The 57,671-nt window shown below is 62.4% G+C and carries 46 protein-coding genes (2 of these 46 only partly in view); 32 read left to right on the top strand and 14 right to left on the bottom strand.

Annotated elements, in window-relative coordinates; all coding sequences use genetic code 11:
• The 3 genes from ACQ4WM_RS13540 to paaZ form a co-directional block, all read left to right on the top strand.
• Positions 1-688, top strand: the 3' portion of a protein-coding gene (locus ACQ4WM_RS13540) for an ABC transporter ATP-binding protein (protein WP_436547190.1). Its footprint begins 41 nt before the window's first position; 688 of the gene's 729 nt are visible here — the last part of the coding sequence; its start codon lies off the left edge, out of view; it ends in the stop codon at positions 686-688.
• Between the two features lie 88 nt (positions 689-776).
• Positions 777-1,391 (top strand): phenylacetic acid degradation protein PaaY, encoded by a 615-nt coding sequence (gene paaY / locus ACQ4WM_RS13545; protein WP_436547191.1) that lies wholly within the window; start codon positions 777-779, stop codon positions 1,389-1,391.
• Positions 1,392-1,478: 87 nt separating this feature from the next.
• A complete protein-coding gene (gene paaZ, locus ACQ4WM_RS13550) occupies positions 1,479-3,530 on the top strand; it encodes a phenylacetic acid degradation bifunctional protein PaaZ (protein WP_436547192.1) in 2,052 nt (683 codons plus the stop codon).
• A gap of 3 nt (positions 3,531-3,533) precedes the next feature.
• Here the strand turns inward: paaZ and ACQ4WM_RS13555 are convergent, their stop codons facing one another.
• Complete coding sequence (locus tag ACQ4WM_RS13555; RefSeq protein WP_436547193.1) at positions 3,534-4,781, bottom strand: M24 family metallopeptidase; 1,248 nt, start codon at positions 4,779-4,781, stop codon at positions 3,534-3,536.
• 73 nt (positions 4,782-4,854) lie between these two features.
• Positions 4,855-6,252: an argininosuccinate lyase gene (gene argH / locus ACQ4WM_RS13560; protein WP_436547194.1), complete on the bottom strand. Its 1,398-nt coding sequence runs from the start codon at positions 6,250-6,252 to the stop codon at positions 4,855-4,857.
• A 275-nt stretch (positions 6,253-6,527) separates the two neighbouring features.
• Here argH and ACQ4WM_RS13565 point away from each other — a divergent pair, with 275 nt between their 5' ends.
• Positions 6,528-6,710, top strand: coding sequence for a hypothetical protein (locus ACQ4WM_RS13565; protein WP_436547195.1), 183 nt, complete (start codon positions 6,528-6,530; stop codon positions 6,708-6,710).
• Positions 6,711-6,726: 16 nt separating this feature from the next.
• On the opposite strand, the gene ACQ4WM_RS13570 is transcribed toward ACQ4WM_RS13565, so the two are convergent.
• The 3 genes from ACQ4WM_RS13570 to ACQ4WM_RS13580 are packed head-to-tail and all read right to left on the bottom strand — an operon-like array spanning position 6,727 to position 9,934.
• The gene (locus ACQ4WM_RS13570; RefSeq protein WP_436547196.1) at positions 6,727-8,259 is read right to left on the bottom strand and encodes a M56 family metallopeptidase; all 1,533 of its coding nucleotides are present in this window, start codon (positions 8,257-8,259) and stop codon (positions 6,727-6,729) included.
• Positions 8,259-8,675, bottom strand: a complete 417-nt coding sequence (locus ACQ4WM_RS13575; protein WP_436547197.1) for a BlaI/MecI/CopY family transcriptional regulator — start codon at positions 8,673-8,675, stop codon at positions 8,259-8,261. Before ACQ4WM_RS13575 ends, ACQ4WM_RS13570 begins: the two co-directional genes overlap by 1 nt.
• Positions 8,672-9,934, bottom strand: a complete 1,263-nt coding sequence (locus tag ACQ4WM_RS13580) for an alpha/beta fold hydrolase (protein ID WP_436547198.1) — start codon at positions 9,932-9,934, stop codon at positions 8,672-8,674. The genes ACQ4WM_RS13575 and ACQ4WM_RS13580 overlap by 4 nt, the downstream gene beginning before the upstream one ends.
• Positions 9,935-10,160: 226 nt before the next feature.
• On the opposite strand from ACQ4WM_RS13580, the gene ACQ4WM_RS13585 reads away from it, so the two are divergent.
• The 4 genes from ACQ4WM_RS13585 (at position 10,161) to ACQ4WM_RS13600 (ending at position 14,428) form a co-directional block, all read left to right on the top strand.
• Positions 10,161-11,309, top strand: coding sequence for an ATP-binding protein (locus ACQ4WM_RS13585; RefSeq protein WP_436547199.1), 1,149 nt, complete (start codon positions 10,161-10,163; stop codon positions 11,307-11,309).
• Positions 11,310-11,328: 19 nt separating this feature from the next.
• On the top strand, positions 11,329-11,754 hold the full coding sequence (locus tag ACQ4WM_RS13590; protein WP_436547200.1) for a GNAT family N-acetyltransferase: 426 nt from the start codon (positions 11,329-11,331) through the stop codon (positions 11,752-11,754).
• 162 nt (positions 11,755-11,916) lie between these two features.
• Entirely contained in the window at positions 11,917-12,114 is a 198-nt protein-coding gene (locus tag ACQ4WM_RS13595; protein WP_436547201.1) for a hypothetical protein, read from the top strand.
• A 265-nt stretch (positions 12,115-12,379) separates the two neighbouring features.
• Complete coding sequence (locus ACQ4WM_RS13600) at positions 12,380-14,428, top strand: M13 family metallopeptidase (RefSeq protein WP_436547202.1); 2,049 nt, start codon at positions 12,380-12,382, stop codon at positions 14,426-14,428.
• Positions 14,429-14,697: 269 nt separating this feature from the next.
• Here the strand turns inward: ACQ4WM_RS13600 and ACQ4WM_RS13605 are convergent, their stop codons facing one another.
• Together ACQ4WM_RS13605 and ACQ4WM_RS13610 are read right to left on the bottom strand one after the other, a co-directional pair.
• Complete coding sequence (locus ACQ4WM_RS13605) at positions 14,698-16,089, bottom strand: YfcC family protein (protein WP_436547203.1); 1,392 nt, start codon at positions 16,087-16,089, stop codon at positions 14,698-14,700.
• A gap of 15 nt (positions 16,090-16,104) precedes the next feature.
• A complete protein-coding gene (locus ACQ4WM_RS13610; protein ID WP_436547204.1) occupies positions 16,105-17,241 on the bottom strand; it encodes a succinylglutamate desuccinylase/aspartoacylase family protein in 1,137 nt (378 codons plus the stop codon).
• Positions 17,242-17,415: 174 nt separating this feature from the next.
• On the opposite strand from ACQ4WM_RS13610, the gene ACQ4WM_RS13615 reads away from it, so the two are divergent.
• The 3 genes from ACQ4WM_RS13615 to ACQ4WM_RS13625 all read left to right on the top strand — a co-directional run bounded on the left by ACQ4WM_RS13615 (position 17,416) and on the right by ACQ4WM_RS13625 (position 22,595).
• Positions 17,416-18,444, top strand: a complete 1,029-nt coding sequence (locus ACQ4WM_RS13615; RefSeq protein WP_436547205.1) for a MurR/RpiR family transcriptional regulator — start codon at positions 17,416-17,418, stop codon at positions 18,442-18,444.
• 119 nt (positions 18,445-18,563) lie between these two features.
• Complete coding sequence (locus ACQ4WM_RS13620) at positions 18,564-21,257, top strand: TonB-dependent receptor (protein WP_436547366.1); 2,694 nt, start codon at positions 18,564-18,566, stop codon at positions 21,255-21,257.
• Positions 21,258-21,323: 66 nt separating this feature from the next.
• The gene (locus tag ACQ4WM_RS13625; RefSeq protein ID WP_436547206.1) at positions 21,324-22,595 is read left to right on the top strand and encodes a cyanophycinase; all 1,272 of its coding nucleotides are present in this window, start codon (positions 21,324-21,326) and stop codon (positions 22,593-22,595) included.
• Between the two features lie 3 nt (positions 22,596-22,598).
• On the opposite strand, the gene ACQ4WM_RS13630 is transcribed toward ACQ4WM_RS13625, so the two are convergent.
• Complete coding sequence (locus ACQ4WM_RS13630) at positions 22,599-24,605, bottom strand: hybrid sensor histidine kinase/response regulator (RefSeq protein ID WP_436547207.1); 2,007 nt, start codon at positions 24,603-24,605, stop codon at positions 22,599-22,601.
• Positions 24,606-24,762: 157 nt separating this feature from the next.
• Here ACQ4WM_RS13630 and ACQ4WM_RS13635 point away from each other — a divergent pair, with 157 nt between their 5' ends.
• The 12 genes from ACQ4WM_RS13635 to ACQ4WM_RS13690 all read left to right on the top strand — a co-directional run bounded on the left by ACQ4WM_RS13635 (position 24,763) and on the right by ACQ4WM_RS13690 (position 38,361).
• Positions 24,763-26,187 (top strand): IgA Peptidase M64, encoded by a 1,425-nt coding sequence (locus tag ACQ4WM_RS13635; RefSeq protein ID WP_436547208.1) that lies wholly within the window; start codon positions 24,763-24,765, stop codon positions 26,185-26,187.
• Between the two features lie 6 nt (positions 26,188-26,193).
• Positions 26,194-26,862, top strand: a complete 669-nt coding sequence (locus tag ACQ4WM_RS13640) for a hypothetical protein (RefSeq protein WP_436547209.1) — start codon at positions 26,194-26,196, stop codon at positions 26,860-26,862.
• Between the two features lie 179 nt (positions 26,863-27,041).
• Positions 27,042-27,227, top strand: coding sequence for a hypothetical protein (locus ACQ4WM_RS13645; RefSeq protein ID WP_436547210.1), 186 nt, complete (start codon positions 27,042-27,044; stop codon positions 27,225-27,227).
• A complete protein-coding gene (gene fabI / locus ACQ4WM_RS13650) occupies positions 27,224-28,024 on the top strand; it encodes an enoyl-ACP reductase FabI (RefSeq protein WP_436547211.1) in 801 nt (266 codons plus the stop codon). Before ACQ4WM_RS13645 ends, fabI begins: the two co-directional genes overlap by 4 nt.
• Positions 28,025-28,108: 84 nt before the next feature.
• Positions 28,109-30,337, top strand: a complete 2,229-nt coding sequence (locus tag ACQ4WM_RS13655; RefSeq protein WP_436547212.1) for a DUF3141 domain-containing protein — start codon at positions 28,109-28,111, stop codon at positions 30,335-30,337.
• Positions 30,338-30,345: 8 nt separating this feature from the next.
• Positions 30,346-31,755 (top strand): bifunctional enoyl-CoA hydratase/phosphate acetyltransferase, encoded by a 1,410-nt coding sequence (locus tag ACQ4WM_RS13660; protein WP_436547213.1) that lies wholly within the window; start codon positions 30,346-30,348, stop codon positions 31,753-31,755.
• Entirely contained in the window at positions 31,752-32,966 is a 1,215-nt protein-coding gene (locus tag ACQ4WM_RS13665; protein WP_436547214.1) for an acetate/propionate family kinase, read from the top strand. Before ACQ4WM_RS13660 ends, ACQ4WM_RS13665 begins: the two co-directional genes overlap by 4 nt.
• Positions 32,967-33,171: 205 nt before the next feature.
• The gene (locus ACQ4WM_RS13670; protein ID WP_436547215.1) at positions 33,172-33,639 is read left to right on the top strand and encodes a hypothetical protein; all 468 of its coding nucleotides are present in this window, start codon (positions 33,172-33,174) and stop codon (positions 33,637-33,639) included.
• Between the two features lie 192 nt (positions 33,640-33,831).
• On the top strand, positions 33,832-34,788 hold the full coding sequence (locus ACQ4WM_RS13675; protein ID WP_436547216.1) for a zinc metalloprotease: 957 nt from the start codon (positions 33,832-33,834) through the stop codon (positions 34,786-34,788).
• 34 nt (positions 34,789-34,822) lie between these two features.
• A complete protein-coding gene (locus tag ACQ4WM_RS13680; protein ID WP_436547217.1) occupies positions 34,823-35,149 on the top strand; it encodes a hypothetical protein in 327 nt (108 codons plus the stop codon).
• Positions 35,150-35,271: 122 nt separating this feature from the next.
• Positions 35,272-36,999 carry a methyl-accepting chemotaxis protein gene (locus ACQ4WM_RS13685; RefSeq protein WP_436547218.1) on the top strand — a complete coding sequence of 576 codons (1,728 nt, stop codon included), beginning with the start codon at positions 35,272-35,274 and terminating at the stop codon, positions 36,997-36,999.
• A gap of 3 nt (positions 37,000-37,002) precedes the next feature.
• A complete protein-coding gene (locus ACQ4WM_RS13690) occupies positions 37,003-38,361 on the top strand; it encodes a chemotaxis protein CheW (protein ID WP_436547219.1) in 1,359 nt (452 codons plus the stop codon).
• 133 nt (positions 38,362-38,494) lie between these two features.
• Here ACQ4WM_RS13690 and parC read toward each other — a convergent pair whose 3' ends face one another.
• From parC to ACQ4WM_RS13710, 4 genes are read right to left on the bottom strand one after another with little or no spacing between them, the layout of a single operon-like run.
• Entirely contained in the window at positions 38,495-40,849 is a 2,355-nt protein-coding gene (gene parC / locus ACQ4WM_RS13695) for a DNA topoisomerase IV subunit A (RefSeq protein ID WP_436547220.1), read from the bottom strand.
• Positions 40,850-40,896: 47 nt separating this feature from the next.
• Entirely contained in the window at positions 40,897-42,759 is a 1,863-nt protein-coding gene (locus ACQ4WM_RS13700) for a hypothetical protein (protein ID WP_436547221.1), read from the bottom strand.
• The gene (locus ACQ4WM_RS13705; protein WP_436547222.1) at positions 42,760-44,469 is read right to left on the bottom strand and encodes a molecular chaperone HscC; all 1,710 of its coding nucleotides are present in this window, start codon (positions 44,467-44,469) and stop codon (positions 42,760-42,762) included.
• Positions 44,469-46,466 carry a DNA topoisomerase IV subunit B gene (locus ACQ4WM_RS13710; protein WP_436547223.1) on the bottom strand — a complete coding sequence of 666 codons (1,998 nt, stop codon included), beginning with the start codon at positions 46,464-46,466 and terminating at the stop codon, positions 44,469-44,471. Before ACQ4WM_RS13710 ends, ACQ4WM_RS13705 begins: the two co-directional genes overlap by 1 nt.
• A 451-nt stretch (positions 46,467-46,917) precedes the next feature.
• On the opposite strand from ACQ4WM_RS13710, the gene kdpF reads away from it, so the two are divergent.
• From kdpF to ACQ4WM_RS13745, 7 genes are all read left to right on the top strand, one after another.
• Positions 46,918-47,007, top strand: coding sequence for a K(+)-transporting ATPase subunit F (gene kdpF, locus ACQ4WM_RS13715; protein ID WP_034746483.1), 90 nt, complete (start codon positions 46,918-46,920; stop codon positions 47,005-47,007).
• Positions 47,007-48,824 carry a potassium-transporting ATPase subunit KdpA gene (kdpA, locus tag ACQ4WM_RS13720; RefSeq protein ID WP_436547224.1) on the top strand — a complete coding sequence of 606 codons (1,818 nt, stop codon included), beginning with the start codon at positions 47,007-47,009 and terminating at the stop codon, positions 48,822-48,824. The genes kdpF and kdpA overlap by 1 nt, the downstream gene beginning before the upstream one ends.
• Entirely contained in the window at positions 48,821-50,887 is a 2,067-nt protein-coding gene (gene kdpB, locus ACQ4WM_RS13725; RefSeq protein WP_436547225.1) for a potassium-transporting ATPase subunit KdpB, read from the top strand. The genes kdpA and kdpB overlap by 4 nt, the downstream gene beginning before the upstream one ends.
• Before the next feature lie 9 nt (positions 50,888-50,896).
• Entirely contained in the window at positions 50,897-51,472 is a 576-nt protein-coding gene (gene kdpC, locus ACQ4WM_RS13730) for a potassium-transporting ATPase subunit KdpC (protein ID WP_436547226.1), read from the top strand.
• Positions 51,473-51,502: 30 nt separating this feature from the next.
• Positions 51,503-54,232, top strand: a complete 2,730-nt coding sequence (locus tag ACQ4WM_RS13735) for a DUF4118 domain-containing protein (protein ID WP_436547227.1) — start codon at positions 51,503-51,505, stop codon at positions 54,230-54,232.
• Positions 54,225-54,935: a two-component system response regulator KdpE gene (kdpE, locus tag ACQ4WM_RS13740; protein ID WP_436547228.1), complete on the top strand. Its 711-nt coding sequence runs from the start codon at positions 54,225-54,227 to the stop codon at positions 54,933-54,935. Before ACQ4WM_RS13735 ends, kdpE begins: the two co-directional genes overlap by 8 nt.
• Positions 54,936-55,066: 131 nt before the next feature.
• A complete protein-coding gene (locus ACQ4WM_RS13745) occupies positions 55,067-55,816 on the top strand; it encodes a TorF family putative porin (protein WP_436547229.1) in 750 nt (249 codons plus the stop codon).
• Here ACQ4WM_RS13745 and dapA read toward each other — a convergent pair.
• Together dapA and ACQ4WM_RS13755 are read right to left on the bottom strand one after the other, a co-directional pair.
• Positions 55,800-56,750 (bottom strand): 4-hydroxy-tetrahydrodipicolinate synthase, encoded by a 951-nt coding sequence (gene dapA / locus ACQ4WM_RS13750; protein ID WP_436547230.1) that lies wholly within the window; start codon positions 56,748-56,750, stop codon positions 55,800-55,802. The two genes, ACQ4WM_RS13745 and dapA, sit on opposite strands and share 17 nt — an antisense overlap.
• Positions 56,747-57,022 (bottom strand): hypothetical protein, encoded by a 276-nt coding sequence (locus ACQ4WM_RS13755; RefSeq protein WP_436547231.1) that lies wholly within the window; start codon positions 57,020-57,022, stop codon positions 56,747-56,749. The genes dapA and ACQ4WM_RS13755 overlap by 4 nt, the downstream gene beginning before the upstream one ends.
• A 181-nt stretch (positions 57,023-57,203) precedes the next feature.
• On the opposite strand from ACQ4WM_RS13755, the gene ACQ4WM_RS13760 reads away from it, so the two are divergent.
• Both ACQ4WM_RS13760 and ACQ4WM_RS13765 read left to right on the top strand, forming a co-directional pair.
• Positions 57,204-57,437: a hypothetical protein gene (locus tag ACQ4WM_RS13760; protein WP_436547232.1), complete on the top strand. Its 234-nt coding sequence runs from the start codon at positions 57,204-57,206 to the stop codon at positions 57,435-57,437.
• Between the two features lie 232 nt (positions 57,438-57,669).
• Positions 57,670-57,671, top strand: partial view of a gamma-glutamyl-gamma-aminobutyrate hydrolase family protein gene (locus tag ACQ4WM_RS13765; protein ID WP_436547233.1) — a 2-nt sliver only. The gene runs 1,000 nt beyond the window's last position; a 2-nt sliver of its 1,002-nt coding sequence is all that appears in the window; its start codon straddles the right edge of the window (only 2 of its three bases are visible, at positions 57,670-57,671); the stop codon falls past the right edge of the window.

The raw sequence follows: 57,671 nt of genomic DNA on the forward strand, positions 1-57,671 counted from the left end.
GGGACTCACCAGCCACTATGGCCGCATCCAGGCGCTGCACGGCATCGACCTGCAGGTACGCCAGGGCCAGCTGGTGGCGCTGGTGGGCGCCAATGGCGCCGGCAAGACCACCTTGCTGCGCGCAATTTCAGGCGTGCAGCCAATCAGCGACGGCACGATCACCTTTGCCGGCCAGGACATCAGCCGCAGCAGCGCCGACAAGCGCGTGCGTGCCGGCATCTGCCAGGTGCCGGAAGGCCGGCAGGTATTCGGCCCGATGACGGTGGAAGACAATCTGCGCCTGGGCGCCTTTACGCGCCCGCAGCAGGAAGTGGCCGGCGAGATCGAACGCATGTATGGCCTGTTCCCGATCTTGAAGGAAAAGCGCCTGCTGCTGGCCGGGACGCTCTCTGGCGGACAGCAGCAGATGCTGGCCATGGCGCGCGCGCTGATGGGCCGCCCGCAACTGCTGCTGCTGGACGAACCGAGCATGGGCCTGGCGCCGCTGTTGATCGCTGAAATTTTCCGCATCGTGGCCGAACTGCGCGACCGTGGTATCACGATTTTCCTGGTCGAGCAGAACGCCCACGCAGCGCTGTCGATTGCGGACGTGGGCTATGTGATCGAGACGGGCGCCATCACGCTGTCCGGGCCGGGTCCGGAATTGTTGCATAACGAGCAGGTGCAGAGCGCTTACCTGGGCATGTGAAAATCAGGGGTCAGACCCGTCGGGTCTGACCCCAGCTCTACGCTGCGTCTAGAAATAGCTTTCGCGGCATTTGTATTGGAGAGTGAGTATGGTCAAAGTCTACGAAATCAACGGCGTCACCCCCGTCGTCCACCCGTCCGCCTATGTGCACCCTAGCGCGGTGCTGATCGGCGACGTGATTGTCGGCCCGCGCTGCTATATCGGCCCGCTGGCCTCGATCCGTGGCGACTTCGGGCGCCTGATCCTGGAAGAGGGCGCCAACTTGCAGGATACCTGCGTCATGCACGGTTTTCCCGGCTGCGACACGGTGGTCGAAGTCGACGGCCATGTGGGCCACGGCGCCGTGCTGCATGGCTGCCGCATCGGCCGCAATGCGCTGGTCGGCATGAACGCGGTGGTGATGGACAACGCCGTGATCGGCGAAGAATCGATCGTTGCCGCCATGAGCTTCGTGAAAGCCGGCATGATCGTCGCGCCGCGCAGCATGGTAGTCGGCACGCCGGCGAAAATCATCCGCGCGCTGACCGACGATGAGATCAAATGGAAAACCTCGGGCACCAGCCAGTACCACGAACTGGCGGTGCGCTCCATGCATACCATGCGCGTAACCGAGGCGCTGACGGAAGTGGAAGCGAACCGCCAGCGCTTGAATTTTGAATCGGCGCTGCCGCTGCATCTGCACAAGAACGCGGCTGCCCGCTAACCCCTAACCCCTAACCCATTAAAGGCTGGGGTCAGACCCGGCGGGTCTGGCCCCGGTATGCAGTATTTACGTCTTATGGAGAACTCAATGGCTCACGTTTCAACTTTGCAAAGCCTGATCGCCGGCCGCTGGCTCGGTGGATCGGCCGCCGTGCCGCTGCACAGCGCCCTCAACAACAAGCTGATTTATCACACGCACGCCGAGAAGATCGATTTCGAGGAAGCCGTCACTTACGCCCGCAAGACCGGCGTACCGGGCCTGATGGCACTGGACTTCCAGCAGCGCGCCGCGCGCCTGAAAGCGCTGGCGCTGTACCTGGTCGAGCGCAAGGAAGAGTTGTATGTAATCTCGCACCTGTCGGGCGCCACGCGCGCCGACAGCTGGGTCGATATCGAAGGCGGCACCGGCACCCTGTTCGCCTACGCCAGCATGGGGAGCAACGAACTGCCGTCATCGAACGTGCTGCACGAAGGCCCGGCGATTGCGCTCGGTAAAAAAGGCGGTTTTGCCGGCACCCACATCCTGGTGCCGCGCGGCGGCCTGGCCGTGCATATCAACGCGTTCAACTTCCCGATCTGGGGCCTGCTGGAAAAGTTCGCGCCCAGCTTCCTGGCCGCCATGCCCTGCATCGCCAAGCCTGCCACCGCCACCAGCTACCTGACCGAAGCCGTGGTGCGCATGATGCATGAATCGGGCTTGCTGCCGGAAGGCAGCTTGCAACTGGTGATCGGCTCCACCGGCGACCTGCTGGACCGCCTGAACGGCCAGGATTTCGTCACGTTTACCGGCTCGGCAGCGACGGCCGCCAAGCTGCGCACCAACCCGAACCTGATTGCCAGCTCGGTGCCGTTCAATGGCGAAGCAGACTCGCTCAACTGCGCCATCCTGGCGCCGGACATCACGCCCGATGACGTCGAATTCGATCTGTTCGTCAAGGAAGTGGTACGCGAAATGACGGGCAAGTCGGGTCAGAAATGCACGGCGATCCGCCGCGTGATCGTGCCCGAGCATCTGCTCGACGCCGTCGGCACGCGCTTGCGCGAACGGCTGGCCAGGGTGGTGGTGGGCGACCCGTCCATCGAAGGCGTGCGGATGGGGGCGCTGGCCTCGAAAGAGCAGCAGAACGACGTGGCGGAACGCGTGGCCACGCTTTCGCAGGGCAACGAGGTGGTGTTTGGCGCGGCCGACGGTTTCCATCCGCTCGGCGATGGCGCTTCGGATGGCAGCTTCTTCTCGCCGACTCTGTTGATGTGCCGTGACGCCTTTGGCAACGATGCCGTGCATGACGTGGAAGCGTTCGGCCCCGTCAGCACCATGATGGGCTATCACGATATGGACGAAGCTTTGCTGCTTGCCGCGCGCGGCAAAGGTAGTTTAGTCAGCACGCTGGTCACGCGCGACGCAAAACTGGCGGCGCGCGTGGTGCCACTGGTGGCCGCCACCCATGGCCGCGTGCATATACTGGAACGCGAAGCGTCGGTCGATTCGACCGGCCACGGTTCACCCCTGCCGCAACTGAAACACGGCGGCCCTGGCCGCGCCGGCGGCGGTGAGGAACTGGGCGGCGTACGCGCCGTGCGCCACTATCTGCAGCGCGCGGCGGTACAGGGCTCGCCGACCATGCTGGCGGCTGTTACCGGTGAATACGTGCGTGGCGCCGCCGTCAACGAAAGCCCGATCCACCCGTTCCGCAAGCATTTCGAAGACCTGAAAACGGGCGACTCGCTGCTGACCCACCGCCGCACCGTCAGTGAAGCCGATATCGTCGCCTTCGGCGGCATCTCGGGCGACTTTTTCTATATGCACTTCGACGAAATCGCCGCGAAAGAATCACAGTTCGGCAAGCGCATCGCCCACGGCTACTTCGTGCTGTCGGCCGCTGCAGGCCTGTTCGTCTCGCCCGGCGTCGGCCCCGTGCTGGCCAACTACGGCCTCGACAACCTGCGCTTCGTGGCGCCGGTGGCCATTGGCGACACCATCCGTGCCCGCCTGACCTGCAAGCGCAAGGTCGACCGCAACCGCAAGGACGTGTTTGGCGTCGGCCAGGGCGTGGTGGCGTGGGACGTACAGGTGACCAACCAGAACGATGAACTGGTGGCCAGCTATGACATCCTCACACTGGTGTCGAAGCGCGAGTAAGTGTTACAAGCCCAGGCCGAAGGGGTTATCGATGCTGTGGGCCGGCTCGGTAAACCACTTCGGCCCGTCCTGCGTCATGTAAAAATGGTCTTCATGGCGAATGCCGAATTCACCGGGAATACAGATCATCGGTTCGTTTGAAAAGCACATGCCCACGTCGAGTGGCGTGGTATCGCTGCCGACCAGATAGGGCCATTCGTGGATATCGAGGCCGATGCCGTGGCCGGTGCGGTGCGGCAGGCCCGGCAGCTTGTAGCCGGGGCCAAAGCCGTCTGACGCCAAAGACACGCGCGCGGCGCGGTCGACGTCGCCGCACGGCACGCCCAGCCTGGCCGCTGAAAACGCCGCAGCCTGGGCTTTTTTCTCGCTGTTCCACACGCTGCGCTGGCGTTCGCTGATGGCGCCAAACACATAGGTGCGCGTGATGTCGGAGATATAGTTCATTACCTGGCAGCCTGTATCGATCAGCACCGTGTCGCCCGCCTTCAAGGTCTGCACATAGTTTACGCCATGCGGGTAGGCGGTCGCCTCGCCGAACAGCACGATGCAAAAGTAGGAACGCGGCGCGCCGACCTTGCGGTGCGCGCGGTTGATGAATTCTTCCACTTCGACCGTCGTGATCCCTTCATGCAGCATGCTGGCAGTGGCCACGTGCACGGCCAGGGTCATGTCCATCACGCGCTGCATCAGGGCGATTTCAGCGCTGGATTTGCGGCTGCGGCACCAGGCCGTGACGGCGCGCGCGTTTTCCAGTGCGTAACCGGGCGCCAGCGGCTTGATACCGTCGTAGATAAAGAAGGCGGCGCTTTCGCAGATGCCCACGCGTGGGGGTGCGGCTGCGTCCTGCTTGATCCCCATGCGCGCCAGCACGTCGACGAACAACTGGTAGGGGCTTTCATGCTCTTCCCAGCAGTTGACACGGCCTTCGATCTGCATAAAGCCTTGCAAGGTGCTTTCCTCGAACGCCGGCGCGATATATTCCACGCTGCCCGTGGCAGGCAGGATGGCGCCCACCATGCGTTCGCTGGCATACCATTTGGTACCGGTGAAATAGGTCAGGTTGGCGCCCGCATTGAGGTAGATGGCGGCGACGCCGTGCTCGCGCATATATGCCTGCGCGGTGGCGATGCGCTGCGCGTGTTCGTCCTTGCCGATGGCGGCCATGCCGGCCGTCATGTCCGACAGGGTAGCCAATGCTGCTTCGATTGATTTGCCGCCGATGCCGATGCCGACGTTGCTGACGCTGCTCATGCCTGCTCCAAGATGGGTTCTGAAGGCAGGCATGATAGCAGCCACCCCTGTGAACGGGGCGGCGCAGGAGTGCTTATTTTTCCAGCTGCGTGCGCACGCGCGCGATGGCTTCGCGCACCTGGCGCGGCGCGGTGCCGCCCACATGGTCGCGTGCGGCAACCGAGCCTTCCAGGGTCAGCACTTCAAACACATCTGCACCGGTCAATGGTGAAAACGCCTGCAACTGCTCGAGCGACAAATCGGCCAGGTCGCAGCCGGCGTCGACGCAGGCGCGCACGGCCAGCGCCACTGCTTCATGGGCATCGCGGAACGGCAGGCCCTTCTTGACCAGATAATCGGCAAGGTCGGTGGCGGTGGCGTAGCCTTGCAGGGCCGCCGCGCGCATCGCTTCCGGTTTGACGGTAATGCCGCCGGCCATGTCGGCGAAGATGCGCAGGGTGTCGATGACGGTGTCGACGGTGTCGAACAGCGGTTCCTTGTCTTCCTGGTTGTCCTTGTTGTAGGCCAGCGGCTGGCCTTTCATCAGGGTCAGCAGGCCGATCAGGTGGCCGTAGACGCGGCCGGTCTTGCCACGCGCCAGTTCCGGCACGTCCGGGTTTTTCTTTTGCGGCATGATCGACGAGCCGGTGCAGAAGCGGTCGGCGATGTCGATAAAACCGATGCGCGGGCTCATCCAGATCACCAGTTCTTCGGCCATGCGCGACACGTGCATCATCAGCACGGCCGAGGCGGCGCAGAACTCGATGGCGAAATCGCGGTCCGAAACGGCGTCCAGCGAGTTGTGGCAGACGTCGTCAAAGCCCAGCGTTTTCGCCACGCGCAGGCGGTCGATCGGGAAGGTGGTGCCGGCCAGCGCGGCCGCGCCCAGCGGCAAACGGTTGACGCGCTTGCGGGTATCCGCCATGCGCTCGGCGTCGCGGCCGAACATCTCGACGTAGGCCAGCATATGGTGGCCAAACGTGATCGGCTGGGCCACCTGCATGTGGGTAAAGCCCGGCATGATGGTGTCGGCATGCTGCTCGGCCAGGTCCGTCAGGGCGCTGCGCAGGGTGGCCAGCAGGGCGGTGATGTCATCGATGGCGGAGCGCACGTACAGGCGGATGTCGGTGGCGACCTGGTCGTTGCGCGAGCGGCCCGTGTGCAATCGCTTGCCGGCGTCGCCCACCAGTTCGGTCAGGCGTTTTTCAATATTCAGGTGGACGTCTTCCAGGTCCAGCAGCCATTCGAACTGGCCGGCGGCGATTTCCTGCGAAATTTGCGCCATGCCGCGGACGATTTCAGCGTAATCGGCCGCGCTGATGATGGCTTGCGCATGCAGCATTTCCGCATGGGCCAGCGAACCTTCGATATCGAACAGCGCCAGGCGCTTGTCGAAAAATACGGAGGCGGTATAGCGCTTGACGAGGTCCGAGACCGGTTCGGAAAACCGGGCCGACCAGGCTTCGCCCTTTTTGGAGAATTGATCAGTCATGAAAGAGGTCCTTTAGTGTATGGCGATTATAAACAAGGTTGGCCGACGTCAGGGCTTTTAGGCGGTCAGACGGCGTCGAGATGGCCTGGAATAGGGCTTGCGCGCATCAAAATGCGGTGGACAGGCGATTTTTCCGCTGTTTCTGCGTTTGGTCGGCGCTGTTTGTATTCTGTGCCGCGATTTGCGCGTCTGGTCGCAAGCCGATGGATGCGAGGATGCTGCCGACGTAAAGTTACATCATCGCAGCACACAACCACTACCCCAGGGACATGATCATGAACATCGCCAAATACATCGAAGTCATCGCCATCGCCATTATCGCCGTTGCCGCCGCCGCCAGCATGGCCACCGCTTCGGTGCCGAAAGCGCCCGTCGTTACCAGCGCCGATGCCGTCACTACCCACGTGGTCTATGTCAGCGCCAAGCGCCTGAGTGCCGCAGAAAAAGTCGCACCGTAAGCGTTCACGCAGCGTACTAGCGCATTTCCGCCAGCGCCCATCGCGCCTCGGCGGCTACTGCGGGATCCGTGTCGTTCAAAAGCTGGCGCAGCACGGGGATGGCGGCGCTGGCCTGCAAATCGCCAAGTGCATGCGCGACGCGGGCGCGCACCGTGGCCTGCGGGTCACCCAGCATGGCGATCATTGGCGCCAGCCAGCGTGTTTCTTCCATGTCGCCCAGGGCGCCGGCCGCTTCGGCGCGCACCGATGCATAGGGGTCGGCCAGCATCGCCGCCACCGCAGGCGCCGTTTCAGGAAAACGCATCTCCCCCAGGGCCCAGACGGCAAGCTGGCGCACCACGGGTGTATCAACGCGCAGCAGCTGCAACAATGGCGGAATGGCGGCACGCTGGCGAAACGACTCCGCTTGCGCCGCATGGCGCAGCGAAAAATCCCCGGTGCGCATGGCGGCTGCCAGCTGGGTAAAGTTCGGGTTGTCCAGCGCTTCGAGTGCGCGGATCGATTCCGGCCGTGTGCCATCGATGGGCAGCATGCTGTCGGGCCATAGCACCTGTTCGCCGCGCAGCTGCAGGCTGCCGATGGCGCACAGCAGCAGCAAGGTGGCCATTGCGCCGCTCCACCATTGACTTGCCGTGACCCGCCCGCGCGAGCGCCGCACTTCAAGCAGTGCCGCGATGCGCGCGCGCAGCATGGCGCCACGGCTGGCAATGCGGTTGCCCAGGGTATCGGCCACGGCACCGCCGAAAGCCTGGCGTGAGACCGTCAGCAGGGTGTGGGCATAGTGAGACGGCGTGGCGCCAACGGCCAGCACGGCATCGTCGGCGGCGCATTCGGTATCGTGTTCCAGCGTGCGCAGCAGCGCATACATCAGCGGGTGCCACCAGTACAGCGCCAGCAGCACGCGCGCCAGGATCAGCATCAACCAGTCATGCGCACGGATATGCGCCAGTTCGTGGGCCAGCACGACGTCCGGGTCGGCGCTGTCGATGCTGTGCCGGTCCAGCACGATGACGGGATGTCGCCAGCCCCAGCTGTAGGGAGACGAGGCAGCCTCCGACATCAGCATGGTGACCGGGCAGCGCAGCCCGAGGGGCCGACGCAGTTTTGCCAGCGCGGTGTTCCATGCGGGCGCGTCGACTGCTTGCGCGGCAGCGGCGGTCCGGCGCAATTGCAAGAGGTTCAGCGCCAGGCGCAGCAGATGGCACAGCACGCCGATGGCATACACTGCCAGCAGCCAGCGTCCAAGGCTGGCGGCGCGCGAGGGCAGGGCGATGGCGTCCACCAGCACGGGCACGTCGGCCGTTGTCACGCTGGCGGGAATGGCCAGCGGCGGGTCCAGCAGGGCCGAGACGGACAACGGCATGGGCAGCGGCAGCGGTGGCAGCGACAGCCAGAACAAGGGCATCAGCAGCAGCGCCAGCAGGCCGCAGCGGGCGGCAAACACGCGGCGCGCGGCCGATGCCTGTAGCAGCAATCTCAGCAGGCACAGCAGCAGCAAGACCGTCACGCCATGCTTGAGCAAAAGCTGGGCGAGATCGGTCCCCGCCATTACCTGCCTTCCTTGCGCGCCTTTGCAATCATCGCTTCAAGATCGTCGAGTTCTTTCGAACTGAGTTTGCCCGACATGCCCAGCAAGGCTGTAGCGGCGCTGGCCTTGGAATTGTTAAAGAATGTGCCGACCAGTTTTTTCAGCGCTGATTCGCGCACCTGCGCCTGCGGCGCCACGGCGCTGTACAGATAACGCTGGCCATCGACCCGATGCTGCAGCAGGCCTTTCGCTTCGAGGCGCCCCAGCATGGCGCGCACCGCCGAATTGCTCAGGTCCTGGCCCAGCGCTTCCTGCACCTGCGCCGCAGTGGCTTCCTGCAGCTGGTACACGCACTCGGCCACCTGGCGCTCGCGCGGCGCCAGGTCTTCCAGTCCGTGCGTTTCATCGATGCTGCCTGGTGATGGGGCTTTTTTCATGGTTGTTTCAGTGCTTGTTCTGCCAGTAAAAGATGCTGGCGGTAGCCGGCCAGCGTCTGCTCGCGCGCGTCGCCGGCCTGTGCCAGCGCCAGCGCCCGTTCGAACCGGGGCTTGGCCTGTGCCGGTCGTCCCAGCGCCAGCAAGACTTCGCCATGGCTGTCTGCGGCATTGTGCGATTGCGGGTACGCCTCGCTATTGTACGCCAGCACCAGGGCCGCCAAGGCCGGCTGCCTGGCTTTGCCCAGCAGATCAAAACCGAGGGTATTGATCTCGGCTTCGTTCAGCTGGCTCTGTTTCAGGGCCGCCGTGACGCGGCTGGCCGCGGCATCGTCCTGCTGCTTGCCCAGCAAGGCGGCGCCCTGTTCCAGTTCTCCCATCAATGCCTGCCGGGCTTTTGCCTTGGCCAGGCGCGCCGCATCCTGTGCGGCCAGTGTGAGCACCTGGTCGATCGCAGCGGTGACCAGCGCCGGCTCCTGCATCTGGATGCCATGGCCACTGCTGGACGTGAAGACGTGCGCACCGTTGGAGAACTGGCTGATGAAGGCCGCATGGCGCTGGCGCTTGATCTTGATGACCTCCGGGGTTTCCTGGAAAAAGTCGGAACCCTTCCGCGCCTGCACGGAGGTGATCAGTACCGCCGGCACGTCGGGCAGCGCCGGCATGGCCGGCAATTTGCCGGCGTCGAGGATGGCCTGGATGGTTTGCAGTTCGCCCTGCCATTTGGGCGGGATGCTCGACGCGAGCATCTGCTGGTCCTGCCGTACGCGCGCCGCATCGACACCCTTCAGCACGGCTTCCAGGCCTTCATCGGCTGGATCGACGAACACCAGGCCGGCGACCTGCTGCGGATGGGTGGCGGCGAAATGGCGGATCAGGAAGCCGCCGTAGGAGTGGCCAACCAGTATCAAGGGGCCTTGCACCTTGCGCGCCTCTAGCACGGCAGCCAGTTCGGCTGCGCTTTGCTCCATTGTCAGCGGCGACGTGCGTGCCGGCGACTTGCCGTATCCGGCACGGGAGTAGATCAGTATTACCGCTTTTTTTGCCACTTCCGGCGCGACCTTGCGCCATACCGACTGGTCGCTGGCAAAACCTGCTTCGAACACGACCGTATAAGGCCCCTGACCCGCCTGCGTCACTTGCAACTGGTGCTGGCCTACCTTGACCATGCCATCAAAATCGGCGGCGGCCGTGGCCGGGTGCGTAAAGGCGGAGGCGGACAGCAGGGCGGCCAGTGTCCAGTTGCGTGCGATTGACAGCATGTGTTTTCCTTGTGGGTTGATTTGGCTACATTTGTAGCATGTCACATTTGTAGCAGGCTTGGCAAGGAATATAAAAATATCGCTGCAAGCTGTCATGACACCCTTGCGCCCGGCCCGTCAAACCTTCCGATGGCCGCTGCCGCGTTCCTGAGGTGCGGGTTGCAGCACGAATATCGTGTATGCTTTACAGACTGAAAATCTGTACACAAAAACAAGATATCCAACCTTGCTGCTTCCTTTCCTTCAGGTCGCCATGAATATAGCAAAATTTATCACTGAAAACATGGAACCCATACTCGTCGAATGGGAAGCGTTTGCGACCACCTTCGGCGCCGTGGCGGACAAAATGTCTGGCCGGGAGTTGCGCGATCATGCCAAGCAGATATTGCAGTTCGTCGCTCAAAATATCCAGACGGCCGAAACCAAAGAGCAAACCCATGCCAAATCGCAAGGCATGGCCAAAACCTCCGTGAACGAGGAGAGCGCCTCGTCCATCCATGGCCGCTTGCGTTATGCGAGCGGCTTTACGCTGCTGCAGCTCATCGCGGAATACCGCGCCTTGCGTGCCAGCGTATTGAAATTGTGGGAAGTCGCCTGCGGGGAAGTGTCGGCCGACAGTGCCAAAGACGTGATGCGATTTAATGAAGCGATCGACCAGTCGCTGGCCGAGGCAGCCGTTGCCTATGCGGAAAAGGTCAACCATACCCGCGACATTTTTCTTGCCATGCTCGGACATGATTTGCGCAGCCCGCTGGCCGTGGTCGCCATGGCTGGTGCCCACCTGTCAAAAGTGGGCGCCTTTGACGAAAAAGTGCACCGTATCGGCGAGCGTGTCGGGCGTAGTGCTGCCACCATGGACGGCATGGTCAACGATCTGCTCGCGCTGGCGCGCACACAACTTGGTGATGGCATTCCGATCGAGCGCACGCCGTGCGACTTGTGCGAAATGGCCAGTGTCGCGCTTGGCGATGCACAAGCGGTCCATCCGCATGCCATCTTCGAATTGCGCACAGAGGGTGAATTGACTGGCGCGTTCGATCGGCCCCGGCTCCAGCAACTGCTGACCAACCTGGCCAATAACGCGGCCCAGTATGGAACGCCGGGCAGACCCATCGTCGTTGATGTCGCTGGCAACAGCGACCGCATCGTGTTCAAGGTCAGCAACGAAGGTCCGGCCATTTCCAGTGCTTCATTGAAGACCATGTTCGACTCCCTGGTGCAATTGCCCGAACAGGAGGGCAATACCCGACCTCGCAGCAGCCTCGGTTTGGGATTGTTCATTGCCAAGCAAATCGCCGTCGCGCATGGTGGCGATATCAGTGTGCAGTCCGATGCGATGCACGGCACGGTGTTCAAGGTCGGGATACCACGGTAACAATAGCTTTCGACTTTCCATGTCATCCTTCAAAATCACCACCGACAAGACGGAACTCGACGTTCCGGCCATCCACCATTTTCTCGGCACGCAATCGACGTGGGCCATCGGCATCGCGCTGGACACCGTGCAGCGCGCCATCGACCATTCCCTGTGTTTTGGCGGCTTGCTTGATGGCCGCCAGGTGGCGTTCGCCCGCGTGGTCAGCGATTACGCCACCTTCGCCTACCTGGTTGACGTGTACGTGCTGGAAGAGTACCGGGGCAGGGGATACAGCAAGCAGCTGATGGACGCCGTCATGGCACATCCCGACCTGCAGGGGCTGCGCCGCTTCATGCTCGCTACCAGTACGGCGCATGGCCTGTATGCGCGCCATGGCTTCACGGCGCCGCTGCGGCCGGCATCGCTGATGGAGAAATATGTGCCGGATATTTATATGCGCTGAGGTGCCTTGTGGCGTTTCAATGTCCACGCGGTGTTTCATCGCTGCTGTTTGTATTCTGTCCCGTGTTTTGCGCAGTTGGTCGCAATCCGATGGTGTTGGTGAGGCGATGTGTCTAAAGTTCAATCATCGCAGCACACAACCCACCACCCAAAGGACACCATCATGAACATCGCCAAAAACATGGAAGCCATCTTCGTCGCCATCATCGCCATCGCTGCCGCCACCGGCATCGCCACCGCCTCGGTACCGAAATTTCGTGCAGCTCCGGCGACGATGGTTGCCAGCAGCGAGGCCACCGTCATGCACACCGTTCATGTCAGCGCCCGTCGCCTGAGCGCCGAAGAAAAAGCCGCACTGTAAGTGTGGCAGCAAGCAGCAGTAGCCGCAAACCGCATTACCCCTCGCAGGCAGTCAGGACGGGCGGCGCCCCCGGTTCTTTCCAGCCCTGCTGACAGCAATGCCAGTCATCTTCGCCAACGTGAACCGCCAGCGTAAAACAGCCGTTATCGAGCCTTTGATCTTGCTGCAATGCAGCACCCGTCTGTGCGTATAATCCTGCGCTTGCATGTCTGTACCCCAGCATGCTTTTCGACAGGAAGTCTCACTCACAACCAAAGGAATCTTCGTGCATCGTTCGCTTATCAGCGCCGCCTGCTGCGCCCTGTTCGCTCTCGCCACTCCCTCGCTGCATGCGCAGCAAGCCCCTGCTGCCGCCGCTCCCGTCTCTGGCATCGATATGAAAACGCTCGATACGGCAGTGCGTCCGCAAGACGATTTCTATGCCTACGTCAACGGCATCTGGACCCGCAACACTGAGATCCCGGCCGACAAATCGGTCTGGGGCACGTATATCGAATTGCGCGAGATCGCCCAGGGCCAGTTGCGCGGCCTGATCGACGCCGCACTCAAGAATCCCGGCAAGGTGGGCAGCGAAACGCACAAGATCGCCGACCTGTACACCAGCTTCATGAACGAAAAAGCGCGCGACGCCGCCGGCTTCAAGCCGCTGCGCGTTGAACTGGCGTGCGTGGCAGCCGTCAAGGACAAGAAAGACTTGCCGGCGCTGTTTGCTTTCCTGCAGCGCAGCGGTATCGCCACACCGTTTTCGGCTGGCGTCGCCCCCGATGCGCAAGACCCCGAAAACTACACCGTCAACATCAGCCAGTCCGGCCTTGGCTTGCCAGACCGCGACTACTACCTGAAGGACGACGACGCCAAGCTGGCGGCCGTGCGCGCCAAATACCAGAAACATGTCGAGACCATGCTGGCCATGAGCGGCGACAAGGAAGCCGCTGCACACGCGGCCCAGGTACTCGACGTCGAAAAGCGGCTGGCTGCGGCGCAATGGACGCGCGTGCAGATGCGCGATCCGGTCAAGTCGTACAACCGTGTCGACTTCGACAAATTCGGTGAGCTGGCGCCGGCCTTTGACTGGAAGGCCTACTTTGCCGCCGCCGGGCTGGCGCCAAAAGCATCGATGGCCGTGGTTCGCCAGCCGGGCTTTCTCGGTGGTTTTTCGGCCGCCGTAGCCGAGATGCCGCTGGAATCCTGGAAGAGCTACCTGAACTGGCGCATCGTCGAAAGCTATGCGTCCTACCTGGACAGCGCCACCGTCAGGGAGCGCTTCGCCTTTGAAGGCACGGTGCTGCGCGGCGTACCGCAAAGCGAACCGCAGTGGCAGCTGGCGCAGCGCTTTACCGACAACGCCATCAGCGACGCCGTCGGCAAGCGTTATGTGGAAATGTATTTGCCGCCTGAAACCAAGCCGCGCGTGATGGCCATGTTCGACAATTTCGTCGCCTCGTTCAGGGAAGGCATCGACCATCTGGACTGGATGAGCCCCGAGACCAAAAAGGAAGCCCAGCTCAAGCTGGCCGGTCTCAAGCCCAAGATCGCCTATCCTGAAAAATGGCGCGACTACAGCAGCATGAAAACCCGGCCGAATGACCTGATCGCCAATGTGCGCGCCGCACGCGCCTGGGGCCGCCAGAACAACCTGGACAAACTGGGCACACCGGTCGACCGCGACGAATGGTCGATGACGCCGCAAACCGTCAATGCCAGCTACAGCCCGGCGCTCAATTCGATCACGATACCGGCCGCCATCCTGCAGCCGCCATTTTTCAATGTGAAGGCGGAAGACGCGGTCAACTATGGCCTGCTCGGCATCACCTTCGGCCATGAAATCAGCCACGCTTTCGACGATTCCGGCAGCCAGTACGACGCCCACGGCCGCCTGCGCAACTGGTGGACGGCAGAAGATCGCGCCGCCTTCAAGACGCGCGCTGCCGGCCTTGTCAAGCAGTATGGCGCTTACAGCCCGGTGCCCGGCTATTACATCAACGGCGAGCTGACCCTCGGTGAAAACATCGGCGACAACTCCGGCCTGTCGCTCACCTATAACGCCTATCGCCGCTCGCTTGGCGGCAAGCCTTCACCAGTCATCGACGGCCTGACCGGCGAACAGCGTTTGTACATCGGCTTCGCGCAGAAATGGCGTGCCAAGCTGCGCCCTGAAGCAGCGATCGCGCAGATCAAGAGCGACCCGCATTCGCCAGGCGAATTCCGCGCCAAGGGCACCGTGATGAACCAGCCCGGTTTCTACGAGGCCTTCGGCATCAAGCCGGGCGATGCCATGTATTTGCCGCCAGAACAGCGCGTGATCATGTGGTAGGGTTGTAAAGAGTAAAAACAGCGGGCCGGAGACGCAAACCTGAGAAAATGCCGATGGCGGCGTTGCAGCTCCTGGGCGTACATGCGTACTGTCGTCGTCGCTGCGCCTTGCCCTCGACATTTTTCAGGTCCGCTTGGCCCGGAAAGCCTGGGCTGAGGGCTTGGGCTTTAACATGCTTTGCTGGTGTTGTTGACGTAGGAGTAACACCATATTGCTACACAGCCCAAGTAGACAAGGAAGCTCGCGCTGTCGAGCTTCTTTCCCGTGCCTCACTGCCAGTGCATCAGACAAGGCGGTATCAGCAGCAGCAGCGCCAGCGCCAGGTAAATCAGCTGCAGCGGTATCATCCACTTGGCCCAGGTAATCCACGGCACGCGCGCCAGTGCCAGTACGCCGACGGTGATGCCGGAGGTGGGGATCATCGGCGTGGTGAATTCGCCGAACTGAAACGCCAGGATGGCGGTCTGGCGCGTCACGCCCACCAGGTCGGCCAGCGGCGCCATGATGGGCATGGTGAGGGCGGCCTGGCCGCTGCCGGAGTGGATGAAGAAGTTGATCACGGTCTGCATGAAGAACATCTTCTGGGCGGCGAATACGGGGCTCGATGAAGCTACTAGCGGCGTCAGCGCATGCAGCATGGTGTCGATGATCTGTGCATCGCGCGCCAGGATCATGGTGGCGCGGGCCAGGGCAATCACCAAGGCCACGCCGACCATGTCGCGCGCGCCCTGCACAAAGGCGGCGACCAGGCTGTCGGCATCGAGCCGGCCGACCAGGCCGACCACGATGGCCATTACCAGGAACAGAGCGGCGATTTCATCGATAAACCAGTCGTACTTGACCACGCCCACCACCATGGTCAGCAACGTTCCCAGAAAGATCCACAGTACGGCGCGGTGCGTGCCCGTCATGCCGGCAAAGCTGTCCAGGTCCATCGTGTGCTCGCTGCGCTTTTCAATATCGAGCTGGTAAGTCGGGCTCTTTTCAGGGTGGCGCTTGATGCGCGCCGCGTACCACATCAGGAAAATAATGCTGACCGCCGTGGCGATGCTCCACACGATCAGGCGATAGCCGATGCCGGAAAAGATCGGCACGCCGGCAATGCCCTGCGCGATGCCGACATTGAAGGGATTCAGAAAGGCCGCGGAAAAGCCCACTTGCGAGCCGAGAAACGGAATTGAGACGCCGGTAATGGTGTCATAGCCCAGCGCGAGCGCCAGCGGCACGAAGATCAGGATGAACGGGATCGCCTCCTCGTTCATGCCGAAGGTGGCGCCACCGAGAGAAAACATGGTGAAGAAGACGGGGATAATGGCCGCGCGCACGAAGCGCGAGCTGGTATGGGCCTTGGCGATGGCCTTGATCAGGGAATCGAAGGCTTCGGTTTTCTGCAGCACTGCAAAGGCGCCGCCGACGATCAGCACGAAACCGATAATCAGGCTGGCGTCGACAAAGCCCTTGATGGGCGACATCATCAGCGCGGCCAGGCCCTGCGGCTTGTTGTCCACATAGTGAAACGTGCCGGGGATGATCAACTGCTTGCCGTTGACCAGTTGCGTGTCGAATTTGCCGCCGGGGACCAGCCAGGTGGCCAGTGCGATCATGGCCAGGATGCCACACAGCAGCACGAAGGTATTGGGCAGCTTGAACGATTTTTTCATGGGGGTGTGCTCTTCTTATTGGCTCAGCAGGCTGCCGCCGCGGTAGGCACGGCTGCCCGCCACCTTGCCAACGTTCATGCCGCGCAGCACATGACGGTGCGCGCTGCGCGCAAAGAACACGCCGGCCACTGTGCAGCGCAGGGTAGTGGTGTTGCCGCTGACGGGGTCGATGATATCGGCGATGGCGTCGCCGGCCTCCAGCACGTCGCCCATTTCACGCAAATACACCAGCACACCTGCATGCGGCGCCAGGATAGGTTCGACGCCGGCCAGCGGTGTCGGCACGCATTGCGGCGCCGGCAGGTCGTCGGCTGCGCCGGGCATATCGAGCACGCCTTCGATGGCCAGGAAGCGCAGCAGGGCGTTGGCGTCGCGTTCGGCCAGCGCATAATTGACCTCCACTTCGCCGCGCAGTTCCACCGTCACCGACAAACAGGCGGCGGGAATCGGGTAACGGCCCTGGAAGTGGCTGTCCAGGTCCCACCACAAGCGGCTGCACGCTTCGTCGAACGGTTCCTCTCCGGCCGCCAGTTCCAGCAGCACGGCGCGCGCACCCAATAGCGCGCTCAAAGGCGCCAGTTGCGCCGCCAGCGGGGTGCCGGTGTACAGGTGCAGGGCGGCCTCATTGTCGCAGTGCAGGTCGAGCACGATGTCGGCGTCGATCGCCATGCCGAGCAGGGTTTTTTTCAGGGTCTCGGCATCGGTGCGCGGTTCCCACGAGGCCACCGCATCGCGCGCCTGCTGGCGGATCAGGGCCACATTGGCGCCCGTGTCCGGCCCCAGATGCCCGTCCAGCGTGGTTTTCAGCTCATCAGCCACATGGCGGTAGGCGCGGTTGAAATTGATGCCGGTCGATAAATCAAAACGGCCGAAAGGCGCGCCATGGATGGCTTGCGACAGGCCGATCGGATTGGCGGCCGGCACCAGAATGACTTCACCCAAGAGCTTGCCAGCCGCTTCCAGCGCCAGCAGCTCGCGGCGTAAAAACTGCGCTACCAGCATGCCCGGTACTTCGTCCGCATGCAGGGCCGCCTGGATATAGACTTTTTTGCCGCTGTGGCTGTCGGCCGCCGCTACGCCAAAATGAAAGCTGCTCAATTGATAGGCAACACTGGCGTGCGGCGTGGAGATGGTGTGCTGGCGAACTTGCATGATAATGCGCTCCAAAACGGGGCAGAAAGGGTGGATTTCGGTCGATTATGTAGCATTATTTTCACTAAGTAAATAAATGAAAATCCTTTTACAGAAAATCGTTGAGTTTTGATTTTGATATGAGTACAGTGGATTCCAGCAGCTGTTTTTCGAACCGGGTTCGACAGGCGCTGCATGTCACTATATGCAAAATCACAGGCCGCCAGCATCATGAAGTCAACCGCCAGTCCTGCTTCCAGCGTCGCCGGCGTCCATGCGCCGGATGCCGCGTTTGCGCAGTCCGCGCTGGGCCAGACCCTGATGCGCGTGCTGGCTACTGGCTCCGCCTCGCACCGGCAGATCGCCGACTATTTGCTGCGCAACCAGCTGCGTGTTACCGCGCTTGGCATCGAGGAACTGGCCGACAGCTGCCAGGTATCGACCGCCACCATCAGCCGCTTTGCGCGCGACATCGGCCAGAAAAATTATTCGGCCATGCGCGGCGCGATGGCCGAAACCTTGCAGTCGCTGTTGCAGCCGGTCGACAAGCTGCGCCACACCATCGAACATCGCGCGCGCGCCACCTCTCCCGTTACGCAAAGCCTGGAATACGCGGCTGCCAATATCGCCGCCACGGCCGATGGCCTGTCGCTCGTGCAGATGCAGGCGGTGGTGCAGCGCCTGACGCGCGCCAAGGTGGTGTATGTGATGGGTTTTGGTTTGTCGGCCAACCTGGCCGGCATGCTGGTGCAGTACCTGCAGCCGTTCTGCCCGCACGTGGTGGAGGTGGTGGGTATAGGCGGGTCGGAAGTGGCGGCCGGCCACCTGGTCAACCTGACCGCGCACGATGTGCTGGTGGTGATTTCGTTCCCGCGCTATACGCTCGACTGCATCGGCCTGGCCAGTTTTGCGCGCGACCGGGGTGCGCATATTGTCGCGCTGACCGATTCGCCAGCCTCGCCGCTGGCTGAACTGGCTGACCATGCCTTGTTCGCGCAAAGTACGCATCCGGTGCTGCCCAGCAGCGCCAGCACGGCGCTGGCCATGATCGAAGCGCTGGCCGTGGCGCTGATGGTGTCGAACAAGGGCAATGTTGAAAAGGCCGCGCGCCTGAGCGACGTCATCGCTGCCTATCTGTATGGCGGCGAACATGGTGCACAGGGGCCAAGAAAATCCGCAGTAAAGCATAAAAGCAGGGCAGTGCAAAAAAAGCAGTTCATATAAAAATTCAGGGTAATTACCATCGGGAGTGACAAATGCAAGTAGAAAATCGAAGCAGGCGCGGTGTGCCGCGTGAATCGGAGCTGGCGCGTTCGGTGCGTCTGGCGCTGGGGGTGCTGGGCATGTCGACGGCACTGGGCATGAGCACCGGCGCGCTGGCGCAAACGGCCAACAGTGAAATCGACCCGGCCTTGCGCCGCGTGGAAATCACCGGTTCGGCCATCAAGCGGCTCGAATCGGAAACGGCGCTGCCGGTGCAGGTGATCACGCGCGCCGACATCGAAAAGGCCGGCGTGACGACTGCGGCCGAACTGATGGCGCGCGTGTCGGCCAACGTCGGTGGCCTGACGGACGGCGCCAGCATCAATGTGGGCGGCGACCAGCGCGGCTTCAACAGCGCCAACCTGCGTGGCGTGGGCACTTCGTCGACGCTGGTGCTGCTCAATGGCCGGCGCATGGCCAACTTTGCCTCGCCCGGCGACGACACGGGCGTGGACCTGAACAATATCCCGGCCGCCGCGCTGCAGCGGGTGGAAGTGCTGCTCGACGGCGCCTCGGCCCTGTACGGTACCGACGCCATCGGCGGCGTGATCAATTTCATCACGCGCAAGGATTACCAGGGCCTGGACCTGAACGTGTATGGCAGCCGCACCGACGAAGGCGGCGCCGGCAAGCGCACGGCCAGCATCACCGCTGGTACCGGCAACCTGGAAACGGATGGCTACAATGTGTTTGCCGTGCTTGATGTGCAAAAAACCGATCGCCTGAGCACTTCGCAGCGCAAGTTCGTGTCCAACCTGCAGGTGCCGCAGCGCCTGGGCCATTTGCTGTCGAGCTTTACCAGCCCGGCTAATATTCGCCTGAGCAGCGCCCAGCGCACGCACCTGCAGGACAACGGCTTCCTTCTCAACGGCCAGCCGATCACGAACCGCCAGATCAATTTCGCGATCCCGAACTGCGCGCCGCCGGCCAATCTGTACCTGCCGAACGGCACCGGTGGCGTCGATGGCTGTACCTATGACTATATGGGCGACACCGAGCTGTATCCGAAAACGGACAAGCAGAACCTGCTCACGCGCGGCGTCTTCAAGATCAATAACGACCACCAGCTGTATGCGGAAGCGGCGCTGAGCCGCTCGCGCAGCTATTACGTGGGTTCGGCGGCGCGCGTGATCGGCTATATCGACGCCAGCCGGGTGCCGCAGCTGGCCAATGCCGGTTTCGCTACGGCGCTCGACGAAGACGGCGAGCCGGTGGGCAGCGAACTGGAACTGCGCATGCGCCTGAACGAGGCAGGCATGCGCACCAGCGAGCTGACCAGCGAAAGCCAGCGCTATGTGGTGGGCGCCACCGGCACCATGTCCGGCTGGGACTATGACGTGGGCCTCAATCACAGCGTCAACGTGGTCAAGGACCGCGACACGCATGGCTATGTGCTGTACGACCAGCTGCTGGCAGGCATCGCCGACGGCCGCATCAACCCTTTCGGTCCGTCGGGTACGGAAGGCCGCGCACTGCTTGACAGCATCCAGGTCAACGACGAAGTGCGCCATGCGCGCGGCACCATGGACTCGCTCGACTTCAAGTTCTCGCGCGCCTTGATGGCAATGGGTGGCGGCGACCTGGCGCTGGCCGTTGGTGGCGAAATGCGTCGTGAACGTACCGAGTTCCGTCCCTCGGCCCTGCTGATGAGCGACAACATCAACAACGATGCAGCGCCCGAAGGTGGCGTGGCCACCAGCGACAGCCGCAACGTGAAAGCCATCTACAGCGAGTTGCTGCTGCCGTTTACCAAGCAATGGCAGGCGCAATTGTCCGGCCGCTACGATCATTACCAGCAGGTGGGAGGCGCCCTCAGTCCCAAGATCGGCCTGACATTCATGCCGAACAAACAGGTGCTGATGCGTGCCTCGGCCGGCAAGGGCTTCCGCGCGCCGTCGATGTCGGACCTGCACCGCCCCACTGTTTTCAGCAGCACCGCGACCTTGCCCGATCCCGTCTACTGCGCCGCAGAAGGCAATGATTATTCCGTCTGCGCCGACAACTGGGATACGCGTCGCTACAGCAACGACAAATTGAAACCGGAACGCAGCCGCCAGTTTTCGGCCGGTCTGGTGCTCGAACCAAGCCAGCACTGGACCTTCAGTGCCGACTACTGGAATATCAAGCGTACCAATCTGATCAGCGAGATCGGCGACGATATCATTCTGGGCAACCTGGCCAAGTATGGCGACCTGGTGCACCGCGACGAGGATGGCCTGATCGATTACATCGAACTGCGCAAGGAAAACCGTGGCGGGCAAAAAGCTTCCGGCATCGACCTGACGGCCGACCTGCATGGCGTGAAAACGGCGTGGGGACGCTTTGGCGGCCACCTGAGCGGCACCTATGTGCTGGCCTCGAAAATCCAGACCAGCCCTGGCGACTCCTATATCAGCAACCTGAACGCGTTCGTCACCGACGGCGTGGTGCAGCGCTGGCGCCATACGATTACGCTGGACTGGGATTTGGGCGCATACTCGGCCAGCCTGTCGAATACCTATTCAAGCGGCTACAAGGACCAGAACTCGGCCATCAATATCGATGACGGCAGCGTGGTCGCGGCCAACCGGGTCAAGGCCTACACGATCTGGGACATGTCGGGCGCGTATGCTTTCAGCAAGCAGTTCAAGCTGCGCGCGGGCATACAGAACCTGTTCAATACCAGCCCGCCGTATTCGAACCAGGCCTATTACTTCCTGTCCGGGTATGATCCAAGCTATACGGATCCACGCGGCAGGCGCTTTTATGCCAGCGCAAATTACAGTTTTAAATAACCAGGCAGTTGTAGTGTGCGGCGCGCGTGTTGCGTGCGCCGTTTTTCACCGTATTTGAAAGGCACCATGAAATCGTTCGCCATCCTGCAACAAAAATTGTGCGCCACCTTCGCTCTGCTGGTGTTGACGGCGCTGGTCTTGTCCGGCTTCCAGCCGGCCGTGGCTGCACCGGCTACGCCAGCCGTACCGGCCAATGCGCCGCAAGGCACGCTGGTGATTATCGGCGGCGGCCTGCGTGCCGACAATGCGGAAGTGTGGCAGCGCATCGTCGCCCTGGCTGGCGGCAAGGGCGCGCGCATCGCCGTGATGGCGTCTGCTTCGATCAACCCGGAAAAATCGGGCGCCAGCATTATTGCCAAGCTCAACCAGTATGGCGCCGATGCCTTTTTTGTGCCGCTGGGCGTGAAGCTGGCCAATAGCGACTACCGCAAGGCGGCCGAAGACCCGGCCATCGTCGCCCAGATCAAATCTGCCAGCGGCATCTATTTTGCCGGTGGCGACCAGGGCCGCATTACCCAGGCGCTGCTGCGCCCGGACGGCAGCCGCACGGCGACACTGGAAGCGATCTGGTCGGTGTATCGCGGCGGCGGCGTGATCGCCGGCTCCAGCGCCGGCGCCGCCATCATGAGCACCACCATGTTCTACGACGCGCGCCCGGTGCTCGACATGCTGAAAATGGGCGTGACGGACGGCCGCGAGATCGCCCCTGGCCTGGGCTTTATCGGCAGCGACGTGTTCGTCGACCAGCACTTGCTGGTGCGCGGCCGCTTTGCGCGCATGATTCCCGTGATGCTGAAAAAGGGCTATCACATTGGCCTAGGCATCGATGAAAACAGCGCCATGATCGTCGACGCCAAGCGCGACGTGGAAGTGATCGGCTACAGCGGCGCGCTGCTGATCGACCTGTCGGGCGCCATCAGCGACCGTGGCTTGAAGAACTTCAACATCAGCAATGCCGCCATCAGCTACCTGGACCGGGGCGACAAGTTCAACCTGATCACCAAGGTGTTTACGCCGTCACCCGACAAAGCCGACAACCAGCTCGATCCGAACCAGCCCGACATGCGCGAACCGGTATTTACCAACGACATCTTGGGCAACAACGCCGTGCTGGACCTGATGGGCAACCTGATCGACAACGCCCAGCAGGAAGCGATCGGCATCGCCTTTGGCAATCCGCGCGACCCATATCCGGACCTCGGTTTCGAATTTCGGTTCAGCAAGACGGTCAACAGCGTCGGCTACAGCTCGACCGAGGCGGAAGCCTATTCGGTATTGAAGCTGCGTCTCGATATCCGCCCGATCCAGCTGCGCCAGCCTTTGTACCGCTACAAATAAGGATCAGCCCACCGCCAGCGTATCGAGCAGCGCGATCAGCCTGGCGGTCTCGATCGGCTTGACGAAATGATGGTCGAAGCCGGCCGCGCTGGCCTCTTGCCTGGCCTGTTCGTCGCCGTAGCCGGTCACCGCAATGAGCACCGCGCCGGCCAGCGCGGGCAGGGCGCGGATCTGGCGCGCCAGCGCATAGCCGTCGAGATCAGGCAGGCCGATATCGAGCAGGAACACATCGGGTACAAGCGCTTGCGCACGCTTGACCACCTGCAGCGCATGGTGTTCGATGACCACCCGGTGGCCAGCGGTTTCCAGAAACATGGCCAGCATCTCGGCCGCATCGACGTTATCGTCGACCACCATCACCTGCAGCGCCGACCAGCCGGCGCCACGCTCCAGCTTGGCCGCCGCCTGCGTGTGATGCTGCTCTTCCTGTGCCTGCAAACGCGGCAGGCAAATCGCAAAACGGCTACCCAGGCCCAGGCCGTCGCTGCCGGCCACCACCTCGCCGCCATGCAGCTCGACCAGGCTTTTCACCAGTGCCAGGCCGATGCCCAGGCCACCCTGGGCGCGGTCGGTTTCGCGTTCGGCCTGCACGAACAGGTCGAATGCGTGTTCGAGTACCTTGGCCGTCATGCCGATGTCGTTATCGATGACGGCCAGTCTGACATGTTCGTCATCGACGTCGAGACTGAGCGCGATCTCGCCACCATGCGGCGTGTACTTGGCGGCGTTGTTGAGCAGGTTGGCTACCACCTGCACCAGCCGTTTCGGGTCGCCTGCCACCTGCGCCGGGGCGGCCGGGGTCTGCACGGTCAGGCGGTGGCCACGGCTTTCGATCAGTGTGCGCACCTGCTCGATTGCGTCAGCCAGCACGCGCTTGACGTCGGTGCGCACTTTTGCCAAAGGGATCATGCCGCGCGTGACGCGCGAGACATCGAGCAGGTCGTCGATCAGGCAGCTGATATGGCGCACCTGGCGCCCGATCACGGCGCTGGCCTGTTGCACGCGGGCCGGGTCAGTGCCGGCCAGCTGCAGCAGGTTGGCTGCCGCCGAAATCGGCGCCAGCGGATTGCGCAGCTCATGCGCCAGCATGGCCAGGAATTCGTCCTTGCGCCGGTCCGCCTCGCGCAAGGCCTGCTCGGTGCGGATGCGCTCCGAAACATCGCGGAACATCAGCGCCACCTTCTTTTCTTCGGCCGGCCCGACGCGAATGGCATAGACATCGAACCAGCGGTTCATCGTCTCCGAACCCTCCATGAAACGGATCGATTCACCCGTCAGGCCCACCTTGCCGTAGATGTCGAACCAGCGTTGTTCCAGGTCCGGCACCATTTCGCGGGCCGTCCTGCAGATGGCGTCGACCAGGCCGGTCTGCCGTTCGAATGCCGGATTGGCCTCCAGGAAGCGGTAATCTACCGGTACGCCGGCGTCGTTGACGATGATCTGGATCACGGCCAGGCCTTCGTCCATCGAGTCGATCACCGTCACATACGACTGCTTGAGATTTTCGCGCAGGCGCACTTCGCCGGTGACATCGGTGCAGATCGCCAGCACGCCAAGCACCCGCTCTTCATCCTGGATCGGACTGCAGCCATAAGTCCAGTACACGTCTTCGCGCCGGCCGTTGCGCGTGACGGGCACCAGTGTATTTTCGTGCCAGCTGGCGCCGCGCCCGGCCATCACGTCATCGATCTCGGTGTCGACAAGATGCCAGGTTTCGGTCCAGCATTCCGGGCCGCGCTGACCCAGGGCGCTCGGGTGGTGCTCCGCGCCCATGGTGCGGCGGTAGGCATCGTTGTAGAACTGGTACAGCCCATCGCCCCACCAGATGAACATCGGATGATTGCTGGTCAACAGCAGGCGCAAGGTCGATTTCAGCAGCGGCGGCCAGTGCTCCGGCTCGCCCATCGGGTGGGAGGCCCAGTCATGGCTGCGCATCAGGGCACCCATCTCGCCGCCGCCGTCGAGAAAGCCGGGCAGCGTCGCCGCATTCAACAAGTCCGTTTGTTTCACATGATTACCTTTCAGTTTCAAACGGCCTGAAACCGGGCCATCGCCAGGCGATTGTAGCAAGCTCTTCAATCAAAAACCCGGCCTTTATCGCTACAATGTGCCGCAGCGAACGATGATGTTTGCCGATTTCTTGTCCAACTCCGTTTCCAGGAATGCCATGCAGCTTACCTCCATCCGATCTTTCCTTTGTGCGCTGGCGCTAACCGCTGGTGCCCTTCCAGCCGTGCAAGCCGCGCAGCCGGCTACCATGCGCCTGGACTACCAGCACAGCGGCAATGCACTGGGCGAGCACTACGCGCTCGAGCGTGTGCTGGTCGAACCGTTGCCCTGGCCGGGCAATATGGCGCGCACCATCGACGACAGCAACCGTGGCGTCAATATGGTGGAAGTAGTCGACATCAAGACCGGCAAGCTGCTGTATTCGCGCGGCTTTTCCACCATCTTTGGCGAGTGGAGCAGTACTGACGAAGCAAAGACCACCACGCGCGCCTTCCAGGAATCGGTGCGCTTTCCGCAGCCCGAACAGCCGGTGCGCGTGCGCATCCTCAAGCGCGACGAGCGCGGGCTGTTCTCGATCGTGTGGAGCGCCGATGTCGATCCGAAGGCGCAGGACGTGATCCGCAAGCAGCCGCCAAGCCCTGTCAAGCCGATTCCCATACGCGTCAGTGGCGAATCGAAAGACAAGGTCGATCTGCTGATACTCGGTGATGGCTATACGGCGGCCGAAATGGGCAATTTTGAGGCGACGGCGCGCAAGCTGGCCGACCATTTGTTTACCGTCTCGCCATTTCGCGAGCGGGCCAATGATTTCAACGTATGGGCGATGGCTGCGCCGACCCAGGAGTCGGGCGTGTCGCGCCCATCGACTGGCGTGCACCATGCGTCGCCACTGGGCACGCGCTACGATATTTTCGGCAGCGAGCGCTATGTGCTGACCACCGACAACCGCGCGCTGCGCGACCTGGCCCAGTATGCGCCGTATGAGTTCATTGAAATCCTCGTCAATAACGACACCTATGGCGGTGGCGGCATCTTTGGCCAGTTCAGTACGGCGGCCGCCAATAACGACTGGGCCAACTACCTGTTCGTGCATGAATTCGGCCATCATTTCGCCGGCCTGGCCGACGAGTACTACACCTCTCCGGTGGCCTATCAATCGAATGGCGAACGCCAGGAACCGTGGGAGCCGAACGCCACGGCACTGCGCGACCCGGCCAGACTGAAATGGAAAAGCCATGTGAAGGCGGGCACGCCGCTGCCCACGCCGTGGCCCAAGGACGTATATGACGCCCATGCACGCGAGTACCAGAAAGAACGCGCCGCCCTGCGCGCACAAAACCGCCCGGAAAGCGAAATGAGCGCGCTGTTCAAGGCCGACCTGGCGCACACCGAACAGCTGTTTTCAAAGGCGCCACAGCGCCATGCGGTGGGCGCGTTCGAGGGCGCCAATTACGAGTCGACCGGGTTCTACCGGCCCGAGATGCAGTGCATCATGTTTGATCGCAGCAAGACCTTCTGCTCGGTCTGCCAGGACGGCATCAGCACCATTATCGACCTGTATGCGGGCGCGCCCAAGCGCTGAGAGAACATGAAAAAAATACTCCTGGTCTTCATTGTCGCCGTGATCGCCCTGTATGCATTCAAACGCCTGGTGGTCGAGCCGTATCTGTGGAAAAGGGCCATCAGCACGCCCGAACACCAATTACAGATGGGGAGTTTTATTTTCAGCAAGCAGAGTGGCCATAATGGCAGCCAGAGCATGGAAAACCAGTATTTCATTTTCAGGGTGACGGAAATCCAGGGCGACCATGTACGGCTTGCCGTGGTCCGTCAATTGCGTGCCGGCGACCAGATTGTCGAGGGTGATTTTTCCACCACCAAAAAAGCCTATGGTGAATTGAAGGACAATATCAACAGCCTCGTTGCCACAGGCATCTCGCGCGACGATCTGTATGGCAGAAGAACCGGCCGCGATCCCTTGCAAATCGATGCTTATTTGCTGGAGAAATACCCGGCGCTAAAAACATCGCGCTATTATTTCGAGGATGTTCCCGCTTACAGAAGGAATCGCCCGGTGCCGCAAGACCAGATGGAGCGCAGCGAGTATTTCAGCCTGGTGTATTCAAAAAAAGAAATCATCGAACATGGTCGGCTGGTGGCGTGGATACTGAATAACAGCCCGGAGCCGGAATTATCGAATCGCTCGGAAAAGATCGATCTGATATTGAATCGGGCTGTCGGCGTTGCAGCACAATAAGCGACTGTCATTATAGTGACATAGTATTGCGATAGAATTTGATTCAAATCAATGTTGCAGTGCCGCAAACGACGTTATAGTTGCGCCATATCAAGGTGTCTTGACCGTGCCCACCATGTCTTTCGGACGCACCGCCAAGCTTCTGCCATTATTGGAACCCAGACGGAAAAGCCACAGACATGAAGATGCACGACAGCGCGCCCGGCGCTTCCCTCCACCTCAATCCCCATACACCCATTTTGCTGCCGTATGCCCGCCTCGGCAGCGTTACCCTGGCCACCTGTGCCCGCAAGCTCAATACCGGTGCGGCGCGCTGTATCAGCGCCACTACGCCATGGCCGGCATTGCTGCCGCAGCAGTCATGAGTCCCGGCGAAGAGGCGAAACTGCCGAAACCCTTGTTCGACCTTGAGGGAAAACGAGGCCTGGTGGTGGGCATTGCCAATGAGCACAGCATCGCCTGGGGCTGCGCGCGCTCCTTGCGCGCGGCTGGCGCCGAACTGGCGCTTACCTGGCTCAATGACAAGGCCCGACCGCATGTGGAACCACTGGCGCAGCAACTCGGTACGTCCATTACGGCGCCGCTCGACGTGTCGGTGCCGGGCCAGCTCGAGGCTTTGTTCGAACAGATCAGACAGCAATGGGGCAGCCTGGACTTCCTGGTCCACTCGATCGCCTTTGCACCGAAGCAGGATCTGCATGGCCGCGTGACGGACAGCTCGGCCGACGGTTTTGCGCAGGCGATGGATATTTCATGCCATTCCTTCATGCGCATGGCAAAACTGGCCGAACCGCTGATGGGGCACGGCGGCAGCCTGATGGCCATGACCTATCTGGGTGCAGAGGAAGTGATTGCCGACTACGGCCTGATGGGCCCCGTGAAAGCTGCGCTGGAAGCCTCGGTGCGCTACCTGGCGGCTGAACTGGGGCCGGCCGGCATCCGCGTCAATGCCATTTCGCCTGGCCCGCTGGCCACCCGCGCCGCTTCCGGCATCGCCCATTTCGACCGCCTGCTGGCCGACGCCGAAGCACGCTCGCCGATGCGCCGCCTGGCCAACATCGATGACGTCGGTGCCTTGTGCGCTTTCCTGGCCGGCGACGGTGCACGCGCCATCACGGGCAGCACGTTGTACGTCGACGGCGGCTACAACATCGTCAGTTAATCAATCGCGGCAGCATGCGCCTGGCCATCCGGCCGGGCCGTGGCAATGCCGTCCCATACGCTGGAAAGCACAACAAGGAACCCCATGAAGACTCCATCCGCAGCCATTTTCTCGACCGGCGGCCTGCCCTCGCCGGGCATGCTGGGTGACTATGCGCGCGACTCGTGGCAGCGCATCGTGCTGTACGCAGACGTGATGCGCAAGCGTGGCAACCAGTACCAGGAACACTTGGTCGAAGACGTGCCGAACGTGCTCGATTTTCCGGCCGAAATCGTGATGACGGGCGTGGACCTGCCGCGCCCCGTCAACTACGGCCTGGTGCGCATCCTGGCGCCCGACCTGCCGCAGCCAGATCCGTCCAAGCGCCCGTTCGTGGTGGTCGATCCGCGCGCCGGGCACGGCCCCGGCATTGGCGGCTTCAAGGCCGAAAGCGAAGTGGGCGTGGCCCTGCGCGCCGGCCACCCGTGCTATTTCATCGGTTTTCTGCCCAACCCGGTGCCGGGCCAGACGGTGGAAGACGTGATGCATGCGGAAGTGGCGTTCCTGGAAAGGGTGATTGCCCTGCACCCGCACAGCGAAGGTAAACCCACGGTGATCGGCAATTGCCAGGCCGGCTGGCAGATACTGATGACGGCCGCCATGCGGCCCGACCTGTTCGGCCCGATTATCGTGGCCGGCGCGCCCGTGTCGTACTGGGCTGGCTGGCATGGCCGCAACCCGATGCGCTATTCGGGCGGCACCCTGGGCGGCAGCTGGGCCACGGCGCTGGTCGGCGACCTGGGCAACGGCCGTTTCGACGGCGCCAACCTGGTGCAGAACTTTGAAAAGCTCAATCCGGCCAATACCCACTGGAGCAAGCAGTACAACTTGTATGCCAACATCGATACGGAAGCGCCACGCTACCTGGAATTTGAAAAATACTGGGGTGGCCATGTGTTTCTGAACGCCGTCGAAATGCAGTATATCGTCGACAATCTGTTTATCGGCAACCGCCTGTCCACCGCCCAGCTGATTACCTCTGATGGCGTGCGCCTGGACCTGCGCAATATCAGCTCGCCCATCGTCGTGTTCTGCTCGAACGGCGACAACATCACGCCGCCGCCACAGGCGCTGGGCTGGATCACGGATCTGTACCGCGATGACGCCGAACTGCAGGCGCATGGCCAAACCATCGTCTATTCGGTGCATGACAGCATCGGCCACCTGGGCATCTTCGTGTCCGGCAAGGTGGGGCGCAAGGAGCACGAGAAGTTCGCCAGCAATATCGACCTGATCAACCTGCTGCCGGCCGGCCTGTATGAAGCGAAGATTGCCGACAAGACTGCCGACACGCTCAATGCCGACCTGGCCAGCGGCGATTATGTGCTGTCGGTCGAGCCGCGCGGCATCGACGACGTGCGCGCCATCGTGCAGCCCTCTGTGGAAAATGACCGCAAGTTTGCCGCCGCAGCGCGCGTGTCGGAAATCAATCTGTCGCTGTACCGCAGCTTCGTGCAGCCATGGGTGCGCGCCGTAGTGACGCCACAATCGGCACGCATGCTGGAATTGACGCACCCGCTGCGCGTATCTTACGAGCGCTGGAACGACCATAATCCGCTGGCCAAACTGGTGGCAAGGGAAGCCGACAAGGTGCGCGCGCACCGTGCCCCGGTAGCCGCCGATAACCCATTGCTGGCGATGCAGCAAGCGTGGTCGAATGCCATTACGGCGGGCCTGAACAGCTGGCGCGACCTGCGCGACACGGCCACCGAACAGGCTTTTGACTTTATCTATGGCAATCCGATGGTACAGGCACTGGCGGGCCAGGGCGCAGGCAGCATTCCCCGTCCGCACCCTGGCGCCCTGGCTGGCCGGGTTGATCTTGCCGCCGACCTTGACGACGAGCTGTACCAGGGTGGCCTGGCGGAAGCCGGGGTACGCGCACTGTTTTACGTCCATCGCTTCCGTCCGGCTGCCGACGAGCGCCGTTTCAACCTGACCCTGAAACTGTTGCACCCCCTGTTCAAGCAAGGCGCGCGCATGGATGACTTGCGCAGCGTCGTGCGCCGCCAGGCGAGACTGATGCAGCACGATTTCGACGCCGCCATTGCCGCCCTGCCAGTGCTGCTGTCGCACGCCGAACCTGATGCGGTGCGCGCGATGGCTGGCGGCCTGGAGCAGGTCGTGCTGATGTTCGACGTGCCCACGCCCGATGAAAAGGCGGGTCTGGCGCAGATGCTGGAGGTCTTCGCGGGCGCTGCGCAAGCATCCACCGGTATCAATAACGCGGCGACCAGGAAGAGCACCGCTGCTACCACCGCTGCCACCGCATGAAGGACCATATGAATTCCCGTGATGAACTCAATATCGTGCGCAACCGCACCTTCGATCAGATCGCCATCGGCGACAGCGCCAGCATCGAGCGCACCCTGAGCGCCGACGATATCGCGCTGTTCGCGGTAATGTCGGGCGACGACAATCCGCAGCACCTCGACGCCGAATTTGGCGCCTCGTCGCGCTATCAGGGCGTGATCGCCCATGGCATGTGGGGTGCGGCGCTGATCTCGGCCGTGCTGGGCACGCGCCTGCCCGGCGCCGGCACCGTGTATGCGGGCCAGACCCTGCGCTTTTTGCTGCCGGTACGCGTCGGCGACACGCTTGCCATCAGCGTGACGGTGACGCAGCGCGAGCCGGCCACGCGCCTGGTGACGCTGGCCTGCCGCTGCGTCAACCAGCGCGGCGAAACCGTGCTGGAAGGAGAGGCAGAAGTGATTGCGCCAGCCGAACAGATAGCACGCACGCGCGCCACCTTGCCCGAGGTGCGGCTGCACAATGGTGACGGTACGCGCCGCTTGGTGGAGCAGGCGCGCAGCAAAGGCCCGATCAAGGTGGCGGTGATTCATCCGTGCGATGAACTGAGCCTGGCCGGTGCGCTCGACGCGCACGCGGCTGGCCTGATCACGCCCATCCTGGTGGCGCCGCGTGCGCGCCTGGAAGCGGTGGCCGCTGTCGCCGGCCTGAGCCTGGAGGGCATCGCCATCGAGGACGTGGAACACAGCCATGCGGCCGCCGCGCGCGGCGCCGAGCTGGCCGGCAAGGGCGAAGTCGAAGCGCTGATGAAGGGCAGCTTGCATACGGACGAACTGATGTCGGCCGTGCTGGCGGCCACGGCCGGCCTGCGCACCAAGCGCCGCGTCAGCCACTGCTTCCTGATGCAGACGCCCGCCTATCCACGTCCCTTCATCATCACCGACGCCGCCGTCAATATCGTGCCGACCCTGGAAATGAAGGCCGACATCTTGCGCAATGCGATCGATCTGGCCCACGTGATCGGCGTGGCCTGCCCGCGCGTGGCGATCCTGGCCGCTGTGGAAACGGTCAACCCGGCCATGCCGGCCACGGTGGACGCCGCCGCCCTGTGCAAGATGGCCGACCGTGGCCAGATCACCGGCGCCATCCTCGACGGCCCGCTGGCCTTCGACAACGCCGTGTCGATCGCGGCGGCCACCGTCAAGGGCATCGTCTCGGAAGTGGCCGGGCGCGCCGACATTTTGCTGGTGCCCGACCTGGAAAGCGGCAATATGCTGGCCAAGCAGCTTGAATACATGGGTGACGCCGACACGGCCGGTATCGTGCTGGGTGCGAAGATCCCGATTATCCTCACCAGCCGCGCCGATTCACGCGCCAGCCGCATCGCATCGTGCGCGCTGGCCGTGATGCTGGCCAGCCATTACCGGAGTACGCCACCATGAACCAGCCTGTCCATCAAGACGGCGTACTGATCCTGGTGCTCAATTGCGGCTCGTCGAGCATCAAGTTCGCGCTGTTTGCTGCCGGCCAGGACGGCGTGGCGCAGCAGCCCGAATGGAGCGGCAAGGTCGAAGGCATAGGCCGTGAAAAAACACTGTACCGCGCCGGCGGCCTGCCAGCCGAGACGCTGGTGTTCGCACCGGAACAGGCGCACCACGATGCGCTGGCGCATATCCGCGAAAAGGTGGTGCAACAACTTGCGGGGCGGCGCCTGCACGCCGTGGCCCACCGCGTGGTGCATGGCGGCAGCAAGTATTTTGCACCGGTACTGATCGACGCGGCCGTGCTGGCCGACCTGAAAACCTATGTGCCACTGGCGCCCTTGCACCAGCCGTTTGCGCTGGAGGCGATCGAAGTGCTGCTCGAATCGCGCCCCGATATCGCCCAGGTGGCGTGCTTCGACACGGCGTTTCATCACACCGTGCCGCAGGTCGAACAGATGCTGGCGCTGCCCTACGATGCCTGGGAACGGGGCTTGCGCCGTTATGGCTTTCATGGCCTGTCGTACGAATACCAGTCGCTGGTGCTGGAGCAGCGCTTCGGCAGCGTTGCGCGCGGCAAGATCATCGTCGCCCACCTGGGCAGCGGCGCCAGCCTGTGCGCGATGGAGAACCTGCAGAGCGTCGGCACCACCATGGGCTTTTCCGCGCTCGACGGCCTGATGATGGGCACGCGCTGCGGCGCGCTTGATCCGGGTGCCGTGATCTACCTGATGGAGATCGAAAAACTGTCGCTGGAAAAAGTGGCCCATGTGCTGTACCACGAGTCGGGCCTGCTGGGCATCTCGGGCGTGTCGGCCGACCCGCCGGTGCTGCTGGAGCAAGAGGACCGGCAAGATGCCACGGGCGAACGTATCCGCGCGGCGCTGGCGCTGTACGTACGCCGCATCGTGCGCGAGATCGGCGCGCTGACCGCCGTGCTCGGTGGGCTGGACATGCTGGTATTTACGGCCGGTATCGGTGAACACAGCGCGGTGCTGCGCCAGCGCATCTGCGACGAGCTGAACTTTGTCGGCCCGCTGCTCGATGGCGATGCCAACGAACGCAACGCCAGCCTGATCTCGACGGCGGACAGCCGCATCGTGGTGGGCGTCGAGCCGGCCAATGAAGAGTGGGTGGCGGCCCGCCATGCGGCAAGGGCTGTATTGTCGTGAGGGCCAGCGCTGAAGGGAGAAATTGCCTGTTTGCAGTATTTTCCCCCATGAGTGCGCTAGCGCACTGTGTGGTTTTGGATTGTTCTCTACTATGAAGTCATGCCACTGCGGTGTTTCACCAGAAACCAGCGCAGTGCTGGCAAATTTTGAACATTTTGCCCGCCTTTAGTAAAAAATAATTTAAACCATATTGAAAGGTCACATCATGAACAAATTACTCGCCGCCCTGATCGCTACCGTATTTGCTACCGCAGCCATCGCTCAAACCAGCACCCCGGTCGCCAATGCCCAGGCATCGGCACAAAAAGACGTCAACAAGGCTGTCAATAAAGAAGCCAAGGTAGATGCCAACGCGAACGAAGACGTCGCCAAGGCACAAATGAAGGCTGACGAAAAGAAAGCTGACGCCAGCCACAAGGCAGCCAAAACCAAAGCCAAGGCACACGACAACGTGGTTGATGCCGATCCGGAAGACAAAATGAAGGCGCAAGCCAAGGCCGACAAGAAAGCCGCCAAAGCTGACGCCAAAGCCCACAAAACGGCTGTCAAAGCGGACGAAAAACTGGCCAAGGAAAAAGTCGAAGCCAATGCTGACAAAGCTGTTGCCGCCACCAAAACCGCAGAAGTGAAAGCCAAGGCCGACGCTGATGTGAAAGCTGCTGCAGCCAAGTAATTCGCAGCATCCGTCCGCAGGCCACTCCTGCAGGATAGGAGGAAAGAAAGACAGCTTCGGCTGTCTTTTTTTTCGTCTGGACGTTTTTGCCAGGCCATTTGCCAGGCCATTTAGCAGTTTTGATACGTATCAAATCCCGTCGGTTTCGCCATGCCATAGTGTTTTTCCCGGACACCCTGAAAAGGAAATATCATGGCGACCTCGAACCCCACTGCGCAAGTACGCAGCTGCGCCACCATGGACGTGCACCGCCGCCTGCTCAATGAAAATCCGGCCTACGCCCTGGAGCGCGACGAGATTGAAAACATGACCTTGCTGTACCAGCAAGGGCGCGGCATTGCCGGGCCTGCGGGCGTGACGCGCATTCCGGTGGTGGTGCATGTGGTGTGGCATACGGCGGCGCAGAATATTTCAGACGCGCAGATCGCCAGCCAGGTCGATGTGCTGAACCGCGATTTCCGCCGCGCCAATCCTGATGTCGAGGCTACGCCGGCGCCGTTCCTGCCGTTCACGGCCGACGCGCGCGTCGAATTCGCGCTGGCCACGCTTGATCCGCAGGGCGCCGCCACCACCGGCATCGAGCGGCGCCAGACGACAGTGTCCGCCTTTCACCCCGACGATGGCGTCAAGTCGCAGGCCTCGGGCGGCCTCGATGCCTGGCCGGCCGCATCCTACCTGAATATATGGGTCTGCCCGCTCGGTGGTGGTCTGCTCGGCTATGCGCAGTTCCCCGGCGGTCCGATTGAAACGGATGGCGTGGTGATCCTGCACTCGGCTTTCGGCACCATTGGCACGGCCGCGCCGCCGTTCCACCTGGGCCGCACCACCACGCATGAAGTGGGGCACTGGCTGAACCTGAATCATATCTGGGGCGACGATGGCACCGGCTGCAGCGGCACCGACAATGTCGGCGACACGCCCAACCAGGGCGGCGCGAACACGGGCCAGCCGCCGTTTCCTCAAGTGTCATGCAATAACGGGCCGCACGGCGACATGTTCATGAATTATATGGACTATGTCGACGATACGGCCATGTTCATGTTCACGGCCGGCCAGGTGACGCGCATGCAGGCTTGCCTGGATGGTCCGCGCGCCGCCATCGGCACCGGTGGTGGCATTGCACCCGCGTCGACGGCTGCAATGCCTTGAGCTGCCAGGTATCGTATTTCTGAAGGAACAAAACATGCATCTCGATGTGCCAAACGGCAGCTGGACCCACTCCTTCGAAGAAGACGAGGCTGGTTTCGAAGTTTACCGCCCCACGGCCACGTTTGCCTTTCCGCCCGGCCGCAAGGGCAGGCAGGCACTGGAATTTGGCCTTGCCGACGGTGTGACTGGCGTCACTTTCCTGGCGCCGGGGCCAGACGACCGGCCCCACGTCGCGCCCGGTGGTGCCCTGCATGCGCTTGGGCAGGGCCGTTATGCCGATGACATGGGCAGGGTGCTGGAAATTGTCGAAGCCACGCCCGCCATCCTGAAGCTGGTGCGGCACAGAATCGGACAGGGCTAAAGAAACTCCACCATGTAGCCGTTGGTCTGGAGCAACGTGCGCCCCCTCTTCACGCGAGATTCTTGCTAATATCGACAACCGGTAGCAGATTCCACTGTTCAGCCGGCCTGATGAGGCGCGCCATGTCGCAATTACAAATGAGTAATAAAAACAACAGCAAACCGGAACAGGCTGCTGCCGACCGTTCGCTGATCGATGCAATCAATCGCGTGCAGGCAGTGATCGAATTTGACCTCGCTGGTCACATCATTGATGCCAATGACAACTTCCTGTCCACCTTCGGCTACACGCTCGACGAAATCGTGGGACGCCACCACCGGCTGTTCTGCGAGCCGGCCTATACCCGTTCGACCGAGTATGCCGATTTCTGGGCGCACCTGGGCCGGGGCGAGTTCCATTCCGGCCAGTTCAAGCGCTTGCGCAAGGACGGTGCGGAAGTGTGGATCGAGGCCTCGTACAACCCGATACTCGATGAGAGTGGCACGCCTGTCAAGGTGGTCAAATTCGCCACCGATGTCAGTGTATCGGTACGCCGTAATGCCGATTTCATCGGCAAGCTCGAGGCGGTAGACCGGGTGCGGGCGGTGATCGAGTTTGACCTGCATGGGAAAATACTGCATGCCAACCAGCTTTTCCTCGATACCTTCGGCTATCAGCTTGAGGAAGTCATCGGCCAGCGCCATGCGATGTTCTGCGAGCCGGCCTACAGCCGCTCACATGAGTATCAGAACTTCTGGCGCCATCTGGCCGCTGGCGAGTTCCACGCCGGCGAATTTCGCCGCCTCGCGAGGGATGGCAGCGAGCGCTGGATACAGGCCAGCTACAATCCGGTGCTGGACGCCAGCGGCGTGCCCTACAAAGTGGTCAAGTTCGCCACCGATATCACTACCGAGAAGAAATTACGTTTTGATATCGAAGGCAAGATCGACGCGATCGGTCGCTCGCAGGCGGTCATCGAATTCGATTTGCGCGGCACCATCCTGTCGGCGAACAGCAATTTCCTGCGTACGCTCGGTTATACCGCAGACGAGGTGATAGGCAAGCATCACAGCATGTTCTGTGACCTGGCAATGGTGCAGAGCCCTCAGTACCGCGATTTCTGGGCCAACCTGGGCGAGGGAAAGTTCCAGGCCGGCCGCTTTGCGCGACGCGCCAAGCAGGGCGATGAAGTATGGATACTGGCAACTTACAATCCCATCCTGGACGCAGACGGCAAACCGTATCGGGTAGTGAAGTTCGCGATGGATATCAGCGACCAGGTCGCGCGTGAGCAGCTGGTGGCGAACAAGGTGCAATCGATCTCGCAAGTGCTGACCGCTTTGGGCGGCTCGATCAACGTCATCAGCCACAGTTCGCGCCGGTCTACAGAACTCGCCAGCGAAACGCAGCAGCAGGCCATGGACGGCAGCGAATTGCTGGCACGCCTGCGAGAGGCGATCGTGACGATCCAGAAATCATCAAGCGACGTCCACATGATAGTCGAAACCATAGGCGAAATCGCCAGCCAGACCCATTTGCTGGCCTTTAACGCGGCCATCGAAGCCGCGCGCGCTGGCCAGCATGGCGTGGGTTTCTCGGTAGTGGCCAACGAGGTGCGCAAGCTGGCCGAAAAATCGGCGATGGCGGCGCGCGAAATCGCCGGCCTGATCAACGAAACCGGAAGCCGTATCGAGGAAGGTGGCCGTCTTTCCGGCGAAGTCGAGCAAGCCTTCGGCCGCATCGTGCGCTCGGTGGAGAACACCACTACCTCGATCGCCGAGATCCATCGCACGACCTCCGAACAGGCGAGCGCCACCAATGATGTCAGCAAATTGCTGTCAGAGTTGCAGCGTTCCACCGTGCGCGACTGAAGCATGGCAGCGCCGACCGACGAATCGCGCTGGGTCTTGCTGGAACTGGGCCATCTGCGCATCGCCGTGCCGCTCGAAACGGTGCTGCAGGCTTATCCGCGACCGGCGGACCTGACGATGGTGGCGCGCCGCCGCGGCGCATTGTGCTCGATGTTTGCCTGCCAGGGAAAACTGGTGCCGGTGGTCGACCTGGCGCTGTGGGTCGAGGTGGGCGAGTGCGCGCCCGGTGGCGCAGCGCGCAGCCGCATCGTGGTCTTGCAAAATGGCCGGCGCACGCTCGGCCTGCTGGTCGATGCCGTGCATGAGGTGGTAACGCTGGCGCAGGCAGACATCGTGCGGCTGCACCACGATAACGATCCCGAAGAAGTATTCCACAGCGTGGCGCGCATGGCCGGTGACGCACAGCCGGTCAGCCTGCTCGACAGCGCCCGGCTGATGGCGCTGGCCGAAATATGGGCAGAGGAACAGGACGGGCCAGCTTCAACGGCGGCTGCAGAAGCGGGCGCCCGGCACCAGGACATCCACGCTGGCCAGCAGTCGTGGGCGGTGGTGGAAAGCTGCGGCATTCGCCTCGCCTTGCCGGCAACTGATGTCGGCGAAGTGGTGCAGGCCCGGCAGGTGGTCTCAAGCAGCGCTGCAGGCGCAGGGTTCTGCCACTGGCGGGGACGGCATATTGCGGTACTCGATACCAGTGCGCTGTTCGGCGGGCCGAAGCCGGCTGCACCGCAGCCGCTGATGCTGATCGCCTGCAGTGGCGAACTGGCACTGGCCTTGCCGGTGGACCGCATCGTGCAAGTCCACCAGTTCCCTTACGGTGCAGGCACCCGGCCCGTCCGCCTGAACGCGCCGCAGTTCGTGCAAGCCATTGTTATCGATGATGATGGCACGCCGGTACAGGTGATCGACACGGCGGCGCTGGTGGCAGCGTTTCCGCAATCCGTGCTCAGCCGTGTTGACCAGTCCGGCGACAGCAGCGAACCAGGCGCCGGCTTGCGCAACATGGGCGCATATATTGTCTATATTGCCGGCACCGTCATGGCTTGCCCGATCGAGGCGCTGGAACAAGTGCTGCCAGCCCCGGCCGGGGCGCCGGCAGCGTCCATGGTCTGGTGTAACGAGCTGATAGACCTGGTTGATCTGCGCTCGGAAAAGACCGCCGCAGGCCACGTGATCGTGGTGCGTAACCAGGGCGTATTATGCGGCGTGATGGTTGACCGCATCGTGGCGCTGATTCCACCGAACAGTGCTTATCTCAGCAAGGTACGCTTGCCCAGTGGCCAGTTTGAAATGATCACGACCGGCTACGGCAGCGAGCAGACCAGTTACCGCATTTTCAATATCGCCGACGCCCAGTTAGCGTAACCTGGCACGTGAGCGGTAGCGCCGTACTATGCATGCCTTGAATGCCGGGGTCAGACCCGTCGGGTCTGACCCCAGATTTTACATTGGGGTAAAAAATAACGTCAATTCAACGACGCATAGTCGAATGAACGACTTAACCGATCGCCGTCATCTTGATCGGCTTGAGTTTCGACGCCAGCGCCTTGCCCTTTCTTGAACGCTTGCCGAAATGCTCCGCCAGGGCCGTGGCGCCCAGCGATACATCCTGCGGCTTGGCGCCCCGGCCGATGCCCGACACCACCACGCCGCGCTGGGTGATCGGCTGCACGGCCAGCAGCTTGTCCTTGCCTTCCAGTTCGATCAGCTTGACGCCGGTGCCGCCCTTGGTCAGCGTCTTCATTTCATCGAGGCCGAACACCAGCAAACGCGTACCTTCGGTCATGCAGGCCACGGCGCTGGCCGCCACCGGAATGATTTTTGGTTCGAGCGGTACATCGCCGTCGTCCAGGGTAATGAAGGACTTGCCACCCTTCAGGCGGCTGGCCATGTCGCCTGCCTTTGCGACAAAGCCGTAGCCGGCGCTGGTGGCCAGCAGCAGATTGGTGGCACCATTGCCCGCAAAGTAGTGCAGTATGCGCACGGCGTTGCCGGGCGTGCCGCCGCTCAGGTCGCACAAGGTCGTGATCGGCACGCCGTCGCCGCGCGCGTTGGGTAGCGCCGACACGGGCACCGAATAAATCTTGCCGTTGTTGCCAAAGCCGAGCAGGGTATCAACGGTGCGGCACTCGAAAGCGCCATGCAGGGTGTCGCCAGCCTTGAAGGTGAACTGGGCCGCATCGTGGCCGATGCCGGTGCGTGCGCGCACCCAGCCTTTTTCGGAAATGATCACGGTTACCGGTTCATCGACCACCTTCTGTTCGGCCACGGCCTTTTGTGCTTCCTCGATCAGCGTGCGTCGTGCGTCGCCGAACTGCTTGGCGTCCGCTTCGATTTCGCGGATGATGGCGCGTTTCATCGAACCCGGGTTGTCGAGCAGGTCCTGCAACGATTTTTCTTCCTTGCGCAGCTCGGCCAGTTCCTGCTGGATCTTGATCGTTTCCAGGCGCGCCAGCTGGCGCAAGCGGATTTCCAGGATATCGTCGGCCTGGCGCTCGGACAGATTGAACGCTTCGATCAGCGCCGCCTTCGGTTCGTCCGAATTGCGAATGATGGCGATCACCTTGTCGATATTGAGCAGGATCGCTTCGCGTCCTTCCAGGATATGGATGCGATCCTGGACCTTGCGCAGCTTGTAGCCGGTACGGCGCGTGACGGTTTCGAAGCGGAAGTCTATCCATTCGCGCAGGATGTCGCCCAGCCCTTTCTGGCGCGGACGGCCATCGCCGCCTATCATCACCAGGTTGATCGAGGTCGACGATTCAAGCGAAGTATGGGCCAGCAGCATCAGCATGAATTCGGCCTGGTCCTGGTTCTTCGACTTCGGCTCGAACACCAGGCGCACCGGCGCGGCGCGGCCCGATTCGTCGCGGATGGTGTCGAGCGAATTGAGGATCAGCGCCTTCAGGGCAACCTGCTCCGGCGACAGGGCTTTTTTGCCCAGCCTGATTTTCGGATTGGTCAGCTCTTCGATTTCTTCCAGCACCTTTTGTGACGAGGTGCCCGGCGGCAGTTCCGTTACCACCGCCTGCCACTGGCCGCGCGCCAGCTCTTCGATCTTCCAGCGCGCGCGCACCTTCATGCTGCCACGCCCGCTCGCATACATGTCCGAGATCTGCGTGGCCGGGGTAATGATCTGGCCGCCACCGGGAAAATCCGGGCCGGGAATGATAGCCATCAGTTCGGCATGCGTCATTTTCGGGTCGCGGATCAGCGCCACGGCCGCTTTCGCCACTTCCGTCAGGTTGTGCGCCGGGATCTCGGTGGCCAGGCCAACGGCAATCCCGGAGGCGCCATTCAACAGCACCATCGGCAGGCGCGCCGGCAGCAGCTTCGGTTCTTCCGTCGAGCCGTCGTAATTGGGCTGGAAGTCCACCGTGCCCATGCCGATTTCATCCATCAGCAGCTTGGCGATCGGCGTCAGGCGCGCCTCCGTGTAGCGCATGGCCGCCGCGCCGTCGCCGTCGCGCGAGCCGAAGTTGCCCTGGCCGTCGATCAGCGGATAGCGCAGCGAAAAGTCCTGTGCCATGCGCACCAGCGCGTCGTACACCGACTGGTCGCCGTGCGGGTGCAGCTTGCCCAGCACGTCGCCGACCACGGCGGCCGACTTGCGCGGCTTGGCAGTGGCATTCAAACCCAGTTCGTTCATCGCATACAGGATGCGGCGCTGCACCGGCTTCTGGCCGTCGCACACGTCGGGCAGGGCGCGGCCCTTGACCACCGAGATGGCGTAGTCGAGATAGGCGCGCTCGGCAAAAGTGGACAGGGTCAGCGCCTCGCCGTCGAACACTGGTTCATCGGGCACCGTCGGCTCGGGCTGGACATCGTCAAATAAATTCGTTTGTGTGGACATGGTGCGGGCTTCAGTATTGAGTGATTGCGGTTGAATTCGTGGGCCGATTATGACAGCCCGTTATGGGATCGTGACAGCCGGTGCAGGCGATACAAATGCAGCATCGTGAAATACAACATGGCCAGCGCCAGCACGGCGCCCAGCTTGACCATGGTGTGCGGCGCTGCACCGGACAAGCGGCCGGCCAGCAAAAGGCTGGCGATTGCCGGTGCCAGCACCAGCGGCCAGGAAAACTTCCAGCGCAGGTCGGCAGGGGAAAACAGCATGCCGACGCAGGCCCAGGCAAACAGCATGGCGCCCAGCACGGTTGCGAGCGCCGGCTGCACGGCCAGCGCCGCCAGGCCGATGGCGCAGCCGATCATCCAGGCTGCACGCAAACGCGGCAGCAGCGCTTCCGGCCAGCCGCATTGTGCATACAAGCCGTTGGCCGTGCGCAGCGCCAGCACCAGCAGGCAAAACACCAGCATCATGCTGTCACTGATCGCCAGGGCGTTTTGCCCCTTGCCGCTCATGAAGATGCTGGCAAACAGCGACACAGCTACCGCATAGCCGAACAGCCCTTGCAACACACTGCGGTTGGCGGCAAACGCCAGCAGGGCCAGCACGCACAGCGCGCCAGCGGTGGCCACGCGCAGCGCGGTATCGGGGCCGGGTGCAAACAGCAGCAGCGAGACGAACATGAAAGGCACGATCCATCCCAGTTGCAACAGGCCAGGGCGCGCTTGCAGGGAGGGCAGGCGCTCGTCCATCCCTTCCCTCAACGCTTGCAGTTTGTCGAATAGCTGCGCCGGCCAGCGGAAAGCCTGCAGGGCCAGCAGTGCAAAGGCCAGCGCCTGGAAACCGAACAGGCTGAGCTTGCTGCCCACGGTGTCGAGCTGCATGCCGGCGGCGCTGAGCACGCCGGCCAGCATGAAGTGCAGCGCGAAGCCCAGGGCGGCCGAGTGCAGGGCCGTCTGGCGGAAATAGCGCTTGGAAAAGACCGCATGCTCCCAGCGCTCGAACTGCACCATATCGAGTTTGTAGACCAGCATTTCACTGTGATGCCAGCGGATGGTATGCAGCAGATCGCGCAGCTGCTTCGTGAATTTTTCATCGAACATCTGGCGCGCATAGCTTGAAGGCGGCTTTTGCGACATGATGACGTCCAGGCCGGGATAGTTCTCGCCAAAGTCGATGAAGTGCATGAAGGACTCGTCGGCCCGGTAGCGCTGTACGGCGTTGCGCACCATCTCGCCATGGCTGCGTGCCAGGTAGGAAAAGTCGCTGTTCCAGCCCAGCGCGGCAAACACGGCGTCGCGCAGGTCGGCGTTGTAGCCGTCGCTGGCACAGTAGCGCAAGGCGAACAGCTCGAATTCCTCGCGCACGTCGAATCGCAGCAGCGCCGGGTCCTGCAGCGCATGTGCCAGCGCCGCTTCGGCGTCCAGCTGCTGCAACTGGTCCAGGCAACCCTGCCAGATACTGGCCGCTTCTTCAGCGGGATCGATCTCGATCACGCCCCACAGTTCAGCAGGAGGTAGCGCGGGTGTGTCGATCACGCCCCATAGCTCGGCTGGCGGTGACTCGATGGTGTTCTCAACGATACCCCATAGCTCGGCCGGCGGGGCCTGCACTTTGGTCTGCACCAGTGTTTCGCGCTCCACCGGCGCTTCGGCCTGCACCGCGGCGACCGGTTCCGGTGCGGCAGCGGGCGCTGCTACCTCAGGCTCATCATGCGCCTGCCCCAGTTCTACGGCAAAGCGCGCAGCATGGCGCAGCGCATATTCATACGCATCGCGCAGCTCCTGGAACGCCTGCGGATCGTCTTCGGGCCGCGTGACCTTCAGGCGTTTCGCATACGCGCGCTTGATGGCGCGCTCGTCGCCGGTCGGCTCGGTGCCGAGGATATCCCATAGACTGAGCCTGCTGTTCATTTACAGAAAGCTCTCGCTCTCGACCTGGCGCAGCACTTCGTCCAGTGCCTGGCGTGCCTTGCGGATAATCGACGGGTCCTGCGTTTCCAGCGCGGCCTGGAAGTTGGCTGTATGGGAGGCAAGGTACTGGCGCACCTCGCCCAGCGACTGTTCGTACAGGCGGTCGGCGCGCGTGACCAGGGTGCGGTTTTCCATCTGGTCGCGCGGGTGGATCTTCAGGTCGGCCAATTCCGCAAAACGCTGTTCGATCTGCTCAGGTGTCATTACGCCGGCGTTGTCGCTGATAATCATCTTGTGGCGTTCCTGGGTGGCCAGCACCGTCACTTCGGCTTCCAGCACGCCACTGATATCGTAGGTAAAGCGCACGTCGATGCCCACTTCGCCGGCCTTTTTGGCGGGAATCGGGAAGTTGATCTTGCCGAGGAAAACATTGTCGGCCACCAGGCGCGATTCGCCCTGGTAGATCGCCACATTGATTTCCTTCTGGTTGTCGTGGATGGTGACGATGTTTTCCGTGCGCGACACCGGCACCACCGAGTTGCGCTCGATAATCGGCAGGTAGTGGCCGCCTTCATACTGGTTCACGCCAACCTGGCGCGAAATGCCGATGCCCATCGAGTACGGCGCCACGTCCGTCATTACCACTTCGTCGAGCGCTGCATCGCGCATTTTCAAGCCTGCCTGGACGGCCGCACCCAGCGCGATCGCTTCATCGGGATCGAGGTGGATGGCGGGGAAGCGGCCGAACATGCGCGACACCAGCTTGCGCACCAGCGGCATGCGCGTGGCGCCGCCGGCCAGCACCACTTCGTTCAGTTCGGCGGCGCGGATGGTGGCGTCGCGCAGCGCGCGCTCAACTGGCACGCGCAGGCGCGCCAGCAATGGCTCGCACAATTGCGCCAGCTTGTCTTCGCTGATTTCCCAGCTGTAGTCGGTGTTTTCAAAGCGCGTGTTCATGCGTACCGGCGACTGGTCGGAAAGCAGGCGCTTGACCCGTTCGGCTTCGTCGCGCAGCAACTGCTGCTGGCGGGCGTCGAACTGGCGGCTGCCCATGGCCTTGCGCAGGCCACTGTCTTCCACAAAGGCCTCTACCAGCACGGTGACGAAATCCTCGCCGCCGAGGAAATTGTCGCCGGCCGAAGCGCGCACCTCCATCACGCCTTCGAACAGCTCCAGGATCGACACGTCAAACGTGCCGCCACCGAGGTCGAACACGAGAAATTTGCTTTCCTGTTCCTTGTCGCGGATGCCGTAGGCCAGCGCGGCAGCCGTCGGCTCGTTCAGCAGGCGTTCCACGCGCAGCCCTGCCAGCTGGCCGGCAATGCGCGTGGCCTTGCGTTGTGCATCGCTGAAATAGGCCGGCACCGTGATAATGGCTTCCTCGACCTTTTCACCGAGGAAGGCTTCGGCATCTTCCTTCAGGGCGCGCAGCACCATCGACGACAATTCCTCGGGACGGAACTGCTGCGTGCCGAGGATGATCTTCTTTTCGCTGCCCATATAGCGCTTGAAAACGGACGCCGTCAGTTGCGGGTGCGTCTGCAGCCGTTCGCGCGCGGCGCGGCCCACCAGCACGGTGCCGTCGTCATCGATGCTGACGCACGATGGCGTCAGGTGTTCGCCCAGCGCGTTCGGGATAATGGTCGCCGTGCCGTCGCGCCAGATGGCGGCCAGGCTGTTGGTGGTGCCCAGGTCAATGCCGATAATCATCAGATGTCCGCCTCTGCTTCGTTGCCGTGTTCTTCGATCCAGGCGCGGCGCCCGGCAGCTTCGCCTTTGCCCATCAACATATTGAAGCGCGCGCTCGAATCCATATGGTCGACCGCGCCCAGCATCACGGGCAGCAAACGGCGCGTGTCCGGGTTCATGGTGGTTTCCCACAGTTGCTCGGCATTCATCTCGCCCAGGCCCTTGAAGCGCGAAATCGCCCAGGCGCCTTGCTTGACGCCTTCTTTGCGCAGCTTGTCTTCGATGGCCACCAGTTCGCCGTCGTCAAGCGCATAGATTTTCTGTATCGGCTTCTTGCCACGCGCCGGCGCATCCACGCGGTACAGGGGAGGGCGGGCGATGCAGATATGGCCCTTCCTGATCAGCGCGGGGAAGTGCTTGAAGAATAGTGTCAGCAGCAGTACCTGGATGTGCGAGCCGTCGACGTCCGCATCGGACAGGATGCATACCTTGCCGTAACGCAGGCCGGACAGGTCGGGCGTATCGCCGGCGCTGTGCGGATCGACACCGATGGCCACCGCGATATCGTGGATCTCGTTATTGGCGAACAGGCGGTCGCGGTCGGTTTCCCACGAATTGAGGACCTTGCCGCGCAAGGGCAGGATCGCCTGGAATTCCTTGTCGCGGCCCATCTTGGCCGAACCGCCCGCCGAGTCGCCCTCGACCAGGAACAGTTCATTGCGCGTAATGTCCGACGATTCGCAGTCGGTCAACTTGCCGGGCAAGACGGCCACGCCCGACGATTTTTTCTTTTCCACTTTCTGCAGTGAACGCTGGCGCGACTGCGCCTGCTTGATCACGAGTTCGGCCAGTTTCTTGCCGTAGTCGACGTGCTGGTTGAGCCACAGTTCCAGCGGCGGCTTGGTATAGGTCGATACCAGCTTGACGGCGTCGCGCGAGTTCAGGCGTTCCTTGATCTGGCCCTGGAACTGCGGGTCCAGCACTTTGGCCGACAGCACGAACGAGGCGCGCGCAAACACGTCTTCGGGCAGCAGTTTCACGCCTTTTGGCAGCAGCGAATGCATTTCGACAAAGTTTTTCACGGCGCCGAACAGGCCTTCGCGCAAGCCCGATTCGTGCGTGCCGCCGTTCGAGGTGGGGATCAGGTTGACATAGGATTCGCGCACAATGGCGCCTTCTTCGGTCCACGCGACCACCCAGGCCGCGCCTTCGCCTTCGGCAAAGCCTTCGGACTCGCTGCTGGCGTACTGCGCGCCTTCGAACAGCGGGATCAGGGTTTCGCCATTCGATACCTGCGCCAGCGATTCGGTCAGATAGCCGCGCAGGCCTTCGGCGTACAGCCAGGTCTGTGTGTCGCCGGTTTTTGCATTGGTGAGGGTGACGGTCACGCCAGGCAGCAGCACCGCTTTTGAACGCAACAGGCGCTGCAGCTCGGGCTGCGAGATATTCGGCGAGTCAAAGTATTTGGGATTGGGCCAGGCGGTCACGCGCGTGCCCGATTTTTTGCCGTCGCGTGGCGCCGGGCGCGAGTTCAACGGCTCGATCACGTCGCCATCGGCAAACACCATATGGTGCAAGCCGTTGCCATCGCTTTCCTTGCGCCAGACGGTAATTTCCAGGCGCGACGACAGCGCATTGGTGACCGATACGCCCACGCCATGCAAGCCGCCCGAGAACGCATAGGCGCCGCCCGAACCCTTGTCGAACTTGCCGCCCGCGTGCAATCGCGTAAACACGATTTCGACGGTCGGCACGCCTTCTTCAGGATGCAGGCCGACGGGAATGCCGCGGCCATTGTCTTCGACCGTGATGCTGCCGTCGACGTTCTGCGTTACGGCGATATGCGTGCAATGGCCACCGAGCGCCTCGTCGGAGGCATTGTCGATCACTTCCTGGATGATGTGCAGCGGATTTTCAGTGCGGGTGTACATCCCCGGGCGCTGCTTGACGGGTTCCAGTCCTTTCAGGACACGGATGGATGATTCGCTGTAGTCGGATGCTGGTTTTTTAGTGGCCATACGTGTTCAAGCTAAATAAAGACAGTGGTGGGAACGCCAGACGCGCTTGCTGTGCGGCTCGGTGGCAGAGTGACAGCGGTGGCGATAACTGTACAAATATACAGTATATCGCGCCTCGCGTCACTGTGGGAGCGCATTGCGGCAGGCCGGGCGTCCTTGTGCGGACGCTCGCGCATTCTATCGTGATCGGCGCGCCATGGCGCTACTGCTTGGCAACTATGGTGCGCCTTCGAAATGACGGCTTGATGATAAAGCGCTATTTTTACAGTTTGTTTACACCGGCCGCCACAGTCTTTACGAATTTTTTAGACCCTTCTGGCTAAGCTTCCCTCTGTCAAAAACAAACCTGAATGAGGGTGAGAATGGATCTCGTATACCTGGGCCTGATGGCCGTCTTTTATGTCGTGGCAGCTGGCTTTGCCAGCGCCTGCGACAAGCTGGGGGGCGCGCAATGAACGCCTTTTATGTGCTGGGCGCCGTGGTCTCGGCCGGCCTGCTGGTGTACCTGCTGGTGGCGCTGTTGAAAGCCGAGGAGCTGTAATGACTACCCAATCGATACTGTTGCTGGTGCTGTTCCTGGCCGTGCTGCTGGCGGCCGGCTATCCACTTGGCCTGTACATGGCCAAGGTGGCTGGCGATGCCCCGATCCGTGGCTTGGGCTGGCTGCAACGCGGTGAAAATTTTCTTTACCGCCTGGCCGGCATGAAAACCGGCGCCGAGCGCGCCATGGGCTGGAAGCACTACGCCATCGCGCTGCTGGTGTTCAATACCATCGGCGCCTTTTTTGTGTATGGCCTGCAGCGCCTGCAGGGCGTGCTGCCATTCAATCCGCAGGCAATGCCAGGCGTCAGCCCCGACTCCTCGTTCAATACGGCGGTGAGCTTTGTCGCCAATACCAACTGGCAGGGCTATTCGGGCGAGCAGACCATGAGCTACCTGACGCAGATGCTGGGCCTGGCCTGCCAGAACTTCTTTTCGGCCGCCACCGGCATCGCCGTGATCTTTGCGCTGGTGCGCGGTTTTTCGGCAAAATCGAGCAAATCGATCGGCAATTTCTGGGTCGATCTGGTGCGCTCCACCCTGTACATCCTGCTGCCGCTGTCGCTGGCCTTGTCGGTGGTGTTCATGGGCGAAGGCGTGATCCAGAATTTTTCTCCGTACAAGGAAGTCACCCTGCTCGACCAGGTCAGCTATGAAACGCCGAAAGTCGACGCCGCCGGCCAGGCCGTGCTGGACGCAGCCGGCAAGCCGGTAATGGAAGCGCAAGTGGCTGCCACGCAGACCATCGCCATGGGTCCGGTCGCCTCCCAGGAAGCGATCAAGATGCTGGGCACGAATGGCGGCGGCTTTTTCAATGTCAATTCGGCCCATCCGTATGAAAATCCCACGTTCATGTCGAACTTTCTGCAGATGCTGGCGATCTTCATTATTCCCGCTGGCCTGTGCTTCACGTTTGGCCGCATGGTTGGTGATATGCGCCAGGGCTGGGCCGTGCTGGCCGCAATGACGCTGATTTTTGTGGTCATGACGGCCGGCGTATTCCAGGCCGAACAGCAGGCCAATCCGGCCTTGCAGGCGCTCGGCGTCGACCAGCAGCAAAGCACCTTGCAGGCGGGCGGCAATATGGAGGGCAAGGAAACGCGCTTCGGCATCAGTTCGTCGGCGCTGTTTGCGGCCGTGACGACGGCGGCCTCGTGCGGCGCCGTCAATTCCATGCACGACTCCTACATGCCGCTGGGCGGCATGGTGCCGCTGCTGCTGATGCAGTTCGGCGAAGTGGTGTTTGGCGGCGTGGGTACTGGCCTGTACGGCATGCTGATGTTCGCCATCCTGGCCGTTTTTATCGCTGGCCTGATGATAGGACGCACGCCTGAATACCTGGGCAAGAAAATCCAGGCGCATGAAATGAAGATGGTCTCGCTGGCCATCCTGGTCACGCCGACCCTGGTGCTGGTGGGCACGGCAATCGCCGTCATGCTCGAAGCGGGCAAGGTGGGCGTGGCCAATCCGGGCGCCCACGGTTTTTCGGAAATCCTGTACGCCTTTACGTCGGCCGCCAACAATAACGGCAGCGCGTTCGCAGGGCTGTCTGCCAATACGCCGTTCTATAACGTGATGCTGGCTATCGCCATGTGGTTTGGCCGCTTTGCCGTAATCGTGCCGGTGCTGGCCGTCGCCGGTTCGCTGGCCGCCAAGCAGCGCCTGTCGGCCAACGCCGGCACCATGCCCACGCATGGCCCCATGTTCATCGGCCTGCTGGTTGGCGTGGTGATACTGGTGGGTGTACTGAACTACGTTCCTGCGCTGGCCCTTGGCCCCGTCATCGAACATCTTCAACTCTTTACTCAACTGCCATGAAAACCAGGACATTGACCCTGTTTGACCCCGCCTTGCTGCTGCCCGCCATCGGCGACGCCTTCAAGAAACTCGACCCGCGCACGCAGTGGCGCAGCCCCGTGATGTTTGTCGTCTACATGGGCAGCATTATCACCACCTTGCTGGCGATCCAGGCCCTGAATGGCAAGGGCGAGGCGCCGTTCGGCTTTATCGCCGCGATCGCCGTCTGGCTGTGGTTCACCGTGCTGTTCGCAAATTTTGCCGAAGCACTGGCCGAAGGACGCAGCAAGGCGCAAGCCGCCTCGCTGCGCGCCCTGAAGCAGACCGTGATGGCCAAAAAAATGCAGGTACCGAAATACGGTACTTCCTGGCTGCCGACACCTGCCACCGACCTGCGCAAGGGTATGACTGTGCTGGTCGAAGCCGGTGACGTGATCCCGGCTGACGGCGAAGTGACGGCCGGCGTGGCCTCGGTTGACGAAAGCGCGATCACCGGCGAATCGGCGCCCGTGATCCGTGAGTCGGGCGGCGACTTTTCAGCTGTCACCGGCGGCACCCGCGTGCTGTCGGACTGGCTGCTGGTGCGCGTCTCCGTCAACCCCGGCGAAGCGTTTATCGACCGCATGATCGCCATGGTCGAAGGCGCCAAGCGCCAGAAGACGCCGAACGAAATCGCCCTGACCATCCTGCTGGTGGCCCTGTCGATCGTGTTTTTGATCGTCACCGTCACGCTGTTGCCATACTCGCTGTTTGCGGTGGCGGCTGCCGGCAGCGGCACGCCCGTCACCATCACTGTGCTGATCGCGCTGCTGGTGTGTCTGATCCCGACCACCATCGGCGGCCTGCTGTCGGCCATCGGCGTGGCCGGCATGAGCCGCATGATGCAGGCCAATGTGATTGCCACCTCGGGCCGTGCGGTGGAAGCTGCTGGCGACGTCGACGTGCTGCTGCTCGATAAGACCGGCACCATCACACTGGGCAACCGCCAGGCGTCGAGTTTTGTCGCGGCGCCCGGCGTCACCGAGCAGCAACTGGCCGATGCGGCGCAACTGGCGTCACTGGCTGACGAAACGCCGGAAGGGCGCAGCATCGTGGTGCTGGCCAAGCAGCAGTTCAATATCCGCGAACGCGAAATGGCCAGCCTGAACGCGACCTTTGTCCCGTTCACGGCGCAAACACGCATGAGCGGCGTCGATATCGCCGACAGAGAAGTGCGCAAGGGCGCCGCCGATTCCGTCAAAAAGTATGTGGAAGCGCTGGGTCAGCCGTATCCGGCCGAAGTGTCGCGCGCCGTCGACGATATTGCGCGCCGTGGCAGCACGCCGCTGGTGGTGGTTGATGCAGGCCGTGTGATGGGCGTGGTGGAACTGAAGGATATCGTCAAGGGCGGCATCAAGGAGCGCTTTGCCGAACTGCGCCGCATGGGCATCAAGACCGTGATGATCACCGGCGACAACAAGCTGACGGCGGCGGCGATTGCGGCCGAAGCGGGCGTGGACGACTTCCTGGCCGAAGCGACGCCGGAAGACAAGCTGAAACTGATCCGCAGCTACCAGTCCGAAGGACGGCTGGTGGCGATGACGGGCGACGGCACCAACGATGCGCCGGCGCTGGCCCAGGCCGACGTGGCCGTGGCCATGAACTCGGGCACGCAGGCGGCCAAGGAGGCGGGCAATATGGTCGATCTCGATTCGAACCCGACCAAACTGCTGGAAATCGTTGAAATCGGCAAGCAGATGCTGATGACGCGGGGATCCTTGACCACCTTCTCGATCTCGAATGATATTGCCAAGTATTTCGCGATTATCCCGGCAGCGTTCGTCGGCACCTATCCGCAGTTGAAGGCGCTCGACATCATGCACCTGGCCAGCCCGTCGTCGGCCATCATGTCGGCCGTGATCTTCAATGCCCTGATTATCGTCGTGCTGATTCCGCTGGCATTAAAAGGCGTGCAGTACCGTGCCATTGGCGCGGCCAGTCTGCTGCGCCGCAACCTGCTGGTGTATGGCCTGGGCGGCATCGTGCTGCCGTTCGTCGGCATCAAGCTGATCGACATGGTGCTGTCGGCACTGAACTTCATTTAAAGGATCATCATGAACTCCATCGTACGTCCCGCCCTGGTCCTGTTTGCCGCGCTGACCGTGATCTGCGGCGTGGCCTATCCGCTGGCTACGGCCGGCATCGGGCAACTGGCTTTCAGCCATGAAGTCAACGGCAGCATCGTCGAGCGCGGCGGCAAGCCGGTAGGCTCGACCCTGATCGGCCAGTCATTCACGTCGCCGAAATACTTCTGGGGCCGTCCGTCAGCCACCGTGCCGATGGCCAATAACGGCGCTGGTTCCGGTGGCTCGAACCTGGGACCGACCAATACGGCCCTGGTCGACGCCGTCAAGGCGCGCATCGCCGCCTTGAAAGCTGCTGACCCGGATAACCAGCGTGCGATTCCGGTCGACCTGGTGACGGCGTCCGGCAGCGGCCTGGACCCGGAAATCAGCCTGGCCGCCGCCCTGTACCAGGCGCCGCGCGTGGCCCGCGTGCGCGGCCTGCCTCTGGCGCCGGTGGAAAACACCATCGCCAAGGCACAGAAAACCGCGTATATAGGCTTTTTCGGCGAAGCGCGGGTAAATGTGCTGGAACTGAATCTGGCGCTCGATGCAATGCAGAAGTAAGATGGCTGCAGCCGTCTATTGAAAATCACCATGCCCTCCAACGACCAACGCCCCGACCCCGACGCCCTGCTGGCACAAGTGCAGGCGCAGGAACACAAAGCCACGCGTGGCCGCTTGCGCATTTATTTCGGCGCCTCGGCCGGCGTCGGCAAGACGTATGCCATGCTGGCTGCCGCGCGCAAGCTGCTGGCCGACGGTATCGACGTGCTGGCGGGCGTGGTGGAAACCCATGGGCGCTCGGAGACGGCGGCCATGCTCGACGGCTTGCCGTTGCTGCCGGCCAAACACCTCGAATATCGTGGCAAGACCTTGCCCGAATTCGATCTTGACGCGGCGCTGCAGCGCAGGCCGGCCGTTATCCTGATCGATGAACTGGCGCATTCGAACGTGGCCGGTTCGCGCCATCCGAAGCGCTGGCAAGATGTCGAGGAACTGCTGGCCGCCGGCATCGATGTGCTCACCACCGTCAACGTGCAGCACCTGGAAAGCCTGAACGATGTGGTGGGCGGAATTACCGGCGTGCGCGTGGCCGAGACCTTGCCCGACACCGTGTTCGACCGCGCCGATGAAGTGGTGCTGGTCGATATTCCTGCCGACGAACTGCTGCTGCGCCTGAAAGCGGGCAAGGTCTACCAGCCGCAGCAGGCGCAACGCGCGTCGCAGCATTTTTTCCGCAAGGGCAACCTGATCGCCCTGCGCGAGCTGGCGCTGCGCCGCACTGCCGACCGGGTGCAGGACGATGTGCAGGCCTACCGGCTTGAAAAATCGATCAACCCGGTCTGGAAGACGGGCGCCGCGCTGCTGGCTTGCGTGGGGCCGCATGCGGGCAGCGAACAGGTGGTACGCAGCGCAGCACGGCTGGCCGGCCAGCTGAACGCCGAATGGCATGCGCTGTATGTGGAAACGCCGCGTTTGCAGCGCCTGCCGGCACGCGAGCGCGAACGCATCCTGAATACCTTGAAACTGGCGCAAGACCTCGGTGCAAGGACGGCCGTCGTGGCCGCTGATGATATCGCCCGCGCCATTGTCGAGCATGCGCGCGGCGCCAATATCGCCAAGCTGGTGATGGGGCGCCGCCAGGGCGGGGCGCTGGCACGGCTGTGGCATGCGGCCAGCGCTGCGCGCATCGCCGGCCTGGCGCCCGATATCGACCTGATCGAAGTGGGCCAGCCGGCGCTCGATGGCGCGCCGCGCAGGACCACGGAGGAAGTGCACCTGCCCCGGCCGGGGCGCGCCTGGCGCTACGCTCTGGCCGCCGTGGCCAGCCTGGCCACCTCGCTGGCCTCGGTGCCGTTGCTGCCGTATATCGACCTGGCCAATATCGCCATGCTGTCGCTGCTGACGGTGGTGCTGGTGGCGGTGCGGCTGGGCCGCGGACCGGCCGCGCTGGCCAGCCTGCTGGGTGTGGCCACCTTTGATTTTGCCTTCGTGCCACCGCGTTTTTCGTTTGCGGTGGGCGATTTTCAATATGTGATCACGTTTGGCGTGATGCTGGCCGTGGGCCTGATCACGGGGCGGTTGACGGCCGGCCTGCGCTTCCAGGCGCGCGTGGCCACGCACCGCGAAGCGCGCGCCCGCGCCCTGTACGAATTCGCGCGCGAATTGTCCGGCGTGTTGCAGACCGAAGAGATTTTCGATATCACGCGACGTGCCATCGAACGCGCTTTCCGGGCCCGCGCCACCTTGCTGCTGCCCGATGACGAGGGCCGCCTGCAGGCGCCGAAAGACGCCGGCCAGCTGGACCTGGGCATTGCGCAATGGGCCTTTGACCGCGCGCAGGCGGCCGGCACCGGTACCGATACCTTGCCCGGCTCCGATATTTTTTATTTGCCCCTGATCGCGCCGATGCGCACGCGCGGCCTGCTGGCGCTGCTGCCCCTTGGCGCGCCCGAACACCGGCGCTGGCTGCTGGTGCCGGAACAGCGCCAGCAGCTTGACACCTTTGCCGCGCTGGCGGCGATTGCCCTGGAACGTGTGCACTATATCGATGTGGCGCAGGGCGCGCTGGTGCAGATGGAGTCGGAACGGCTGCGCAACTCGCTGCTGGCGGCGCTGTCGCACGACTTGCGCACGCCATTGACGTCGCTGGTGGGCCTGGCCGAATCGCTGGCGCGCTCAACCCCGGCCTTGTCCAGCGCGCAGCTGGAAATGGCGCGGTCCTTGCAGTCCGAAACGGTGCGCATGAGCGCGCTGGTGGCCAACCTGCTCGACATGGCGCGCATCGAAAGCGGCCATGTGCGCCTGAACCTGCAGTGGCAGGCGCTGGAAGAAGTGGTCGGCAGCTCGCTGCGTGCCAGCGCCCCGCAACTGTCGCGGCACCAGCTGCGCACCGAGCTTGCGCCCGGCCTGCCTTTGGCGCGCTACGATGCGGTGCTGATCGAGCGCGTGCTGTGCAACCTGCTGGAAAACGCGGCCAAGTACACGCCGGCCGGCAGTACCATCACGATTGCCGCCGACGTGCATGGTCAGTGGCTGCGGGTTACGGTGCACGATGACGGGCCGGGCCTGCCGCCCGGTCGCGAAGAAGCGATCTTTGAAAAATTCACGCGCGGCGAACGCGAATCGAACCTGCCCGGCGTGGGACTGGGGCTGGCGATCTGCCGCGCCATCGTCGAAGCGCACGGCGGCACCATCGCCGCGCAAGTGCCGGTGCCCGCGCATGGCGCGGCCATCGTATTGACGCTGCCTTTGGGAACGCCGCCGGCGCCGCCTGAAGAACTGGACAGCGAACTGACTGACACTGGAAACCATCATGAATGACCATACGGCCACCACCGCACCGACCGCCTTGCTGGTCGAGGATGAACCGCAGATCCGCCGCTTTGTGCGCGCCGCGCTGGAAGCCGAAGGCTGGCTGGTGCACGAATCGGCCACCTTGCAGCGCGGCCTGATCGACGCCGGCACCCGCCGCCCCGACCTGGTGGTGCTGGACCTGGGCCTGCCTGACGGCGACGGCATCGACTTTATTGCCGACCTGCGCAAATGGTCGGCCGTGCCGGTCATCGTGCTGTCGGCGCGCGTGGGCGAGGATGAAAAAATCCGCGCGCTCGACGCCGGCGCCGACGATTATCTGACCAAGCCGTTCGGCGTCGGCGAGCTGCTGGCCCGCGTGCGCGCCACCTTGCGCCGCCAGCGCCAGCCCGCTTCGCCTGACGATGGCGTGGTGCGCTTCGGCGACGTGACGGTCGACGTGCAGAACCGCCTGGTAATGCGCGACAAGCAGCTGGTGCATGTGACGCCGACCGAATTTCGCTTGTTGTCGGTGCTGGTGAAGAATGCCGGCAGGGTGGTCAGCAATCCGCAACTGCTGCGCGAAGTGTGGGGGCCGTCGAACCAGGACAACGGCCATTACCTGCGCATCTACATGGGCCACTTGCGCCAGAAGCTCGAAGCCGACCCGGCCCAGCCGCAGTACTTGCTGACGGAGACAGCTGTCGGATACCGCTTGCTGCTGCCGCTCTAAAAACACGCATACCTCCCTGTTTAAAAACGGGCGCCGCGCGCGCCGGGGGAGCGCTTTACCCGAAATTTTTGCAGCAAGGGGCCAGCTGCGCCATCCCGGCAAAGGCCCAACCACCAATGAGAAGTATCACCATGAACAAAATCGTATTTGCCATCGCCGCCATTTTCGTTTCTGCTTCCGGTCTGACCCACGCGCAGGAAGCCAAACCGGACAATGAAACGAGCTTCAACATTGCCGGCGTGTCGGACTACCGCTACCGCGGCATTTCGCAAACCCGTTTGAAGCCGGCGCTGCAGGGCGGTGTGGATTACGTCAACAACCCAACCGGCCTGTATGTGGGCGCCTGGGCATCGACCATCAAATGGACCAAGGATGCCGGCGGCAGCGGCAACGTGGAAGTTGATCTGTATGCGGGCAAGCGTGGCCAGGTCACTGCCGATATCGCTTATGACGTCGGCGTGCTGGCCTATGTGTATGCCGACAACGGCCTGAAACACGTAGCCGGTTTTGCCGATGCGGATACCCAGGAAGTCTATGGCCAGCTGTCGTACGGCCCTGCGTATATCAAGTATTCGCACGCCTTCTCTAACCTGTTCGGAATTGTCGACAGCAAGAACAGCGGCTACCTCGATCTTGGCGCGAATGTCGATCTTACCAACGGCTGGACCGGCAACCTGCATGCGGGCCACCAGAAGGTGCGCAACAACGATGCCTCCAGCTACACAGACTGGAAAGTGGGCGTGACGCGCGACTTCGGCGTGGTCACCGGCGCGCTGGCCGTGATCGGCACCAACGCCGGCAAGACCGCCTACGCCTCGCCCGTGAATGGCAAATTCATGGGCAAGACAGCGTTGATACTGACGGTCAGCAAAGTGTTTTAAGCGACCCCTGCCAGCACGGCAGGGCCAGCATCGGTTCCAGCGCCTGCGCCAGTTTTTGCTGGCCGGCGCCGGACATCGGTGTCATCGGCAGGCGCAGCTCGTCGTGTAGCTTGCCCTGCATCGCCAGTGCCGCCTTGATCGGGCCGGGGTTAGGTTCTGCGAACAGCAGGCGTATGGCAGGCAGCATGGTCTTGAACAAGGCGCAGGCATCGGCGTGGCGGTTGGCTTTCACCAGGTCGTACAGCTGGGCATACAGGTCGGGACGCACCTGGGCGGCGGCCGACATGGCGCCATGTGCGCCCATCGACAGGCTGGCCAGCAGCAGCGCATCGTCGCCGCACAGCACGTCGAGGTGGGTGTCGCGCAGCAGCTGGCCGAACTGGTCCAGCTGCCCGCCCGCTTCCTTGATGGCGACAAAGTGCGAGTCGCGCGCCAGCAGCGCCGCCGTCGCCGTCGTGATCTGCACGCCGGTGCGGGCCGGCACGTTGTACAGCACGATGGAATGGTCGGTGGCAGCGGCTATCGCCTGGAAGTGGCGCACGATGCCTTCCTGCGACGGGCGCACATAGGCCGGCGCCGAGATCAGCAGGCCAGCCAGCGGGTGGTCGTGATAGCGCTGCACGGCAGCCGTGACGGCGCGCGTGTCGCTGCCGCCTATGCCCATCACGACCGGAAAGTGTGGGCCGACCGCTTCGAGCACGCTATCCAACAGCCTGCCCTGTTCGGCCTGGCTCAGCATGGCCGCCTCGCCAGTGGTGCCGCACACCACCAGGCCGTTGACGCCGCTGGCGGCCAGTTCGCTGGCCAGACGCTGGGCGGCGTCGAAGTCGATCGCGCCATCGCGAAACGGCGTGACCATCGGCACCCAGATACCCTGGAAGTGCGCCGTGATGCGCTCGCAAGACATCGCGTGTTCACACGCATACTGGTTCATTGCACACCACCGTGGCATGGACGATCCTGGCAAATGCGCCCAAATTCGGCCGCCGGCAGCGAGCGCATCACCGCGTCCATCGTCAGGCGCAGCGCCGGCTCGGTCACGCACAGATCCACTCGCATGCGCTCGGCATGGTCGACTGCCACGACCCGCATGAACGACAGCATCGCGCCGCAGGTCTTGAACACCAGCTGGCGCAGCGCCGACAGACATTCTTTATCGACCGTGATATGGATTAGAAAAGTGGCTTGGCGTAAGGACGTATCCATGGAAATGGTGCTTTGCAGCGGTGGTTGAGATGCAATCGAGGTTAGCAGCGGGAATGTAAAGATGGTCTAAAAAGCGTGATCGCGGGCGTAAACGACGTGTATTTATTTGCCTGGTGAGCATAGTGATCGCTTGCATTTTGCTTGCCGTGCGCAATAACATGGGTTGGGGCTGGAGGACCGCTTGTCACGAGAAGCCGTGTTCAGCGTTATCTGCTTTGACAGCTTGCCTGATGCTTATCAAGTTATTAAGGAAAAGATGAAACGCCCGATTGTTACAGGTTTTCTGGTGCTCCTCGCGGTAGTGCTCATTGCTGCTGGGGTGCGGCTTAAGCGAGAGGTGTCCATAGATGGCTGCCTGGACCGTGGTGGGCAGTGGAATTACGACGTTGCTGCTTGCGAAGGGACATCTGAATAGGTGACTTGGGCGAAACAGGGCGGGTTCCTGAAACTGGAATCGGTGCTGGCATGCAAACACGGCCAAGTGGCAGTGGGGCCTGGCGCAGACATAGTACCGGCGACAAGAAGCAGCCAGGATACCCGATGTCGCAGTTATGCTCCGCAACTACGTTTTTGTTACAAAATTGAATCGTGCTTTATGGAACGGAGGTTTATATTGAAACCGTCTCCGCCATCCAGCAAGTCACGCCAT

This window comes from Janthinobacterium longum (assembly GCF_051380735.1).
In the GTDB taxonomy this organism is placed as follows: domain Bacteria; phylum Pseudomonadota; class Gammaproteobacteria; order Burkholderiales; family Burkholderiaceae_D; genus Janthinobacterium.

Bases quoted from the DNA above. Each gene is read 5' to 3' on its own strand.
- ACQ4WM_RS13755 (WP_436547231.1), bottom strand. From the start codon at position 57,022: ATGGATACGTCCTTACGCCAAGCCACTTTTCTAATCCATATCACGGTC.
- ACQ4WM_RS13610 (WP_436547204.1), bottom strand. From the start codon at position 17,241: ATGCAAGTTCGCCAGCACACCATCTCCACGCCGCACGCCAGTGTTGCC.
- ACQ4WM_RS13595 (WP_436547201.1), top strand. From the start codon at position 11,917: ATGAACATCGCCAAAAACATGGAAGCCATCTTCGTCGCCATCATCGCC.
- ACQ4WM_RS13680 (WP_436547217.1), top strand. From the start codon at position 34,823: ATGCATCTCGATGTGCCAAACGGCAGCTGGACCCACTCCTTCGAAGAA.
- argH (WP_436547194.1), bottom strand. From the start codon at position 6,252: ATGACTGATCAATTCTCCAAAAAGGGCGAAGCCTGGTCGGCCCGGTTT.
- ACQ4WM_RS13590 (WP_436547200.1), top strand. From the start codon at position 11,329: ATGTCATCCTTCAAAATCACCACCGACAAGACGGAACTCGACGTTCCG.
- ACQ4WM_RS13735 (WP_436547227.1), top strand. From the start codon at position 51,503: ATGCCCTCCAACGACCAACGCCCCGACCCCGACGCCCTGCTGGCACAA.
- ACQ4WM_RS13655 (WP_436547212.1), top strand. From the start codon at position 28,109: ATGAAGACTCCATCCGCAGCCATTTTCTCGACCGGCGGCCTGCCCTCG.
- ACQ4WM_RS13710 (WP_436547223.1), bottom strand. From the start codon at position 46,466: ATGGCCACTAAAAAACCAGCATCCGACTACAGCGAATCATCCATCCGT.
- ACQ4WM_RS13580 (WP_436547198.1), bottom strand. From the start codon at position 9,934: ATGCTGTCAATCGCACGCAACTGGACACTGGCCGCCCTGCTGTCCGCC.
- ACQ4WM_RS13635 (WP_436547208.1), top strand. From the start codon at position 24,763: ATGCAGCTTACCTCCATCCGATCTTTCCTTTGTGCGCTGGCGCTAACC.
- dapA (WP_436547230.1), bottom strand. From the start codon at position 56,750: ATGAACCAGTATGCGTGTGAACACGCGATGTCTTGCGAGCGCATCACG.
- ACQ4WM_RS13665 (WP_436547214.1), top strand. From the start codon at position 31,752: ATGAACCAGCCTGTCCATCAAGACGGCGTACTGATCCTGGTGCTCAAT.
- kdpB (WP_436547225.1), top strand. From the start codon at position 48,821: ATGAAAACCAGGACATTGACCCTGTTTGACCCCGCCTTGCTGCTGCCC.
- kdpC (WP_436547226.1), top strand. From the start codon at position 50,897: ATGAACTCCATCGTACGTCCCGCCCTGGTCCTGTTTGCCGCGCTGACC.
- ACQ4WM_RS13620 (WP_436547366.1), top strand. From the start codon at position 18,564: ATGTCGACGGCACTGGGCATGAGCACCGGCGCGCTGGCGCAAACGGCC.
- ACQ4WM_RS13700 (WP_436547221.1), bottom strand. From the start codon at position 42,759: ATGAACAGCAGGCTCAGTCTATGGGATATCCTCGGCACCGAGCCGACC.
- ACQ4WM_RS13675 (WP_436547216.1), top strand. From the start codon at position 33,832: ATGGCGACCTCGAACCCCACTGCGCAAGTACGCAGCTGCGCCACCATG.
- ACQ4WM_RS13685 (WP_436547218.1), top strand. From the start codon at position 35,272: ATGTCGCAATTACAAATGAGTAATAAAAACAACAGCAAACCGGAACAG.
- ACQ4WM_RS13660 (WP_436547213.1), top strand. From the start codon at position 30,346: ATGAATTCCCGTGATGAACTCAATATCGTGCGCAACCGCACCTTCGAT.
- fabI (WP_436547211.1), top strand. From the start codon at position 27,224: ATGAGTCCCGGCGAAGAGGCGAAACTGCCGAAACCCTTGTTCGACCTT.
- parC (WP_436547220.1), bottom strand. From the start codon at position 40,849: ATGTCCACACAAACGAATTTATTTGACGATGTCCAGCCCGAGCCGACG.
- ACQ4WM_RS13570 (WP_436547196.1), bottom strand. From the start codon at position 8,259: ATGGCGGGGACCGATCTCGCCCAGCTTTTGCTCAAGCATGGCGTGACG.
- ACQ4WM_RS13605 (WP_436547203.1), bottom strand. From the start codon at position 16,089: ATGAAAAAATCGTTCAAGCTGCCCAATACCTTCGTGCTGCTGTGTGGC.
- ACQ4WM_RS13615 (WP_436547205.1), top strand. From the start codon at position 17,416: ATGTCACTATATGCAAAATCACAGGCCGCCAGCATCATGAAGTCAACC.
- ACQ4WM_RS13640 (WP_436547209.1), top strand. From the start codon at position 26,194: ATGAAAAAAATACTCCTGGTCTTCATTGTCGCCGTGATCGCCCTGTAT.
- ACQ4WM_RS13575 (WP_436547197.1), bottom strand. From the start codon at position 8,675: ATGAAAAAAGCCCCATCACCAGGCAGCATCGATGAAACGCACGGACTG.
- ACQ4WM_RS13565 (WP_436547195.1), top strand. From the start codon at position 6,528: ATGAACATCGCCAAATACATCGAAGTCATCGCCATCGCCATTATCGCC.
- kdpF (WP_034746483.1), top strand. From the start codon at position 46,918: ATGAACGCCTTTTATGTGCTGGGCGCCGTGGTCTCGGCCGGCCTGCTG.
- ACQ4WM_RS13690 (WP_436547219.1), top strand. From the start codon at position 37,003: ATGGCAGCGCCGACCGACGAATCGCGCTGGGTCTTGCTGGAACTGGGC.
- kdpA (WP_436547224.1), top strand. From the start codon at position 47,007: ATGACTACCCAATCGATACTGTTGCTGGTGCTGTTCCTGGCCGTGCTG.
- ACQ4WM_RS13705 (WP_436547222.1), bottom strand. From the start codon at position 44,469: ATGATTATCGGCATTGACCTGGGCACCACCAACAGCCTGGCCGCCATC.
- paaY (WP_436547191.1), top strand. From the start codon at position 777: ATGGTCAAAGTCTACGAAATCAACGGCGTCACCCCCGTCGTCCACCCG.
- ACQ4WM_RS13625 (WP_436547206.1), top strand. From the start codon at position 21,324: ATGAAATCGTTCGCCATCCTGCAACAAAAATTGTGCGCCACCTTCGCT.
- ACQ4WM_RS13645 (WP_436547210.1), top strand. From the start codon at position 27,042: ATGAAGATGCACGACAGCGCGCCCGGCGCTTCCCTCCACCTCAATCCC.
- ACQ4WM_RS13555 (WP_436547193.1), bottom strand. From the start codon at position 4,781: ATGAGCAGCGTCAGCAACGTCGGCATCGGCATCGGCGGCAAATCAATC.
- kdpE (WP_436547228.1), top strand. From the start codon at position 54,225: ATGAATGACCATACGGCCACCACCGCACCGACCGCCTTGCTGGTCGAG.
- paaZ (WP_436547192.1), top strand. From the start codon at position 1,479: ATGGCTCACGTTTCAACTTTGCAAAGCCTGATCGCCGGCCGCTGGCTC.
- ACQ4WM_RS13670 (WP_436547215.1), top strand. From the start codon at position 33,172: ATGAACAAATTACTCGCCGCCCTGATCGCTACCGTATTTGCTACCGCA.
- ACQ4WM_RS13745 (WP_436547229.1), top strand. From the start codon at position 55,067: ATGAACAAAATCGTATTTGCCATCGCCGCCATTTTCGTTTCTGCTTCC.